The 55,777-nt window shown below is 63.6% G+C and carries 55 protein-coding genes (1 of these 55 cut by a window edge); 18 read left to right on the forward strand and 37 right to left on the reverse strand.

The window, feature by feature from the left end:
• Positions 1-197 precede the first annotated feature (197 nt).
• From tmk to ASD80_RS06345, 5 genes are read left to right on the forward strand one after another with little or no spacing between them, the layout of a single operon-like run.
• Complete coding sequence (tmk, locus tag ASD80_RS06325; protein WP_056230493.1) at positions 198-893, forward strand: dTMP kinase; 696 nt, start codon at positions 198-200, stop codon at positions 891-893.
• The gene (locus tag ASD80_RS06330) at positions 890-1,912 is read left to right on the forward strand and encodes an AAA family ATPase (RefSeq protein WP_056230495.1); all 1,023 of its coding nucleotides are present in this window, start codon (positions 890-892) and stop codon (positions 1,910-1,912) included. The genes tmk and ASD80_RS06330 overlap by 4 nt, the downstream gene beginning before the upstream one ends.
• Positions 1,909-3,459, forward strand: a complete 1,551-nt coding sequence (metG, locus tag ASD80_RS06335; protein WP_056230496.1) for a methionine--tRNA ligase — start codon at positions 1,909-1,911, stop codon at positions 3,457-3,459. Before ASD80_RS06330 ends, metG begins: the two co-directional genes overlap by 4 nt.
• 2 nt (positions 3,460-3,461) lie before the next feature.
• On the forward strand, positions 3,462-4,238 hold the full coding sequence (locus ASD80_RS06340) for a TatD family hydrolase (protein ID WP_056230498.1): 777 nt from the start codon (positions 3,462-3,464) through the stop codon (positions 4,236-4,238).
• A gap of 1 nt (position 4,239) precedes the next feature.
• The gene (locus ASD80_RS06345; protein WP_056230500.1) at positions 4,240-5,076 is read left to right on the forward strand and encodes an MBL fold metallo-hydrolase; all 837 of its coding nucleotides are present in this window, start codon (positions 4,240-4,242) and stop codon (positions 5,074-5,076) included.
• Here ASD80_RS06345 and ASD80_RS06350 read toward each other — a convergent pair.
• The 6 genes from ASD80_RS06350 to fgd form a co-directional block, all read right to left on the reverse strand.
• Positions 5,073-6,074 carry a TIGR03842 family LLM class F420-dependent oxidoreductase gene (locus tag ASD80_RS06350; RefSeq protein WP_056230502.1) on the reverse strand — a complete coding sequence of 334 codons (1,002 nt, stop codon included), beginning with the start codon at positions 6,072-6,074 and terminating at the stop codon, positions 5,073-5,075. The two genes, ASD80_RS06345 and ASD80_RS06350, sit on opposite strands and share 4 nt — an antisense overlap.
• 90 nt (positions 6,075-6,164) lie before the next feature.
• On the reverse strand, positions 6,165-6,947 hold the full coding sequence (locus tag ASD80_RS06355) for an ABC transporter ATP-binding protein (protein WP_056230504.1): 783 nt from the start codon (positions 6,945-6,947) through the stop codon (positions 6,165-6,167).
• Positions 6,944-7,936 (reverse strand): putative F420-0 ABC transporter permease subunit, encoded by a 993-nt coding sequence (locus ASD80_RS06360; protein ID WP_244488953.1) that lies wholly within the window; start codon positions 7,934-7,936, stop codon positions 6,944-6,946. Before ASD80_RS06360 ends, ASD80_RS06355 begins: the two co-directional genes overlap by 4 nt.
• Positions 7,937-7,953: 17 nt before the next feature.
• Positions 7,954-8,901, reverse strand: a complete 948-nt coding sequence (locus ASD80_RS06365) for a putative F420-0 ABC transporter substrate-binding protein (RefSeq protein WP_056230508.1) — start codon at positions 8,899-8,901, stop codon at positions 7,954-7,956.
• 3 nt (positions 8,902-8,904) lie between these two features.
• Positions 8,905-9,735, reverse strand: a complete 831-nt coding sequence (gene cofE / locus ASD80_RS06370) for a coenzyme F420-0:L-glutamate ligase (protein WP_156460360.1) — start codon at positions 9,733-9,735, stop codon at positions 8,905-8,907.
• 15 nt (positions 9,736-9,750) lie between these two features.
• Positions 9,751-10,767 carry a glucose-6-phosphate dehydrogenase (coenzyme-F420) gene (gene fgd / locus ASD80_RS06375; RefSeq protein ID WP_056230512.1) on the reverse strand — a complete coding sequence of 339 codons (1,017 nt, stop codon included), beginning with the start codon at positions 10,765-10,767 and terminating at the stop codon, positions 9,751-9,753.
• 161 nt (positions 10,768-10,928) lie between these two features.
• Here fgd and ASD80_RS06380 point away from each other — a divergent pair, with 161 nt between their 5' ends.
• Both ASD80_RS06380 and mazG read left to right on the forward strand, forming a co-directional pair.
• On the forward strand, positions 10,929-11,846 hold the full coding sequence (locus tag ASD80_RS06380; RefSeq protein ID WP_056230514.1) for an MYG1 family protein: 918 nt from the start codon (positions 10,929-10,931) through the stop codon (positions 11,844-11,846).
• 196 nt (positions 11,847-12,042) lie between these two features.
• Complete coding sequence (gene mazG, locus ASD80_RS06385) at positions 12,043-12,852, forward strand: nucleoside triphosphate pyrophosphohydrolase (RefSeq protein WP_056230516.1); 810 nt, start codon at positions 12,043-12,045, stop codon at positions 12,850-12,852.
• A gap of 31 nt (positions 12,853-12,883) precedes the next feature.
• On the opposite strand, the gene hflX is transcribed toward mazG, so the two are convergent.
• The 7 genes from hflX to dusB form a co-directional block, all read right to left on the reverse strand.
• Positions 12,884-14,236 carry a GTPase HflX gene (gene hflX / locus ASD80_RS06390; protein ID WP_056230607.1) on the reverse strand — a complete coding sequence of 451 codons (1,353 nt, stop codon included), beginning with the start codon at positions 14,234-14,236 and terminating at the stop codon, positions 12,884-12,886.
• A 74-nt stretch (positions 14,237-14,310) separates the two neighbouring features.
• On the reverse strand, positions 14,311-14,562 hold the full coding sequence (hfq, locus tag ASD80_RS06395; RefSeq protein WP_056230518.1) for an RNA chaperone Hfq: 252 nt from the start codon (positions 14,560-14,562) through the stop codon (positions 14,311-14,313).
• Between the two features lie 172 nt (positions 14,563-14,734).
• Positions 14,735-16,117 (reverse strand): sigma-54-dependent transcriptional regulator, encoded by a 1,383-nt coding sequence (locus ASD80_RS06400; protein ID WP_056230520.1) that lies wholly within the window; start codon positions 16,115-16,117, stop codon positions 14,735-14,737.
• Complete coding sequence (locus ASD80_RS06405; protein WP_162247326.1) at positions 16,117-18,453, reverse strand: sensor histidine kinase NtrY-like; 2,337 nt, start codon at positions 18,451-18,453, stop codon at positions 16,117-16,119. Before ASD80_RS06405 ends, ASD80_RS06400 begins: the two co-directional genes overlap by 1 nt.
• A 309-nt stretch (positions 18,454-18,762) precedes the next feature.
• Positions 18,763-20,211: a nitrogen regulation protein NR(I) gene (ntrC, locus tag ASD80_RS06410; RefSeq protein WP_056230523.1), complete on the reverse strand. Its 1,449-nt coding sequence runs from the start codon at positions 20,209-20,211 to the stop codon at positions 18,763-18,765.
• Positions 20,208-21,347 (reverse strand): two-component system sensor histidine kinase NtrB, encoded by a 1,140-nt coding sequence (locus tag ASD80_RS06415; protein ID WP_056230525.1) that lies wholly within the window; start codon positions 21,345-21,347, stop codon positions 20,208-20,210. Before ASD80_RS06415 ends, ntrC begins: the two co-directional genes overlap by 4 nt.
• A complete protein-coding gene (gene dusB / locus ASD80_RS06420; protein WP_082555106.1) occupies positions 21,344-22,345 on the reverse strand; it encodes a tRNA dihydrouridine synthase DusB in 1,002 nt (333 codons plus the stop codon). The genes ASD80_RS06415 and dusB overlap by 4 nt, the downstream gene beginning before the upstream one ends.
• Positions 22,346-22,524: 179 nt before the next feature.
• Between dusB and ASD80_RS06425 the strand changes: the two genes are divergently transcribed.
• Both ASD80_RS06425 and ASD80_RS06430 read left to right on the forward strand, forming a co-directional pair.
• Positions 22,525-23,715, forward strand: a complete 1,191-nt coding sequence (locus ASD80_RS06425) for a bifunctional 2-C-methyl-D-erythritol 4-phosphate cytidylyltransferase/2-C-methyl-D-erythritol 2,4-cyclodiphosphate synthase (RefSeq protein ID WP_056230526.1) — start codon at positions 22,525-22,527, stop codon at positions 23,713-23,715.
• Positions 23,715-24,224 (forward strand): CinA family protein, encoded by a 510-nt coding sequence (locus tag ASD80_RS06430; protein ID WP_056230528.1) that lies wholly within the window; start codon positions 23,715-23,717, stop codon positions 24,222-24,224. The genes ASD80_RS06425 and ASD80_RS06430 overlap by 1 nt, the downstream gene beginning before the upstream one ends.
• A 6-nt stretch (positions 24,225-24,230) precedes the next feature.
• On the opposite strand, the gene ASD80_RS06435 is transcribed toward ASD80_RS06430, so the two are convergent.
• The 17 genes from ASD80_RS06435 to aspS form a co-directional block, all read right to left on the reverse strand.
• Complete coding sequence (locus ASD80_RS06435; protein WP_056230530.1) at positions 24,231-24,596, reverse strand: VOC family protein; 366 nt, start codon at positions 24,594-24,596, stop codon at positions 24,231-24,233.
• A gap of 38 nt (positions 24,597-24,634) precedes the next feature.
• Positions 24,635-25,078: a type II toxin-antitoxin system RatA family toxin gene (locus ASD80_RS06440; RefSeq protein ID WP_056230533.1), complete on the reverse strand. Its 444-nt coding sequence runs from the start codon at positions 25,076-25,078 to the stop codon at positions 24,635-24,637.
• Entirely contained in the window at positions 25,078-26,031 is a 954-nt protein-coding gene (gene lipA, locus ASD80_RS06445; protein WP_056230535.1) for a lipoyl synthase, read from the reverse strand. The genes ASD80_RS06440 and lipA overlap by 1 nt, the downstream gene beginning before the upstream one ends.
• 13 nt (positions 26,032-26,044) lie before the next feature.
• The gene (locus ASD80_RS06450) at positions 26,045-26,302 is read right to left on the reverse strand and encodes a GlsB/YeaQ/YmgE family stress response membrane protein (protein ID WP_056230536.1); all 258 of its coding nucleotides are present in this window, start codon (positions 26,300-26,302) and stop codon (positions 26,045-26,047) included.
• 109 nt (positions 26,303-26,411) lie between these two features.
• Positions 26,412-26,669, reverse strand: coding sequence for a GlsB/YeaQ/YmgE family stress response membrane protein (locus tag ASD80_RS06455; RefSeq protein WP_056230538.1), 258 nt, complete (start codon positions 26,667-26,669; stop codon positions 26,412-26,414).
• The gene (locus ASD80_RS06460) at positions 26,666-27,706 is read right to left on the reverse strand and encodes a Gfo/Idh/MocA family protein (protein WP_056230540.1); all 1,041 of its coding nucleotides are present in this window, start codon (positions 27,704-27,706) and stop codon (positions 26,666-26,668) included. The genes ASD80_RS06455 and ASD80_RS06460 overlap by 4 nt, the downstream gene beginning before the upstream one ends.
• Positions 27,707-27,868: 162 nt before the next feature.
• Positions 27,869-29,308 (reverse strand): dihydrolipoyl dehydrogenase, encoded by a 1,440-nt coding sequence (gene lpdA, locus ASD80_RS06465; RefSeq protein WP_056230543.1) that lies wholly within the window; start codon positions 29,306-29,308, stop codon positions 27,869-27,871.
• Positions 29,309-29,335: 27 nt separating this feature from the next.
• Positions 29,336-29,986, reverse strand: a complete 651-nt coding sequence (locus ASD80_RS06470) for an SGNH/GDSL hydrolase family protein (RefSeq protein ID WP_056230545.1) — start codon at positions 29,984-29,986, stop codon at positions 29,336-29,338.
• 13 nt (positions 29,987-29,999) lie between these two features.
• Entirely contained in the window at positions 30,000-31,406 is a 1,407-nt protein-coding gene (locus tag ASD80_RS06475) for a pyruvate dehydrogenase complex dihydrolipoamide acetyltransferase (protein ID WP_056230547.1), read from the reverse strand.
• 11 nt (positions 31,407-31,417) lie between these two features.
• A complete protein-coding gene (locus ASD80_RS06480; protein ID WP_056230549.1) occupies positions 31,418-32,806 on the reverse strand; it encodes a pyruvate dehydrogenase complex E1 component subunit beta in 1,389 nt (462 codons plus the stop codon).
• Position 32,807: 1 nt separating this feature from the next.
• Positions 32,808-33,206 carry a hypothetical protein gene (locus ASD80_RS06485; RefSeq protein ID WP_056230553.1) on the reverse strand — a complete coding sequence of 133 codons (399 nt, stop codon included), beginning with the start codon at positions 33,204-33,206 and terminating at the stop codon, positions 32,808-32,810.
• Between the two features lie 8 nt (positions 33,207-33,214).
• A complete protein-coding gene (gene pdhA / locus ASD80_RS06490) occupies positions 33,215-34,234 on the reverse strand; it encodes a pyruvate dehydrogenase (acetyl-transferring) E1 component subunit alpha (RefSeq protein WP_056230611.1) in 1,020 nt (339 codons plus the stop codon).
• Positions 34,235-34,350: 116 nt separating this feature from the next.
• Positions 34,351-34,749: an FtsB family cell division protein gene (locus ASD80_RS06495; protein WP_056230555.1), complete on the reverse strand. Its 399-nt coding sequence runs from the start codon at positions 34,747-34,749 to the stop codon at positions 34,351-34,353.
• Positions 34,750-34,841: 92 nt separating this feature from the next.
• A complete protein-coding gene (locus ASD80_RS06500; protein ID WP_056230557.1) occupies positions 34,842-35,132 on the reverse strand; it encodes a Dabb family protein in 291 nt (96 codons plus the stop codon).
• Positions 35,129-37,414: an NADP-dependent malic enzyme gene (locus ASD80_RS06505; RefSeq protein WP_056230559.1), complete on the reverse strand. Its 2,286-nt coding sequence runs from the start codon at positions 37,412-37,414 to the stop codon at positions 35,129-35,131. The genes ASD80_RS06500 and ASD80_RS06505 overlap by 4 nt, the downstream gene beginning before the upstream one ends.
• Positions 37,415-37,537: 123 nt before the next feature.
• Positions 37,538-39,139, reverse strand: coding sequence for an EAL domain-containing protein (locus ASD80_RS06510; RefSeq protein WP_156460361.1), 1,602 nt, complete (start codon positions 39,137-39,139; stop codon positions 37,538-37,540).
• Positions 39,140-39,524: 385 nt separating this feature from the next.
• Positions 39,525-41,312 (reverse strand): aspartate--tRNA ligase, encoded by a 1,788-nt coding sequence (gene aspS / locus ASD80_RS06515; protein ID WP_056230564.1) that lies wholly within the window; start codon positions 41,310-41,312, stop codon positions 39,525-39,527.
• Positions 41,313-41,512: 200 nt separating this feature from the next.
• Between aspS and rnd the strand changes: the two genes are divergently transcribed.
• From rnd to ASD80_RS06530, 3 genes are read left to right on the forward strand one after another with little or no spacing between them, the layout of a single operon-like run.
• A complete protein-coding gene (gene rnd / locus ASD80_RS06520; protein WP_056230565.1) occupies positions 41,513-42,682 on the forward strand; it encodes a ribonuclease D in 1,170 nt (389 codons plus the stop codon).
• 46 nt (positions 42,683-42,728) lie between these two features.
• Complete coding sequence (locus ASD80_RS06525; protein WP_056230567.1) at positions 42,729-43,034, forward strand: nucleotidyltransferase family protein; 306 nt, start codon at positions 42,729-42,731, stop codon at positions 43,032-43,034.
• Positions 43,034-43,396, forward strand: a complete 363-nt coding sequence (locus ASD80_RS06530) for a DUF86 domain-containing protein (protein ID WP_056230568.1) — start codon at positions 43,034-43,036, stop codon at positions 43,394-43,396. The genes ASD80_RS06525 and ASD80_RS06530 overlap by 1 nt, the downstream gene beginning before the upstream one ends.
• Here the strand turns inward: ASD80_RS06530 and ASD80_RS06535 are convergent.
• Genes ASD80_RS06535 through ASD80_RS06550 form a run of 4 tightly spaced genes read right to left on the reverse strand, consistent with a single transcriptional unit; the run spans position 43,368 to position 48,882 of the window.
• A complete protein-coding gene (locus tag ASD80_RS06535) occupies positions 43,368-44,903 on the reverse strand; it encodes a Ppx/GppA phosphatase family protein (protein ID WP_056230570.1) in 1,536 nt (511 codons plus the stop codon). The two genes, ASD80_RS06530 and ASD80_RS06535, sit on opposite strands and share 29 nt — an antisense overlap.
• Positions 44,900-47,068 carry an RNA degradosome polyphosphate kinase gene (locus tag ASD80_RS06540; RefSeq protein WP_056230571.1) on the reverse strand — a complete coding sequence of 723 codons (2,169 nt, stop codon included), beginning with the start codon at positions 47,066-47,068 and terminating at the stop codon, positions 44,900-44,902. The genes ASD80_RS06535 and ASD80_RS06540 overlap by 4 nt, the downstream gene beginning before the upstream one ends.
• On the reverse strand, positions 47,061-47,813 hold the full coding sequence (locus tag ASD80_RS06545; RefSeq protein WP_156460362.1) for a hypothetical protein: 753 nt from the start codon (positions 47,811-47,813) through the stop codon (positions 47,061-47,063). Before ASD80_RS06545 ends, ASD80_RS06540 begins: the two co-directional genes overlap by 8 nt.
• Positions 47,791-48,882, reverse strand: a complete 1,092-nt coding sequence (locus ASD80_RS06550; protein ID WP_162247327.1) for an AI-2E family transporter — start codon at positions 48,880-48,882, stop codon at positions 47,791-47,793. Before ASD80_RS06550 ends, ASD80_RS06545 begins: the two co-directional genes overlap by 23 nt.
• Positions 48,883-49,016: 134 nt before the next feature.
• Here ASD80_RS06550 and purM point away from each other — a divergent pair, with 134 nt between their 5' ends.
• The 4 genes from purM to ASD80_RS06570 all read left to right on the forward strand — a co-directional run bounded on the left by purM (position 49,017) and on the right by ASD80_RS06570 (position 52,024).
• A complete protein-coding gene (purM, locus tag ASD80_RS06555) occupies positions 49,017-50,093 on the forward strand; it encodes a phosphoribosylformylglycinamidine cyclo-ligase (protein WP_056230576.1) in 1,077 nt (358 codons plus the stop codon).
• A gap of 44 nt (positions 50,094-50,137) precedes the next feature.
• Positions 50,138-50,677 carry a phosphoribosylglycinamide formyltransferase gene (gene purN / locus ASD80_RS06560; RefSeq protein WP_056230614.1) on the forward strand — a complete coding sequence of 180 codons (540 nt, stop codon included), beginning with the start codon at positions 50,138-50,140 and terminating at the stop codon, positions 50,675-50,677.
• A gap of 215 nt (positions 50,678-50,892) precedes the next feature.
• The gene (locus ASD80_RS06565) at positions 50,893-51,783 is read left to right on the forward strand and encodes a DMT family transporter (protein WP_056230616.1); all 891 of its coding nucleotides are present in this window, start codon (positions 50,893-50,895) and stop codon (positions 51,781-51,783) included.
• Between the two features lie 46 nt (positions 51,784-51,829).
• The gene (locus ASD80_RS06570) at positions 51,830-52,024 is read left to right on the forward strand and encodes a hypothetical protein (RefSeq protein ID WP_056230577.1); all 195 of its coding nucleotides are present in this window, start codon (positions 51,830-51,832) and stop codon (positions 52,022-52,024) included.
• A gap of 24 nt (positions 52,025-52,048) precedes the next feature.
• Here ASD80_RS06570 and gatB read toward each other — a convergent pair whose 3' ends face one another.
• The 3 genes from gatB to ASD80_RS06585 form a co-directional block, all read right to left on the reverse strand.
• Positions 52,049-53,467 (reverse strand): Asp-tRNA(Asn)/Glu-tRNA(Gln) amidotransferase subunit GatB, encoded by a 1,419-nt coding sequence (gatB, locus tag ASD80_RS06575; protein ID WP_413813364.1) that lies wholly within the window; start codon positions 53,465-53,467, stop codon positions 52,049-52,051.
• 347 nt (positions 53,468-53,814) lie between these two features.
• A complete protein-coding gene (locus tag ASD80_RS06580) occupies positions 53,815-54,327 on the reverse strand; it encodes a GNAT family N-acetyltransferase (RefSeq protein WP_056230581.1) in 513 nt (170 codons plus the stop codon).
• Positions 54,328-54,336: 9 nt separating this feature from the next.
• A complete protein-coding gene (locus tag ASD80_RS06585) occupies positions 54,337-54,645 on the reverse strand; it encodes a chorismate mutase (RefSeq protein WP_056230583.1) in 309 nt (102 codons plus the stop codon).
• 250 nt (positions 54,646-54,895) lie between these two features.
• Between ASD80_RS06585 and ASD80_RS06590 the strand changes: the two genes are divergently transcribed.
• Positions 54,896-55,153 carry a YjhX family toxin gene (locus ASD80_RS06590; RefSeq protein ID WP_056230585.1) on the forward strand — a complete coding sequence of 86 codons (258 nt, stop codon included), beginning with the start codon at positions 54,896-54,898 and terminating at the stop codon, positions 55,151-55,153.
• A 169-nt stretch (positions 55,154-55,322) separates the two neighbouring features.
• A protein-coding gene (locus ASD80_RS06595) for a DUF998 domain-containing protein (protein WP_056230587.1) crosses the window boundary here: on the forward strand, positions 55,323-55,777 show its 5' portion. The gene runs 202 nt beyond the window's last position; 455 of the gene's 657 nt are visible here — the first part of the coding sequence; it begins with the start codon at positions 55,323-55,325; its stop codon lies off the right edge, out of view.

The following is a 55,777-nucleotide window of genomic DNA, read 5'->3' on the forward strand; positions in this document are numbered from 1 at the left end:
AAACCCTTCAAACTCGCCATCAACGCTGCAATGAGAAAGTTCATCACCATCCTCAATGCTATCGTCAAACAATCGACAGTTGCTTGACCCGAGGGCTCTTCACTTGACGAGCGCACCGCAAGTGCATAGCCCTCGGGTCAAGCCCGAGGGTGACGGCCGGTGGGCGTGATCCGATCGAGACAATTGAGCCGGAAGACATGTTGCAAGAGGCACCGACTTCCAAAGCCAGCCGCGCCCGCTTCATCACCTTCGAAGGTGGCGAAGGCGTCGGCAAATCCACCCAGGTCAAGCGCCTGCTGCAAAACCTGCAGCGGCATGATATCGAGGCCGTGCGCACCCGCGAACCCGGTGGCACGCCCAAGGCCGAGGCCATCCGCTCCTTCATCCTGCAGGGGCGGTCGGAAAGCTGGGGGCCGGGCGCCGAAGCGGTGCTCTTCGCCGCGGCCCGGCTTGACCATGTCAACCAACTCATCGCCCCCAACCTGAGCAACGGCACCTGGGTTCTGTCCGACCGGTTCCACGATTCCACCCGCGCCTATCAGGGCCTGACCGGTGGCGTCGACGACAAGCTCATTGCCGGCCTCGAATCCCTGGCGCTGGACGGACATGCGCCCGACCTCACCATCATCCTCGACATGGACCCCGAAGCCGCCTTCAAGCGCGTGGCCGAACGCGCCATCGAGGACGGGCTGGCGCTGACCGGCGACCGCTTCGAGAAGGAAGAGCTCGAGTGGCACAAGAAGCTGCGCGACGGCTTCCTGGCCATCGCGCGCGACAATCCCGACCGCTGCGTCGTCATCTCGGCTGCCCAGTCCGAAGACGCATTAGAAGCCGCCATCTGGGAAGCCGTCACCCAGCGCTTCCCCGAACTGCTGCGCGGGTCCCAGGCGTGACCGATCCCGACGCCCTTGAGGACATCGCGCTGCCCGAACGCCGCCAGCGCGCGCGCGGCCACGAAGCGCAGCGCGCCGCCATCCTCAATCAGTTGGCAGAGCATCGCCTGCCGGGCGCCATTCTGCTGCATGGCCCGCAGGGCATCGGCAAGGCGACCTTCGCCTTCGAAATGGCCGCCGCCATTCTCACCGCTACCGGCGACGAGGATGCCCACCGCGTCGAGGAACAGGTGGGGGCCATGTCCCATCCCAACCTTTTCCTGCTGCGCCGCCGTCCCAAGGACAGCAAGGGCTTCTATACCGTCATCCGTGTCGAGGACATCAGGGACCTGCGCGACAGCCTGCACCATACCCGGGGCAGGGCGGGACACCGCGTCGCCATCATCGACAGTATCGACGATTGCAATCCTTCGGCCGCCAATGCCCTGCTCAAGACGCTGGAAGAGCCCCCCGCCGACACCATCTTCCTGCTGATCTCCCATCGCCCCGGCCAGTTGCTGCCCACCATCAAGTCGCGCTGCCATAACCTGGCCCTGCGCCCGGTCGCGTCAGGCGATGTCCGCGCTATCCTGCAGGAACACGACGCCGCCCTCGGCCAGGCCGAACTCGACCGCGCCATAAGCCTTTCCGGTGGCCGCCCCCGCCGCGCCTTCGAGACGCTGGCGCTGGAGCCGGACTCCGCGCTCGGCGCCCTGCAGGCCTGGCTGGTCAACCCGGCCCAGCATCCCGCCGGCGTCGCCCTGCAACTGGCCGATGCCCTTGGCGCCGACACGCAAAGCCCCGAACTCAGCTTCGCCCGCGAAATGCTCGACGACTGGATGGCCGACGAGGCCCGCAATGCCGCCATGCAACCGCATTCCCGCATGCGCCTTGCCTCGGCCAACGAGCTATGGGACAAGGCACACGCCCTCTTCGCCGAGGCCGACAGCATCAATCTGGATATGAAACAGACGCTTGTCGCCATTTTCGATGCGATCAGGAAGCATGTAGCCACGACCGTTCCATCCGAGCTCCAATGACCGCCAAGCCCTTCTACGTCACGACTGCAATCTCCTATCCCAACGGCGCGCCCCATATCGGCCACGCCTATGAGATGATTGCCACCGACGCCATTGCCCGCTGGAAGCGCCTTGAGGGCAGGGAGGTCTACTTCCTCACCGGCACCGACGAGCACGGCATCAAGATGGTGCAGACCGCCGCTGCGCAGGGCGTAACGCCGCGCGAGCTGGCCGACCGCAACGCCGCCGAATTCCGCCGCCTGGCCGAAGTCCTCGAGATTTCCAACGACGATTTCATCCGTACCACCGAGCAGCGCCATCACGAATCCAGCCAGGCGATCTGGAACAAGATGGCCGCCAGCAACAACGGCGACATTTTCCAGTCCACCTACAAGGGCTGGTATTCGGTGCGCGACGAAGCCTATTTCGACGAAGACGAGCTGACCGACAAGGACGGCAAGAAGTTTGCCCCCTCCGGCGCTGAAGTTACCTGGGTGGAAGAGCCGACCTATTTCTTCCGCCTCTCGGCCTACCAGCAAAAGCTGCTCGACCTTTACGAATCCAATCCCGATTTCATCGCGCCCAAGGAACGCCGCAACGAAATCATCTCCTTCGTGAAGGGCGGGTTGCAGGACCTCTCCATCTCGCGCACCACCTTCGACTGGGGCATTCCGGTGCCCGGCGCGCCCGGCCATGTCATGTATGTCTGGGTCGATGCCCTGACCAACTACATCACCGGCGTCGGCTTCCCCGACGAAGCCAGCGCGCTGTTCAAAAAGTTCTGGCCGGCCGACCTGCATGTCATCGGCAAGGACATCATCCGCTTCCACACCGTCTACTGGCCCGCTTTCCTGATGAGTGCTGGCATCGACGTGCAGCACCGCGTCTTCGCCCATGGCTTCCTGACCGTCGATGGCCAGAAGATGAGCAAGTCGCTGGGCAATGTCATCGATCCCTTCCATCTGGTCGACGAATTCGGCGCCGACGCCGTGCGCTACTTCTTCCTGCGCGAAGTCTCCTTCGGCAATGACGGCGACTACAGCAATGAAAAGCTGATCAATCGCGTCAACGCCGACCTCGCCAACAATCTCGGCAACCTGGCCCAGCGCTCGCTGTCGATGATCAACAAGAACTGCGACGCCAAAGTGCCCCAGCCGGGCGCGTTGACCGAGGCCGACCAGGCGCTCATAGCCGAAGTCACCGAGGCCATCGAGGCCGCGCAGAAGGCCATGGACGAGCAACTGGTGCATGAGGCGACGGGCGCGCTCATCGCAGCGCTGAGCTCGGCCAACAACTACTTCGCAGGGCAGGAGCCCTGGGCGCTGAAAAAGACCGATCCGGCCCGCATGGCCACCGTCCTCTATGTCACGGCTGATACGGTTCGCCGGCTGGCCATTCCCATGCAGGCTTTCGTGCCGGCATCGGCATCGCGCCTGCTCGACCAGTTGGCCGTTCCGGGTGATCAGCGTTCACTCGCTGCGGCGCTCAATGCTAACAGTCTGCTAACCAATACGCCCCTTCCGCTACCGCAGGGCGTCTTCGCCCGCCTCGAGCGCAAGGCCGAATAAAGATGTTGATCGACAGCCATTGCCACCTCGATTTCGATTCCCTGGCCAGCGATATCGACGGCGTCATGGCCCGCGCCGAAGCGGCCGGCGTCACCGGCATGGTGACGATATCCACGCATGTTGAAAAGTTTTCCACATATGCCGCGCTGGCAGAACGTTTTGCGAACGTCTGGTGCTCGGTCGGCACGCATCCCCATCACGCCGATGAGGAATTGCATATACAAACAGATGATCTTGTCCGGCTAAGTGCCCATCCCCGTTGCGTTGCTATCGGTGAAGCCGGCCTCGACTATTTCTACGACAACGCCCCGCGCGAGGCCCAGGCCACCGGCCTCCGCCGACATATCGCCGCCGCCCGGATCACCGGTCTTCCACTGGTTATCCACAGCCGCAAATGCGACGACGACATGGCCGCGATCCTCAGGGAAGAAGCCGGGCAGGGGGCTTTCCCCTTCCTGCTGCACTGCTTCACCGCCGGCCCGGATCTGGCTCGCACCGCCCTTGATCTGGGCGGGTATATCTCCTTCTCCGGCATCATCACTTTCAAGAATGCCGAGGAGATTCGCGAGGTCGCCAAATTCGTTCCGGCCGACCGCTATCTCGTTGAAACCGATGCACCTTATCTCGCCCCGATCCCGCATCGCGGCGAATCCAACGAGCCCAGTTTCGTCCGCCACACCGCCGAAAAAGTCGCCGAGGTGCGGGGGATAAGTCTCGAACAGCTCGGCCAGGAAACCACCGCCAATTTCGCCCGCCTGTTCTCGAAAACCGGGCTCTGACATGGCCGCCGCCCAGAGGATAACAGCCACCATCCTGGGCTGCGGATCGTCCGGCGGCGTGCCGCGTATCGGCAATGTCTGGGGCATCTGCGACCCCAGTGAACCGCGCAACCGGCGCCTCAGGTGTTCTCTTTTACTGGAAGGGTTTAGCGAGGGCAGCGACATCCCCACCCGCGTCCTGATCGACACCGGCTGCGACCTGCGCGAACAGTTGCTGGCCGCCAGGGTGGATCGCGTCGAAGCCGTGCTCTACACCCACGCCCATGCCGACCACACCCATGGCATAGACGACCTGCGCGTGCTGGCGCTGCATAATCGCCGCCGCGTCGATGTCTATTTCGACGCCGAGACCGGCGCCCGTCTGCGCGAGGCCTTCGGCTATTGCTTCATTTCCCCGCCCGGCAGCGACTATCCGCCCATTCTCAACGCCCATGACATCGCGGCGGGCGACGTGCTCGATATCGACGGGCCGGGCGGCTCGATCAGCGTCACGGTGTTCGAGCAGACCCATGGCAACATCACCTCGCTGGGCTTCCGCACCGCCAATTTCGCCTATTCCTGCGACCTGTCGGGCTTCCCCGAGACTTCGCTACAGGCTATTTCCGGCCTCGACCTCTGGGTGATCGACGCCCTGCGGCCCACACCCCATCCGAGCCACCTGAGCCTGCCCGAAACGCTGGAATGGATCGCCCGGATGGCGCCGAAACAGGCGGTGCTGACCAATATGCATATCGATCTCGACTATGCCCAAACGGAATCGGAAACGCCTGACAACGTCACCCCGGCCTTCGACGGCATGCAGATCGACGTGTTGAGCGGGCGTATCCTCAACCGCTAACGAAATGCCGGGATCACGTGCCGCCCGTAATTGGCGATGATCTCTTCCTCGTCGCCGCTGTCGAGATAGATGTTGAACTGCGTCACGCCCGCATCCTGGAGAGCGTGCATCTTGGCGATATGGTCGTCCGGCTCGCCCAGCACGCAAAAATTCTCCACCACGTCCGGCGTGATGAAATCGAGGAACGGATTATCCGACTGGCCGTGCTTGGAATAGTCGTAGCCCCGGCGCTTCTCGATATAGCTGGTTAGGCTCTTAGGGATCTGGTCGCTGTCGGCGCCGTATTTCTCGACGATATCGGCGACGTGGTTGCCCACCATGGCCGGGAACCATTTGGTGGCCTCGATGGCGCGGGCCTTGTCGCCAAAATAGGCGGGGGCTGCCGCCATGGAGCGGAACGTGCTCATATCCTTGCCCGCTGCCTTGCCGGCGCTGATGCACTGGTCGGTGAACCACTTGCACAGCCCCGGATCGGCCAGTTGCAGCACGACGCCATCGGCATGTTCGCCGGCAGTCTTGAGCGCCAGCGGGCCATAGGCGGCGATCCAGCTCGGCATGTCGTGGCCCACGGCCCAGGGGAATTTCACCGCCGCGGGGATTTCGCCATAGGAGACCTCCTCGCCGCGCACCATGGCCTGGGTCTTGGCGATGAATTCGGTCACCCGCGCCAGCGTCGCCGGCTTCTTGCCCATGACGCGCATGGACGAGTCGCCACGGCCCACGGCCAGGTCGAAGCGGCCGCCGGATTGCTTGGAGAGCGAACCGAATATCGAGGCCGCGACCGACCAGTCGCGTACGTCGGGATTGGTCACCAGCGGGCCGAACCGCATGCCGGTGGTGTGTTCCATGCACATGGCGATGGCGGCGTAGCAATCGCGCCAGAGAATGTGGCTGTCATAGAACCAGCAATAGCTGAAGCCGGCATATTCGGCGGCGCGCACCAGATAGCGCGCGCGTTCGGGCTCAATGAAGCCCTTGAAGGTGATGCCGAATTCCATGAGCGCCTCCCGTCCGAAATTTGACCAGTCGATCAAATTTTTGAGTTGCCGACGCGTGATTGTCAATCGCAATCGCGCGGCGGTATCGATTTAGCCGGGCAGGTCATAGGCGATGAGCGGACGGCCGGTGCCGGGGTGGCGCAATATGGTCGCGTCGACGCCATAGACTTGGCGGAGCAGGGCTGGGGTCAGCACCAATTCCGGCGGTCCGGCGGCCACCGGGCGGCCACCATGCAGCACCACCAGCGAGTCGCAAAAGCTGGCGGCGAGATTGAGATCGTGCAAAGCCAGCAACACGGTGGCACCGGCCTGCGCGTGGCGGCGCAGCAGGTCGAGCGTGGCAAGCTGGGCATGCACGTCGAGGTGATTGGTGGGCTCGTCGAGCAGCAGCAGCCGCGGTTGCTGTGCCAGCGCGCGGGCGATCTGGATGCGCTGCTGCTCGCCGCCCGACAATGTCTGGTAAAGCCGATCGGCGAAAGCGGTCATCTCGACTGCGGCAAGCGCCGCTTCGGCCAGGGACAGGTCATCGGCGGAGGGACTTGCCTGCCATACGGACTGAAACGGGATGCGGCCGAGCATCACTGCCTCCCGCGCTGTGAGACGGGCGTCGGTTTCGCTGTTCTGTTCGACAAAGGCGGTGAATTGCGCGCGGGCGCGGCGGGGCAGGGTGGCGAGGTCGGTTCCACAAAAGCTCACTGAGCCCATGGCGGGTACGAGCCCGAGAATGGCCCGCAGCAGCGTGGATTTGCCGGCACCATTAGGGCCGATCAATCCGGTGACGCTGCCGGCCGGGACTACCATGTCGATCCCATCGACAATCGCCCGGCCACCCAGTTGCACTGCGACGCCGCTGACCTCCAGCCCCACGCTCATGTGATCCGCCGGTAGCGCAGCAGCACGCCGAGAAAGATCGGCGCGCCAAGCAATGCGGTGATGATGCCGACCGGCAATTCGCGCGGCTCGAACAGGCTGCGTGCCGCCGTATCGGTCCACACCATGAAACTGGCGCCCAGCAGCATGGCCACCGGCAACAGCGCGCGATGGCGCGAGCCGGTCACCAGCCGCGCTACATGCGGCACGATGAGTCCGACGAAGCCGATGGCCCCGCCAATGGAGACCAGTATGCCGGTCAGCAGCGCCGTGCCGCCGAGCAGCCACCAGCGCAGCCGGCCCACATCGACGCCGAGCGTGGCCGCCGCCGTATCGCCAAAGGCAAAGGCATCGAGCGAACGGCCGGACAGCAGCACCGGCAGGCCGGCCAGCACCAGCGCCGCCAGCACCAGCAGCGCCTCAGGCCAGACGACGCCGCTGAGCGAGCCCATGAGCCAGCTCAGGATCTCGCGATAGGAATCGCCGGTTGCCGACCAGAAGATCAGGAATGACGTCGCCGCGGCGGCCAGCGCCGAGATCGAAATGCCGGCCAGGATTGCCCGCGTCGGCGTGGCCCCGCCCAGCAACTGGGTGACCAGCAGGGTCAGGCCCATCGCCGCTGCCGCGCCGATGAAAGCGCCGAGCGGCATCAGCAGGGCGGCGCCTGCGAGCAGGAAGGCGACGGCCCCCAGAGACGCACCGGACGACAGTCCCAGCAGATAAGGATCGGCAAGCGGATTGCGGGTCAGCGCCTGCATGACAGCGCCACACAGAGCCAGGCCAGCGCCGACGACCGCGGCGGCCAGCACGCGCGGCAGGCGCAGATCCCAGATGATGGCGTCGCGCAACCGGCTGACCGGGTTTTCGGCGACGAGCCCGAGGTGCCAGCCAATGGTCTGCCAGACCTCCAAAGGTCCGATATCGGCGGGCCCGAAGGTCACTGCCAGCACCAGGCTGGCCAGCAGCAGCGCCAGCAGGCTCAGGACCAGCACTGCCAACGTCGGTCGGTTCACGGCGTGAAACTGAGGCCGGCAAGCTGGGCCGCCATATCGGCCGTCGCGCCGACATTGCGCACACCGGCCTCCGAGGCCGGGAAGGGCACGATGAGGTAACGCTGGTGAATCACCGCATCGAGTCGGCCGGTGATGGGGTTTTCGGCCAGCAGCGTCTTTTTCTGTTCCGCCGAATTCCAGGTGGCGTCGACCAGCACGATGACATCGGGGTTGGCGTCCACCACCGCCTCCCAGCTTGCCGATACCCAGCCGTCATCGACATCGGCCATGATGTTTTCCAGCCCGAGTGCTTCCAGCATCATCTGCGGTGCGCCGCTCCCCGCGCCGACATAGGGCGTCTTGGTGCCCGAGGAATACCAGAGTGCGGTGAGCCCGCGCGTATCCGGCATGATGACTGCCAGCGCCGCCTGCTGCTCGGCGATCAGTGCTGCTGCCGCCGGCGCGACGTCGAAGATCGCGCCCAATTCATCGATCTCGGCAAACACCTCATCAAAGCTGAGCTTCGCCGGCTTCACCGAGCGACAGGCCGCGGGCGACACGTAGCCGGCCACGCCCAGCGCGGCCAAACTCGGCCTTTCGCCCGCGCCATCGGCAGAAAAATTGCTCTCCCAGCCACCATAGACCAGGTCCGGCTCGGCCTCGAGCACCACTTCCTGCGACGGCAGCTTGTCAGACAGCACCGGCAAGGCCGCGGCCTCCGCCGTCCACGGCTCCGGCGCCGGACCATCCTGGAAGCCGACGCCGACGATACGGTTGCCGAGGCCCAGCGCCAGCAGCATTTCGGTGGCCGTCGACTTGATGGTCACCACCCGTTGGGGTGCGGTTGGCAAGGTGAGCGTGAAGCCGCAATTGTCGAGGGTGAGCGGGTAGCTTGTCTGAGCCATCGCGTGACCGGACGACAAAGCGAGCATGGCCAGGCTGAGAGACAAGGGCAGGGGGCGCATGGGTCAGTCCTGTTTGACGCGTTTGGCCTTGGGTTGCGGCGCGGGCTGGTCGCGCAGTTCGGCCTGTGCAGCCTCATAGCCCAGCCGATAGGCCTCGGCCGAGCCGAAGCGGAACATGTCGTCATCAACCGAGCGCACCAGTGAACGGGCGCCGGGCGCCGCGATGTCGGTTACCAGCCGGCCGAGGCCGCGCACCACGGCGACGGGAATGCCCGACGCCTTGCCCTTGACGAGATCGGCGGCGCCGGCCAGTTCATCGGCCAGCACGGTGATGGTGACATTGAGCGGCCGCCCATTGGCATCGACACCGCCGCGCAGATCGTCGGTGACCACAATGCCGGCCGCGCCGATGGCCACGTCGGTCTGCCCGACACGCCAGGGCCGGCCCAGCGTATCGGTGACGATGATGCCCAGCGCCACCCCAAACCGCTCCCGCAGCCCTGCGCAGAGCGCTCGCGCCGAACGGTCGGGGTCTTCCGGCAAGCGCAAAGCCAGGCCGTCCGGCACATTGGATGTGTCGATGCCAGCCGCCGCCATGATGAGTCCATGCCGGGTTTCGACGATCTTGGTGACGCCGCCCGGATGGACGCGCTCGGCCACGATGCGGACGGTGTCCTGCGCAATGGCCTTTTCGCGATCAGCCACCGGCACCTGCATGCCTTCGGCCTTGGAGACGATCTTGCTGGTGATGACAAGAATGTCGCCATCCCTGATGGCGGCATCGGGGTCTTCAGCAACGGACGCCTCGATGGCCGCGGCGATCAGCGCGACGAGATCGTCGCCCGCACCGATCTCTGGCACGCCCGTTACACCCCAGACTGTATATCGCGGCATTGCCATTGCCGTGACCTAGCCGGCGCTCGCGGCGGGCGCAAGGGCCCGCAGCCGCGGCAGGATTTCGCTGGCATAAAGCGCGATGAACCGGCTCTGGTCCTCGCCCGGCGCGTGAAACACCAGGTGGTCGAAGCCATAGTCCATATAGGTCTTGATGGCCGCCACATGCGCGTCGGGATCGCTGGAGACGATCCAGCGCTTCGCCACCCGTTCGATGGGCAATTGGGCCGCCAGCCGCTCCATTTCGGCCGGATCTTCTACCGAATGCTTCTCCTCTGCCGTCAGCGACAGGGCGGCCCAGCCGCGCGTATTGTTCAGCGCCAGTTCGGGATCGGGGTCGAACGATACTTTCACCTCGATCATGCGCTCGAAGGGCAGGCCGGCACGGTCGGATTCGGCGCGGCCGATGGCGACATTGGGCAGCAGTTGATCGACATAGAGCTCCGCCCCCTTGCCGGAGGTACAGATAAAGCCATCGCCCGCGCGCCCGGCATATTTGGCATTGAGCGGGCCACCGGCGGCCAGGTAGATTGGCACCATCTTGTCCGGCTTGTCATAGATGGTCGCATTCTGCGTCTTGTAGAATTCGCCCTCGAAAGTAACGCGATCCTCGCTCCACAGCCGGCGGATCAGCGTCACCGCCTCGCGCAGCCGCGCCGAGCGCTCCTTGAGCTCCGGCCACACCATGCCCGTGGACGGCACTTCGTTGAGGGATTCGCCCGTACCGACGCCCAGGATGACGCGCTCGGGAAACATGGCGCCCAAAGTGCCGAAAGCATGCGCCACAACCGAAGGATGCAGCCGGAATGTCGGCGTCAGCACCGAGGTTCCGACCACCAGCTTTTCCGTGCGCGCCAAAGCCGCTGCCATCCAGGCCGGCGCGAAAGGCGCATGGCCGTCGGTATGTTTCCACGGCTGGAAATGATCGCTGATGAACACCGATTCAAACCCGGCCTGTTCCGCTTCGATGGCGAAGCGCAGCAGGGTATTGGGGGCGAATTGTTCGGCGGAAGCCTTGTAACCGAAGCGCATGCCTGACCTCCAATGCTCAGCGGTGGCAATACTTTGACCAATTGGTCAAAATTGTCCACCGGATTCGTGCGGGGAGCCGGAATGCGGTTGAGGTGAGGGCCGGCAACGGCTATCTGGTCATCCCGTAAGGCTGCCCGCAAACGAACAAGGCGCATATCGGCATGATTCCAGAGTTTCTCGTCACCCATTCGGGTGGCTTCCATGCCGACGAGCTGCTGTCCAGCGTTGTGCTGACACGGCTTTTTCCGCAAGCCCTGATCAAGCGCAGCCGCGCGCCGGAATGGATCACGCCGGGCATGGACCGCATCATCTACGATGTGGGTGGCCTCTACGATGCCGAAGCCCGGATTTTCGACCACCACCAGCGCGGCGCGCCGGTGCGCGACGATGGCCAGCCGTATAGCTCGTTCGGGTTGGTCTGGAAGCATTATGGCCGGCAATATCTGGCCGCTTCGAACGTTCCCCAGGCGCATATCGAGGCGGTGCACGCGTCCTTCGACACCAAATTCGTGCTGCCAGTCGATCTGATGGACAATGGCGCGCTGAGCCCGTCAGGCCCGCTGGCCGGGCTGATGCTGCCATCGCTGCTGGAAACGCTGAAACCGGACTTCGACGACACCGATCCGGATGCCGAAACCACGGCCTTCCACACTGCGCTGGCCATAGCCCGTAGCTTCGTCGAGGCCGGAATCGCGCGCAGCGCGGCCAAGCTGCGCGCCGAGACGATCGTGCATCAGGCCATCGTGGCGACCGGGCAGGGGCGCGTGCTGGAGTTGCCGATGGGCATGCCGTTCCGCCCCGCCATCGTCAGGGCTGGTGCCGATCACCTGCTGTTCGTGGTGCATCCGCGCGACAAGGACTGGTGCCTGACCACCATCCGCCGTTCGGATGAAGGGTTTGAGGCACGCGCCGATCTGCCGGCGGCCTGGGCCGGCCTGACCAATGGCGAGCTTGAGGCTGCGTCCGGTGTGACCGGCGCCAGCTTCTGCCACAACGGCCGTTTCGTCGCCGCCGCGAAAACCCGCGAAGCCGCACTCGCAATGGCCGAATTGGCGGTAGCCGAGGCCCTGGGCGACTGATACAGCGTTTCGGCGTCGTGCGATGGGGTGAAACGCTGTAGCAGGGCAATGCCCAGCCAAACTGGGGCTTCTGCACTCATTTTAGTTCCATAATATATATTATGCGAATTGCGGAATGACGATCGGGTAGCCGCTGTGGCCGGTCCCCCAAGCTGCTAAGCTGGGTGTCCGCACGATTCCAACTGACGAGATATCCATGCATCCATCGCGTGACATTGCCCGCCTGATCGAAATCATGGCGGCCCTGCGCAATCCCGTCGGGGGTTGTCCCTGGGATCTGGAGCAGGATTTCTCGACCATCCGGCACTATACGATCGAGGAAGCCTACGAAGTTGCCGACGCCATCGAGCGCCAGGATTTCCCCGACCTGCGCGAAGAGCTTGGCGATCTGCTGCTGCAGCCGATCTACCACGCGCAGATGGCCAGCGAGGCCGGCCATTTCGATATCGGCGACGTCATCTATGCCATTACCGACAAGCTGATCCGGCGGCATCCGCATGTGTTCGGCGATGCCGATGCCGGCAACTCGGCGGCATCCGAGCGGCGCTGGGAGGCCATCAAGGCACAGGAACGCGCTGCCAAGGCCGCGCGCAAGGGCGATACGGCGCCGTCCATCCTCGACGACGTTCCCAATGTGCTCCCTGCTCTGGCCCGCGCCGAGAAGCTGACTAAGCGCGCCGCCAAGGTCGGCTTCGACTGGCCGGACTTTGCCGCGGTCAAAGCGAAGGTCGACGAGGAACTCGCTGAAGTCGCCGAGGCTCGGGCATCGGGCGATGCGGATGCGGTGCGCGAGGAAATCGGCGACCTGCTGTTCGCCGTCGCCAATCTGGCGCGCCATGCCGGCGTCGATGCCGAAGCCGCCCTGCGCGACGCCAACTACAAGTTCACGCACCGCTTCCATCATGTCGAAGCCCGCTGCCGCGAGGATGGCATCGAGCCGAAATCGGCCGGCCTGGAGCGAATGGATGGCTACTGGAACGAGATCCGGGCTGCCGATAAGGGATAGTGCCAAGCCTCCACTCGACGCCATGGCAGTTTCAGGCGTCCGAGCTCTCGATCCGGCCATTGAACCGTTCGAGGAACGCCGTCTTGTGCCGCGGCTCGACCCGCACCACGAAACCCGACCCCTTTTCGGTCGGCTCGTCGCGCGACACGATTTCGGTATGCGAATGCAGCCAGCCGATGTCCGATCCCGCCGTATGCGGCACATGAACATGATAGGTCCGGCTCTTTTCGGCCAGCGCCTTTTCGATGGCCAGCTTGAGCGCGTCGAGCCCCTGCCCCGTCATCGCCGATGCCGGCACGACGGCGGCCACCTTGCCGGCCGGAACGATGCCCACCAATGCGTCTTCGCTGACCAGATCGACCTTGTTCCACACTTCGATGATCGGTGTCGTCTCGGGTAAAACCCCGAGATCGGCCAGCACCGACAGCACATCATGTGCCTGAGCCACGTGGTCTGGGTTGGCAATGTCGCGGGCATGCAGGATCACGTCTGCGTCGAGCACTTCCTCGAGCGTGGCGCGAAACGCCGCCACCAGGTCCGTCGGCAGGTCGGCGACAAAGCCCACCGTATCGCTGAGCATCACTTCACGGCCATGCGGCAAAGCCAGCTTGCGGACGGTCGTGTCGAGCGTCGCGAACAGCAGATCCCTGGCGAACACCCCTGCCCCGGTCAAGGCATTGAACAGGCTTGATTTCCCCGCATTGGTATAGCCGACCAGCGCCACGATGGGCGTGCCGTCGCGCTGCTGACGCTGCTGCGCACGGGTCTTCTTGACTTTTTCCAGTCGATCTTCCAGCAACACGATGCGGTCGGTGATCTGGCGACGATCGCTTTCGATCTGGGTTTCGCCGGGGCCACCCATGAAGCCGGTGCCGCCGCTGCCGCGCTGGCGCTCCAGGTGGGTCCAAGAGCGGACCAGGCGCCCCTTCTGGTAGTTGAGATGGGCGAGTTCGACCTGCAGCACGCCTTCGCGTGTCGCCGCGCGTTCGCCGAAGATTTCGAGGATCAGCGCCGTGCGGTCGAGCACCTTGGCCCCAGTCTCGGTTTCGAGGTTTCGCTGCTGGATGGCTGTAAGCGCCGCGTCGACCAGCAGCAGGTCGATCTTCTCGGCCTTTACCCGTGCCGCAAGGGCTTCGGTATGGCCGCCACCGATAAAGGTGGCCGGCTTGATCTCGCGAACCCTGAACACCTCGGAAAAGACGATGTCGAGGCGAATGGCTCCGGCCAGCCCCTCGAATTCGGCCTGGCGGGCCTCGATCGAATGGCGGGACAGTTGGTTGCGCACATCGGGCACGACCAGTCCGGCACGTGTCGGCTGCGCACGCTGGTCGATAAACGCCTGCGGGCCGCCTCTCTGGGCGGCCTCGTCGTCAAATTCGGTCATTGCGGCCTTCTGGAGCGTTTCCAGCAAAGTGGAAACGGTTTTGCGGTTCGGAAACGCGACCAAACAAAGCGCGTTTAGTCGCTGTCGTGGTTCTGCTCGGGATCGAACAACTGGATCGGCGCGCCCGGCATGATGGTCGAGATCGCGTGCTTGTAGACCAGTTGCGACTGCGCATCGCGGCGCAGCAGCAGGCAGAAATTGTCGAACCAGGTGATTACGCCCTGCAATTTCACGCCGTTTACCAGAAAGATCGTGACCGGTACTTTCTGCTTGCGAACGTGATTGAGGAAGGAATCCTGGAGATTTTGTTGTTTTTCGTTCGCCATAGAGGCCTCTTTTCGCGGCATTGCTTGTCGCTGTCGTCGTTGCAACTACCTGCCAGTCCGGCGTTGGAACTGCCGCCCAGTTCCCACCGGCATGAATTCAAACACTATGGCACAGATCATTTTTGATGCCTACCGCGCCAATTGCATGGCACGCCAGAATTTTCGGGGATTTTCAAAGTCCGAGTGACTTGATCTTGCGGTGCAGGGCGCTGCGTTCCATGCCGACAAACTCGGCGGTCTTGGAAATGTTGCCGCCAAAGCGCTCGATCTGGGCCAGCAGATACTGCCGTTCGAACACCTCGCGGGCGTCGCGCAGCGGCAGGCTCATCAGATGCGCCGAGGCGTCGGTGTCTCCCACCGTGGGCAGCACTTCGCCGATGTCGGATGGCAGCATGGCGGCGGTGATGACGCCATCCTCGGGCTGCTGGTCCTTCATCAGGATCAGCAGGCGCTCGATGGAGTTGCGCAACTGCCGGGCATTGCCCGGCCATTCCTGGGCCTGCAGCACGGCAATGGCATCGTCGCCAACCGTCATGCGCTGCAGATTGTGCATGCGGCAAACCTGCTCGATGAACACCGCGACCAGCGGCGGTACGTCCTCGCGCCGTTCCTTGAGCGGCGTCAGCGGCAGCGGCACGATGGACAGCCGGTGGAACAGGTCCGAGCGCAGTTCGCCCGCCTCGACCTGTGCCGCCACATTCTGCGAGCTCGACGAAATGATGCGCACATCGATCGGCACCGCCTGCGTGCCGCCGACTCGATTGAAGCGATTTTCCACCAGCGTTCGCAGCAAGGCCGCCTGCGTAGCCGCCGGCAGGGTCGTCACTTCGGAGAGGTAGAGCGTGCCGCCATGGGCCTTTTCCAGCGCCCCGACCTCGACCTTGAGAATGCCCGTTTTCTCTCGCGCCTCGCGACCGAACAGCACCACCGGCACTTCCTCGGGCGCATAGAGCGAAGCGTTGATTTCGACGAAGGGCGACTCTGCCCGCGGGCTGCGCTGGTGGATCATCCGGGCGACGAGGCCCTTCCCCGCCCCGGACGGGCCGGAAATGAAGATGCGCGAATTGGTCGGCGCCGACTTCTCGATAATGCCGCGCACCTGCTGCAGCGAAGGCGAGGTGCCGACCATGTCGGCGCTCTTGGTAGCCGAGCGTTCCTTGAGTTCGGCCACTTCGTTGCGCAGGCGCGTCGCCTCCATCGCCCGTTGGGTGATGTGCAGCAGCCGGTCGATCTTGAACGGCTTCTCGATATAGTCGTAGGCGCCACGGCGGATGGCCGAAACGGCAGTTTCCACATTGCCGTGGCCCGAAATCATCACCACCGGCATGTCCGGATGCTGGCTCTGGAACACGTCGAGCAGTTGCAGTCCGTCGAGCCGCGAACCCTGCATCCAGATATCGAGGAAGACCAGGCTCGGCCGACGCCGCGCGATTTCGTTGAGGCCGCTATCGGCATCATGGGCCTGCCGGGTTTCGAAACCCTCGTCCTCGAGGATGCCCGCGATCAGGTCGCGGATGTCGTCTTCGTCGTCAATGATGAGAATATCGAGTGCCATTACTTATGAACTACCGCTGAAATAAGCGGTTCCTCCTGTTGGGCGGATGCGGGTTCCGAGTGGCTCGAACCGTCCGCCGCTGAAGACTTGGTGGGGGATTGCAAGGGGAGCGTGAAGGTCACGCAGGCGCCGACGCGACCGGTGGGGTCGGGCTCGGCGTCGATCAGTTCGACGATGCCGCCATGTTGCTCGATGATCTTGGCGACGATGGCGAGGCCCAGGCCGGTGCCCTTTTCCCGCGTCGTCATATAGGGCTCCAGCAGGCGCTGGCGGTTGTCCTTCGGCCAGCCCTTGCCATTGTCCGACACGGCAACGCGGGCATGGTTGCCCTCGAGCTGCGCCTCGACGGTTATGGTTGGTCTCCACTCGGAAGACATATCGATGGATTCAAAGGCTTCCACCGCGTTCTTGATCAGGTTGGTAAGCGACTGCGCGATCAGCCGGCTATCGAACCAGGCGTGGATGGCCGCTTCGGGCAGGATCGTGTTGATGGTGATTTCGGGCAGCCGCACGCTTTCGAGGAACACGGCCTGCCGCACCGTGTCGCTGAGGTCGGCGACCTCGGGCGCCGCCTCGGGCATGCGGGCGAAGGCGGAAAATTCGTCCACCATGCGCCCGATGTCGCCCACCTGGCGGACAATGGTATTGATGCATTTGTCGAACACGTCGCGATCGTCCTCCAGCCTTGTGCCATAGCGACGGCGCAGCCGTTCGGCCGAAAGCTGGATGGGGGTCAGCGGGTTCTTTATCTCGTGGGCGATGCGGCGCGCCACGTCGGCCCAGGCGCTGGTGCGCTGGGCGGATTCGAGGTCGGTGATATCGTCGAAGGTCAGCACGTAGCCCTTGGATTCGGTGATCGAGCCTTCGCGGGTCAGTTGCACCTGATAAGTGCGCCGATCGGTTTCGTTGCCGAGCTGGATTTGGTCGCGCACCTGGCCGCGCCGGGCCGAGCGGGTGCGTTCCAGCGTCGGTGCCAGCAGCGGCATCACCTCCTCTATGGGTTCACCCATCAGGTCGATTTCGTCGCGGTCGAGCATTTCGCAGGCGCGGGCATTGACCAGCGTCACCGCGCCGAACGGGTCGAGCCCGATAATGCCGGCCGACACGCCTTCCACCACCGCCTCGGTGAATTGTCGCCGCTTTTCGTTCATCTCGCTGGCCGTCAGCAACGCCTCGCGCTGGCTCTTGAGCTGTTCGGTCATGCGGTTGAAGCCATTGCTGAGGTCGCGCAGGTCGCCCCTGCCCTCCTGCACCGGCACCTGCACGTCGAGGTCGCCATTGCTGACGCGGTTGGAGGCGATCATCAGGTTGCGGATCGGGTCGACGAAGCGGTTGGCCAGCGCAATGCCGATCCACAGGGCGGCCAGCAGCAGCACCACGGCCAGGCCCACATACATGATGGTGAAGGTGATCTGGAACACCAGCCGGTTGGACGCATATTCGCGGTATTCGGTGACGTTCTCGTCGGTGAGCTGCATATATTCGAGCACCTCGGCCTCCACCGGGCGAGCTACGAACAGATACGTATCGTCGTAGCCGCGTAGCTTGATGACCGAGCCCACGAGGTTGATCCGCCCCGGAGCAATGGCCGCCGGTATGCCTTCCACCAGCCCTTCGGTGATGCCCTCGGGCAATTGCGGATAGGCGCCCTGCACCGCGATCTGCGCCCGCATCAGCGTCTCGCCCTGCGCATTGACCAGCGACGTGAACGGCAGCGACCGTGTCACGGCCAAAGCCGTCAGGATGCGCTGGAAGCGATCCCCGTCCTCATCGAAGGTCGCGTGTGCCTGTTCCAGTTCCTCTGCCACCCAGATGACGTCGTCGCGCAGCACCTGCGCATGTTCGAGCAAATAGGATCGCGCAACCAGCCGGGAGCTTTCCACCATGGCCCTGGTACGCTCGGAGAACCATTGGTCCAACCCCTGATTGAGGGCGATGGTCGCCACCACGGCCACGATGAACGCGGGAATGGCGGCGACCAGCGCGAACATGGTCACCATGCGGATCTGCAGGCCGGCGCCGGCCTGCCGCTGCATGCGGGCCTGGAACAGCAGCACCGCCTCGGTCACCACCAGCGCGATGACCAGCAGCACGAGGACGCCGGTGACGATCCAGATCACCGTCCAGACCGTGGTGGATGGCTCGATATTGGTCGTTCCCGATAGAATCAGGAACGAGATCGAGGACATCAGCACCGAGGCGAAAACCACGACGAAGCCCAGGATGCGCAGGGATCGGTTGTTGCGTGCCGATGCAAATGGCGACCTGGCCGGCTTGGCCATGTCGCCGGCGACACCCTGCGGGGCCCCCTCATTTGTCGCCGCTACATCACTCATAAATGCCCGAAAGCACTCCATCTCCGCCGCAGGAAGGCAGAGTCTGACCCAATTCGGCCGACCCTTCAAGATAATTGTTGCTAAAATGTGACACTGACGACCGGCGCGCCTACTGCGCGTCAAATCGCTCCAGTGGAGCGATTTGAGGTCGTCAGGCCCGAAGCGCTACGCGCGCAGGGCCCGGACACGCCAAGAATCCAATCCAGTCGGCCGCCCGTTCCTGTGGAGCGTTTTCCGCGATTGAGGTCCGAAGAGCTAAGCTCGCAGGGCCCGACGTGCCGCAAACGCGGCTCCTCTTCTCCAAGGAACCTAGCCGTTTCGCCGGCTGTGCTTGACGATCTCGATGCTGTGCGTGCGGATTTTCTTGCGCAGCGTATTGCGGTTGAGCCCGAGCAGGTCCGCCGCCTTGATCTGATTGCCGCCGCAGGCATTGAGCGCCATGGCGATCAGCGGCGCTTCCACCCGGTCGATGACCCGTTGATAAAGCCCCGCCGGCGGCAGGTTGGGCTCATATTCGCGCAGCAACTGCCCGACATGGGTTTCCACCGCGACCGATACATCCATCGGGCCGGCCGCCCCCTGCGCTGCCGGGCGTTCGGCAATGTTGAGTTCGTTCTGCACGATCTCGGCCGAGATCGATTCGTCGGCATAGAGGGCCGACAGGCGCCGCACCAGGTTTTCCAGTTCGCGGACATTGCCGGGCCAGGAATAGTTCTGCATCAGCTTGATGGCTTCGGGCGAGATCGACTTGATCGGGTCGCCCTCGCGTTGCGCCGCATTGAGGAAATGCACGGCCAGGTCGCCCACGTCGTCGACGCGCTCGCGCAAAGGTGGCAAGCGGATCGGAACCACGTTGAGGCGATAGTAGAGATCCTCGCGGAACAGGCCCTGGCGGATCATCTGGCTCAGGTCGCGATGCGTGGCAGCGACGATGCGCACATTGGTCTTGATCGAGGAGCGGCCGCCGACCATCGTGTACTCGCCCTCCTGCAGCACACGCAGGAGGCGCGTCTGGGCATCCATCGGCATGTCGCCGATTTCGTCGAGGAACAGCGTGCCGCCCTCGGCCTGCTCGAAGCGGCCCGACGAGCGCGTATTGGCGCCGGTGAAAGCGCCCTTCTCGTGGCCGAACAGTTCGGCCTCGATCAGGTCGCGCGGGATGGCGGCCATGTTGATGGCCACGAACGGCCCGTTGCGGCGCTTGCCGAAGTCGTGCAGCGCCCGCGCCACCAGTTCCTTGCCAGTGCCGCTTTCGCCGGTGATCATCACCGTGAGATCCGTCTGCATCAGCCGCGCCAAGGCGCGGTAGATGTCCTGCATGGCGGTGGAGCGGCCCACCAACGGCATGGTTTCGCCGGGTTCCTCGGCGCGGCGGTCCGCCGTGGTCGGCTTCTTGGCATCGGCCAACGCCCGCGCCACCACCGACAGCACCTCGGTAATGTCAAACGGCTTGGGCAGATATTCATAGGCGCCCACTTCCGAAGCGCGGATAGCGGTCATGAAGGTGTTCTGCGCACTCATCACGATCATCGGCAGGTCGGGCCGCAGCTTCTTGATCTTGGGCATCACCTCGAAGGCATTGCCGTCAGGCATGGCGACGTCGGTGATGAGGATGTCACCCTCACCCCGGCTGACCCAGTTCCACATGGTGGAAATATTGCCCGTGGGGCGAACCTCATAGCCGGCTCGGGTCAGCGCCTGGTTGAGCACCATGCGGATGGCTGCGTCGTCATCGGCGAGCAGGACGACATGGCTCATTGCGCCGCTTCCTCTTTGGTGATGGCCTGGAATGCCCCGCTGGCAACGGGAAGGAGAATCCTGAACCTGGTGCGGCCCGGCCGGCTGTCGCAATCGATGACGCCGCCATGGTCGCCGACGATCTTGGCCACCAGCGCCAGCCCGAGGCCGGAGCCGTTGGTCTTGGTGGTGACGAAGGGATCGAACAGGAAGGGCAGAATATCGGGCGGCACGCCAGGACCGTTATCCTCGATGACGATTTCGAGCGGCAGGGAAATGCGCTCGGAAACGCCGGTCACCGCGATGCGGATGCCGGGACGGAAGGCGGTGGAGAACTTAATCTCCGGTTTCTGTGTTCGCTCAATGGCTTCTGAGGCATTCTTCACTAGATTGAGGAATACCTGGATCAACTGGTCCCGGTTGCCGAAAACCGGCGGCAAGGATGGATCGTACTCTTCGGAGAAGGCGATGCCGCGTGCCACGCCATTGCGCGCCAGCAGCTTCACTCGATCCAGCACGACATGGATATTAATCGGCTCGCGCTCCATCGGGCGCTCGTCGCCGAAGACTTCCACCCGGTCGATCAGATGCACGATGCGGTCGGTTTCCTCGCGGATCAGCCGCGCCAGCGGGATTTCGTCGCTGCTGACCGTCTGTTCCAGCAATTGCGCCGCGCCGCGAATGCCTGAAAGCGGGTTCTTGATCTCATGCGCCAGCATCGAGGCGAGGCCGGTCACCGAGCGCGCCGCGCCGCGCGACACCATCTGGCGGTCGATCTTGTCGGCCATGGTGCGCTCCTGGATCAGCAGCGCCACTCGGCCGTCGCTGTCCGATAGCGGGCTGGCAAACACATCGGCGATACGCTCGTCGCCAAAGCGCGACGAGCCGATACGCACGCGATATTCGGTCATCGGTGCCCGCCGTGCCGCCACCGTTTCCACCAGCCCGATAATGGGCGAGCCGAAGGCGATGAGGTCATCCAGCCGCTGCCGCGTCAGCACGCTCAGCGAAGCCCCGAAAAACGCCTCGGCGGCATAGTTGACGAAAGTGATCTCGCGATCCTCACCACAGACGATGATCGGCTGCGGCAGCGCCTGCAGCACGGCGGTCGATGGAACGGGGCCGGCAGCAGGCGCCGGAGCCTCGATGGCGCTCATGCGGCAACCCTCTGCTCACTGGAAAAGATGGCAGCGATCTGCCGCAGCACATCGGCCGGCACATCATTGTTGAGAAAGGCATTGCGGGCCGGCTTGTCGAGCACGACGCCCGCTGCCTCGGTGTACCAGTCGAGATGCTTGCGCGCCGCCCGCAGGCCAACCGCTATGCCATACTCGACCAGCATGTCCTCGTAATGCTCGGCCACCAGCGCGACCAGTTCATCGCCCTGCGGTGCCGCAGGGCCCGCCTGCCCCGCCAGCCCTGCCCCGATCTGCGCCACAGCCCATGGCCGCCCCTGCGCGCCACGACCGAGCATCACGGCCGCAGCCCCGGACTGTTGCAGCGCCTCGCGCGCCGATGCCAGGTCGACAATATCGCCATTGACCACGACGGGCACGTCCACGGCTTCCGCGACGGCCCGCACCAGTTCCCAGCGCGCAGAACCCTTGTAGAATTGCTGCCGCGTGCGGCCATGTACCGTGATCATCTGCACGCCGGCATCGACGGCCCGCCGCGCCATCTCAGGCGCGTTGAGACTGTCATCGTCCCAGCCCAGCCGCATCTTGACCGTTACCGGCAGCGGCGTCGCGCTCACCACGGCATCGATCAGCGTCATGGCATGGTCCGGCACGCGCATCAGTGCCGAGCCGGCATAGCCGTTGGTCACCCGCTTGGAGGGGCAGCCGAAATTGATGTCGATGATGTCGGCGCCCGCATCCTGGGCGATTTTCGCCCCGCGCGTCATCCATTCGGCCTCGCAGCCGGCCAGTTGTACCATATGCGGCAGGCTGCCGGGCTTGCCCAGCTTGCGCGCCATGTCCTGGTTGCCCACGGCTAGCGCATTGCTGGCAATCATCTCCGACACCACCATGCCGGCGCCGAAGCGCTCGGCGAGCTTGCGGAACGGGCGATCGGTAATTCCGGCCATCGGCGCCAGAAAAGCATTGTTGCGAACCGTATGGTTCCCGATGCTCAACTTGCAGGCAACCTCAGACACGAACTGCCCCAGAAATGGTCATTTTAAAAAGAATGCCTGCACAATAATCAAAATGACCGGCAGCGCAACACCTTATATGGCGCCTGCGGCGGTGCGGCAGCCCTGCACTTGCCGCATGCCATGACGGGCGCTAGACCATTGATATGTGACGGTTTCAAGTCCAGGTTGCCCGGTTTTCAATGCGTCAGAAGTCAATAGCCGTCATCGTTGTCGCCGCCGGCAAAGGTGAACGCGCCAGCGCCGATGGTTCCGCCGACCCCAAGCAGTATCGCCGGGTCGCCGGCTCCCCCATATTGGCGCGCACGGTCCGCGTCTTTCTCGATCTGCCCTACGTCACCAGCGTCCTCGCCGTAGTCCATGCCGATCACGCCGACCGCTACGCCGCGCTGGACCTGGCCGACACCCGGTTGCTGCCGCCGGTAGTTGGCGGCGCCTCGCGGCAGGCATCGGTGCTGGAAGGGCTCAAGGCCCTGGCGCCGCATCGGCCTGACCTGGTGCTCATCCAGGATGCCGCTCGGCCTTTTGCGACGCGGCAGGTGGTCCGTGATGTCTTGGCAGCACTCGATCAATATGAGGGTGCCTTGCCCGTCTTGCCGGTCACGGACACCATCAAGCGCTCGCTCGACGGAAGGCAGGTCGCCACCACCGAGGATCGAGGTCAGCTTTTCGCGGCACAGACCCCGCAGGGCTTCCGCTTCGACCAGATATTTTCCGCCCATATGCGCGCCTCGACCATCCGCCGCCAGTTCACCGACGATGCCGAAATCGCCGAATGGGCGGGCCTGCGCGTCGCCATGGTCATGGGCGACCGCGACAATATCAAGATTACTCATCCCGAAGACTTCGCCCAGGCGGAGCGCATCCTGTCTGGAGAAACCATCGTGGAAACCCGCATCGGCTCAGGCTTTGATTTCCATCAGTTCGAGCCTGGCGATGCCGTGTGGCTGGGCGGGGTGCGCATTCCGCATCACGCCAGGCTCAAGGGCCATTCCGACGCCGACGTGGCGCTGCATGCCTTGACTGACGCCATTCTCGGCGCCATCGGCGAAGGCGATATCGGTGTGCATTTCCCGCCCTCCGATATGCAGTGGCGCGGCGCTGCCTCCACCATCTTCCTCAAGCATGCCGGGGACCTCGTGGCCAAAGCCGGCGGTCGTATCGTCAATCTCGACGTGACAATCGTTTGTGAAGCGCCGAAGATCGCCAGTCATGTTCCGGCGATGCAGCGTGTCATCGGCGAAACACTGGGCATCGCGCCGACACGGATCGCCGTCAAGGCGACGACAAGCGAGAAGCTCGGATTCATCGGGCGGGAGGAAGGCATGGTGGCCATGGCCAGTGCAAGCGTAGAAATGCCGAGGGTCGATTGATGGCAGTTAAAAAGCCGGACGCCACCTTCGATCCAGGCAAGCGGATCATCGATCTGCTCACCGAGAAGAAGCAGACCATTGTCACTGCCGAAAGCTGCACCGGCGGCATGGTCGCCTCGGCGCTGACCGATATTCCGGGCGCTTCCGCCGCCCTCTATGGCGGCTATGTCACCTATGCCAATACCGCCAAGTCGCGCATGATCCATGTGCAGGCGCGGCTGATCCGCGACTATGGCGCGGTCAGCAACCAGGTGGCCCGCGCCATGGCCGACGGCGCCCGCAATACCGCGCGCGCCGACTATGCCGTCTCGGTCACCGGCATTGCCGGCCCGGATGGCGGCAGCGAAAAAAAGCCGGTCGGGTTGGTTTACGTGGCGGTGTCGTCGGAGCTGGCCACCGTTGTCATCGAACACCGCTTCGGCGACCTGGGCCGCGACGGCATCCGCAAGGCCAGCGTCCAGGCCGCACTGGACCTGGTGCTGCAGGTGCTGACCAGCGACAAGGACTAATCCGCCTCAGGCACCGACCAGCACGAACACGTTGCCATCAGGCGCTTCCATCACCGCGACATGGCCGGACTCCGTGGCAAACGGCTCCCGTATCCAGGTCACGCCCGCATAGCCCCGGAGTTCGGCAAAGGTCGCCCTTACGTCGTCGACCGCCAGTTCGACTTCGGGGAAATCGATATCCGCATTGTCGCTCAGCACCAGCTCGGAACTGGCCACATCGGGAAATTTCAGGCCGATCAGCGTCCAGATGCCGCCGTCAGGTCGCGGCCGCTCGATGATCCAGCCGCGCGTCAGTCCCAATGACAGGTAAAAGGCTTCCGACGCGGCAATATCCTTCGTCGGCATGCAGACACATTCGATTTTGCGGATCATGGATCACCCCGATTGAGTCCCCGAACAAATCGGGAACATCAGTCACCATAGCGGCGATCGGCCTCGTCTGCAAATGCCTGCATGATTTCGTCCTGCTTCGCCGCGAAAGCCGGCTCGGCCACCGCGGCGATGAAGGGATTGGAAATCTTGAAGTCGATCTCGAACCGAACCCGCGTTCCCATGCCCTCGGGCTCGAAGCTCCAGACGCTGTCGAGATAGGCGAAGGGGCCATCCACCGCCTTGGCCGTGATGGTCAGCGCCTGATGGTCCAGCGTCACCCGGCTGGTATAGGCCTGCGTGATCGGCCCGAAGAACAGCGTCATCTTCGCCAGCCGCACGTCCGCTTCCCCGGAAGCGGGATCCTTGCGAATGTCCATCGCCTTGCAGTTGGGAATGAAGCGCGGATAGTCGTTCAGGTCGGCGACGATCTCGAACATGCGCTGGGGCAGGTGCGGCACATGCCGCTCGAAAAAACGCTTCATCAATGCCCCAGCCGTGCCATCCGCGCCGCCTTCAGCCGTGCAAAGTCCTCGCCGGCATGATGCGACGAGCGGGTCAGCGGGCTGGACGACACCAGCCCGAAGCCTTTGGCCGCGGCCACCGTGGCGTAGGACTTGAACTCGTCCGGCGTGACGAAGCGGATCAGCGGCGTGTGCTTCTTGGTCGGCTGCAGATACTGCCCGATGGTCAGGAAATCCACATCGGCCGATCGCAGGTCATCCATGAGCTGCAGCACTTCGTTCCGCTCCTCGCCCAGCCCCACCATGATGCCCGACTTGGTGAACATGGTCGGGTCGAGTTCCTTGACCTTCTGCAGCAGGCGGATCGAGTGGAAATAGCGCGCGCCCGGCCGCACCTTCAAATATTTCGACGGCACCGTTTCCAGATTGTGGTTGAACACGTCGGGCTTGGCCGCCACCACGATTTCCAGCGCGCCTTCCTTGCGCAGGAAGTCCGGCGTCAGGATTTCGATCGTGGTCCGGGGATTACGGGCGCGGATCGCCAGGATCACGTCGGCGAAATGCTGCGCTCCACCATCGGCCAGGTCGTCGCGGTCCACCGAGGTAATGACCACATGCTCCAGCCCGAGCTTTTCCACTGCCTTGGCGACATTCTCGGGCTCATTGGGATCGAGCGGCCCCGGCAGGCCGGTGCGCACATTGCAGAAGGCGCAGGCGCGGGTGCAGATCTCGCCCATGATCATCATGGTCGCGTGCTTCTTGGACCAGCATTCCCCGATATTGGGGCAGCCGGCTTCCTCGCAGACCGTCACGAGATTGTTCTCGCGCACTATTCTCTGGGTTTCCTTGTAGACCGGGGAGCCCGGCGCCTTGACGCGAATCCAGTCGGGCTTGCGCAGCACCACGCTGTCGGGCCGGTTGGCCTTTTCCGGGTGGCGGGGTTTCAGCGCCGAATTGTCGATCAGAGTGACCATGAGGTCTCCGCTTCTAGGCGATCAGTCTTGCGATGATCACCACGATGATGGCGCCAACCGTCGAGGTCACGATCTGGCGCACCAGATCGTTGCGGATGCCCAGATCGATCCGCAGCGCCGTGAACAGATACCCTCCCACAAACGAACCGATCACCCCGCTGATAAGGTAAGTGATCAGCCCGCCGCCTCCGACGATAAGGCTGGCGAGAAAGCCCGCCACAATGCCGATGCCGAGAAACACCAGGATTGCGCGATTGTTGTTGCCACCCATGGTGAAGCCTCCGCCCGCACTTTGCCGTTCCGGTAATGCCATTCTTCGTGCCCTCTCAAACGCTCGACGGGATATTGCGTCTCCCAGAGCGCCCTTCAAGCCCCAGCTCTTATCGCGCGATCACCCTGGCGACAGCAATCACCACGATTGCCCCGATGGTGGCCGTGATAACCTGGCTGACCAGCGCATTGCCGATGGGCAGCGAGATATTGGCCGCCGACAACAGCCAGCCACCCACGAATGCGCCGATAACGCCGACGATCAGATTGCGCAGCAGCCCGCCGCCACCCAGCACCAGCCCGGCCAGCCACCCGGCAACCAGTCCAATCCCCAGAAAGATCAGCAGTTCAGTCGTTCCGACACTCATTGCAACACCTCCGCGATTTCGACCCATTCGCCATGGCGCGAGGCCGACAGAATCGTTGCCTGCACCAGCGCCAGCGAATGCAGGTTATCCTCACCCGAGCTGAAACGGGCCGGAATCGCACCGGTCTCGATCACCTTGGCGATCGAAGCCAGCGTGCCGGTCCGGTCAGCAAACTCGATCCCTTCGAGCGGAAAGGCCACCGCCTCCCCGTCGCGCTCGCGCAGGCTGAGCTTGTCCGGCCCGGCCTTGCCCATGAAATGGTCGCGCGAGCTCCAGATGATCTCGCCTTCCGAGCAATCCATGGTCCATTCGCCCGACCACGGCGTCACCGGGCCGGAACTCATCCAGCTGCCGCGATAGGAGACGATCGTGCCCTTCTCGAATTCCAGCGTCGCCACCCCGATCGGGTGGTGCCCGAACGGGCTGGCCGCCGGATTCCAGGTGCGGCACGACACCCGCTTGGGATTGTCGTTCAGCACCATGCGCATCAGGTCGAAATGGTGGATCGACATGTCGGCCAGCAGCGGATCGGGCATGTCCCAATACCGATAGCCCTGGCTCGGCGCATGGCGGCGGAAGTCGATGGAGACCAGGTTCACCGGCCCGAATTTCTGCGCCCCGATCAGCTCGGCCGCCGCGATGGGCGCCGGCTGGAAGCGATAGTTCTGGCTGACCATCAGCACGCGGTCGTTGGCCTTGGCCAGGTCCACCAGTTCCTTGGCCTGCGCTATGGTCGAGGCAAAGGGCTTTTCCACGATGACGTTGAAGCCCAGTTCCAGGCAGCGCTTGACCACCGGATAGTGCGCTTCTGTGCGCAGCGTGCAGATGGCAAGGTCCGCCTCGACGCCCTGCGCAGCCTCTTCCAGACTCAAAAAGCAGCGCTTCTCCTCGATGCCGAGTTCATCCTGCACCCGCTTGATGGCCTCGGGACTGCTGTCCACATAGCCCACCATGTGGATGTTGGGAACTTTGGGGATAACTTCCTTGGTCCAGCTGAATCCCCAGTGTCCGAGTCCGACTTGGATCGCCTTGACCATGTGGATAACTCCTTTTCTTGTTCCCCTCCCCCTTTAGGGAGGGGGTAGGGGTGGGGTGTCGCGCTCTCCGCAAGCTCGGTGTTTGCGAAACCTCCGACACCCCCACCCTAGCCCTCCCCTCAAAGGGGGGGGACCGCTCCGCGCCTGCGGAGCAAACCCCAATCAGATATTCAGCGCCCGCCCATAAGCATCCAGCACGCTTTCCTTCATCGTCTCGCTCAGCGTCGGATGCGGGAAAATGGTGTGGATCAGCTCTTCCTCGGTGGTTTCGAGGTTCATGGCGATGACGAAGCCCTGGATCAGTTCGGTGACTTCGGCGCCCACCATGTGCGCCCCCAGCAGCTCCCCGGTCTTTGCATCGAAGATGGTCTTGACCAGTCCATCCGGCTCGCCCAGCGCGATCGCCTTGCCGTTGCCGACAAACGGGAACCGCCCGACCTTGATCTCGCGCCCGGCTTCCTTGGCCTTGGCTTCGGTCAGGCCGACGCTGGCCACCTGCGGTTCGCAATAGGTGCAGCCGGGCACCTTGGTCTTGTCGAGCCCATGCACCTTCATGCCCGCGATCTTCTCGACGGTGATGACGGCCTCATGCTCGGCCTTGTGCGCCAGCATCGGGGGGCCGGCGACGTCGCCGATGGCCCAGATGCCGTCCACGCTGGTCTTGCCGTAGCCATCGATGACGATAGCCCCGCGCTCGGTTTTCACCCCGACCGTTTCCAGCCCTAGATTTTCGATATTGCACTGCACGCCGACCGCCGAGATCAGTTTCTCGCCGGAGATCTGCTGCTTGCTCCCGTCTTTCAGCAGGACATGCGCAAGAATTCCGGAGGCATTCTTGTCGACTTTCTCGACCTTGGCGTCCGTCAATATCTTGATGCCACGCTTCTCCAGCCGCTTGCGCGCCAGCCCGGCAATCTCGGCATCTTCCACCGGCATGATCTGCGGCAGCAGTTCGATGATGGTCACCTCGGCGCCCATCGAGCGGTAGAACGAGGCAAACTCCACCCCGATGGCGCCCGACCCCATCACCACCAGCGATTTGGGCATGGCAGCCGGTTTCATCGCCTCGAAATAGGTCCAGATCTTGTCGCCATCCGGCTCGATGCCCGGCAGTACGCGCGGCCGCGCGCCGGTGGCGATGATAATGTTCTTGGCCTTGTAGGTCCCCTCGCCCAGCGCATTCTTCGGAGGTGGCACCTGCGGCTGCTGAATGGCCTTCTTGGTCGGCGCGACCTTGACCTCACCCGGCTTTGATATGACCGCCTCGCCCCAGATGATGTCGACCTTGTTCTTCTTCATGAGGAACTGGACGCCATTGTTCATCTGCGCGGCAATGGCGCGCGAGCGCTTCACCACCCCGTCGATATCCACGCTGAACTTCTCAACGGTCAGGCCATAGTCCTTGGCATGGCCCATATGGCCGTAGATTTCGGCCGAGCGGAGCAGTGCCTTGGTCGGAATGCAGCCCCAGTTGGAGCAGATGCCCGCCATATGCTCGCGCTCGATAATGCCCACCTTCATGCCAAGCTGCGCACCCCTGATAGCCGCAACATAGCCGCCGGGGCCGGCGCCGATGACGAGAAGATCATATTGGTCAGCCATTTGGGCCTCCAGAAAGTCGATTGGCTCTCAGAGCGAGAGCATGGATTTGACGACCGGCACGAGCCCCTCGCCGATCGCGCGTGTATTGGCCGCGTCGAGATGGATGCCGTCGCGCGGGTCAGGTTGCGCGACCGTCGAGGCATCGAAGAAGCCGGTATTCCATTCCTGCGCCCGGCGCGCATAGTGCTGCGCCAGTTCGCCCGCCTGTAGCAAAGCGTGATCCAGACCGCCAAAATGCCCCATCATGTCCGAATTTTCGGTGGCACAGACCAGCGGCGGCGCCACCAGCAGGACTTCCGGCACCGGCTCGTTGAGCATGGTGAAATGCCCGCGCACGATCTGCACCAGCCGGCGCATGCCATAGGACGCGGTCAGCGCATTGCCGTTGACGGCAGGCTTGAGGTCATTGGTGCCCAGCATGATGATAACCAGGTCGAGCGGCGCGTGGCTGGCCAGCAGCGTCGGCAGGATGCGGGCGCCGTTGCGGTCGGCATCGGCGGTCCAGTCGTCGAAGGCAGTCGTGCGACCGCCCAGCCCCTCGGCAATCACCCGCACCTTGCCGCCCAGCCCCTGCTCGAGCACAGTCGGCCAGCGGTCCTCATAGGCATGCCGCGGCCCGCCGGGCTGCGGATTGGAACCAAAGGTCAGGCTGTCGCCATAGGCCAGGATGGTTTTCATGGCGCGATGACTCCTAAGCCAGCATCATGACCGGGTTTTCGATGAGGCCCTTGAACACGCCGAGCACTTCCGCACCCAATGCACCATCGACGGCGCGGTGATCGCAGCTGAGCGTGCAGCTCATGAACTGGCCGATCTTGATCTCGCCCTTGTCGGCATAGACGCGTTCTTCGCCCACGCCCACCGCCAGGATCGTGCCATGCGGCGGGTTGATGACGGCGCCGAATTCCTTGATGCCGAACATGCCCAGGTTGGACACCGACGAGGCCCCGCCCTGATATTCGTGCGGCGCCAGCTTCTTGCCGCGCGCCCGCGTTGCCAGGTCCTTCACCTCTTCGGAGATTTCCCGCAGCGTCTTGGTATCGCAGCTCTTGACCACCGGGGTAAACAGCCCGCCGGGCACCGCCACGGCAACCGCCACGTCCGAACGCTTGTGATAGAGGATGGAGTCGACCGCCCAGGTCGCATTGGCCAGCGGCACGCGCTGCAACGCCACCGCCCAGGCTTTCATCACGAAATCATTGACCGAAAGCTTGTAGCCCGGCTTACCGTCCTTGCCCTTGGGAGCCTGAGCATTGATCTGCTCGCGCGCCGCCAGCAGCGCATCGATCTTGCAGTCCACCGTCAGGTAGAAATGCGGCACCGTCTGCTTGCTCTCGGTCAGCCGCGCCGCGACAACCTTGCGCATGCCATCATTCGGCACCAGCTCGTAGCTGCCCTCGGAATAGAGCGCCAGCACCTGCGCCTTGGTCATGCCGCTGGCCGGAGCAGCGGGCGCAGCGGCCGGGGCAGACGCCGCCGCCTTGAGCGGGGTCTTGCCCGACTTGGCCGCTTCCACGTCCGACTTCACCACGCGCCCCTTGGGGCCCGAACCGGAAATGGCCGAAACATCGATCCCGGCCTCCTTCGCCAGGCGTCGGGCCAATGGCGAAGCGAACACCTTGCCGCCTTCGGATTTGGAAGGTGCGCTGGCGCCTGCATTGCTGTTGGCAACTTTGGACTGAGCCGCTGCCATGTCCTGGGTGAACCGCTGTTCGAAATTGGCGCGATCGATGCTTGGATTCGCCTGCGTGGCAGTATTCTCGCGCGTTGTCGCGCCGGCATCGGCCTTGGGCGGTTCCGCCTTTGCAGCGGGTGCCGGAGCGGCCTTGGGCGCCGCCACTGCATCGGCGCTTTCGCCTTCCTGCAGCAGCACGGCGATGACGGCATTGACCTTCACATTGTCAGTGCCCTCGGCGACCATGATCTTGCCGATCTTGCCCTCGTCCACGGCCTCGACTTCCATCGTGGCCTTGTCGGTCTCGATCTCGGCAATCACGTCACCGGAGGAGACACTGTCGCCTTCCTTGACATGCCATTTGGCAAGCTTGCCCTCTTCCATCGTCGGAGAGAGCGCCGGCATGGTGATATCGATTGGCATCCCGGTTCTCCTTACGAGCGGTAGGTCACGGCGTTGACCGCCGCGATCACTTCATCGACGTTCGGCAGCGCCAGCTTTTCAAGGTTGGCGGCATAGGGCATGGGCACGTCCTTGCCGGTGACGCGCATGACAGGAGCATCGAGATAGTCGAAGGCCTGTTCCATGACGCGAGCCGAGATTTCGGCGCCGATACCGCCCTGCGGCCAGCCCTCTTCCACCGTTACCAGCCGCCCGGTCTTCTTGACCGATTCGATCACCGTGTCGCTGTCGAGCGGCCGCAGGGTGCGCAGGTCGATCAGTTCCACATCGACCCCGGCCGCCACCAGCTTCTCGGTGGCCTGCGTCGCATAGCGCATGCCCATCGAGAAGGAGACGATAGTGACGTCCGCCCCCTTGCGGGCAATGCGGGCCTTGCCGATCGGCAGCAGGAAGTCGTCGACCTTGGGCACCAGGCCCGTCGAGCCGTAGAGAATTTCGTTTTCGAGGAACACCACCGGGTTCGGCGAGCGGATGGCCGCTTTCAGCAGTCCCTTGGCGTCGGCCGCGCTATAGGGCGCGATGACCGTCAGGCCCGGCACATGGCTGTACCAGGCCGAATAGTCCTGGCTGTGCTGGGCGCCGACGCGGGCGGCCGCGCCGTTGGGGCCACGGAACACCATCGGCGCCTTCACCTGCCCGCCCGACATATAAAGCTGCTTGGCGGCCGAATTGATGATCTGGTCGATGGCCTGCATGGCAAAGTTCCAGGTCATGAATTCGACGATCGGCTTGAGCCCCGCAAAGGCCGCGCCCACTGCGAGGCCGGCAAAGCCATGCTCGGTGATCGGCGTATCGATAATGCGTTCGGGCCCGAATTCCTGCAGCAGGTTCTGGGTGATCTTGTAGGCGCCCTGGTATTCGGCCACCTCCTCGCCCATGACGAACACATCCTTGTCGCGGCGCAATTCCTCGGCCATGGCCTCGTTCAGCGCCTGGCGAACCGTCATTTCGACCATTTCCACGCCTTCGGGCAGGTCCGGGTCGCTTTGGGCCTCGAACTTCGGTGCGGCGGGCACGGCAGCGGCCGACGGCGTAGCCTCTGCGGCCTTTTCGGCAGTTACCACAGGAGCCTCGGCCGGTTCCGGCGCCGTCTTGGCGGCCGGCGCGGCCGCGGCCGTTTCACCCTCAGCCAGCACCAGCGCGATAGGCGTATTGACCTTCACGCCTTCCGTGCCTTCCTCGACCAGCAATTCCTTGACCACGCCCTCATCGACCGACTCGACTTCCATCGTCGCCTTGTCGGTCTCGATCTCGGCCAGCACATCGCCGGATTTGACACTGTCGCCGACCTTGACCAGCCACTTGCTCAGCTTGCCCTCTTCCATGGTGGGCGACAGCGCGGGCATCAGGATTTGGGGCATATCAGCTCTCCAGCATTTCTTGGGCGCCGGGCATGGTGGCCACGCGGCGAAGGTCGGTATTGAAGGCAAATTCGGCGGGAATGACGCGCGGGTCGTTGATGAGTTCAGCCGCAGCGCTGGCCGGAGCCGGCGCCTGGTTGATCGTCCATCCGCTCAGGATCAGCCCCAGCAGCAGGAAGATGACGAAGGCGACGACGGCGCGCTTGTAGATATTGAGCTTCTGCGCCGCCGCCGGACCGGCCTTCTGCTCGAGCTGGCGGAATTTCCACCAGCCCAGCGGCATGAAGCCGGCAAGGTTTTCGCCGGCAGGCGCCACGCGGACGATGGCAACGGCCTGCATGACCGCCACGATCCCGCACAGGACCGCAAAAAGCACGATGACACCGAGCAGGATGCTCATCTATCGCCTCAGGCGCTGATGGTGATATCGGTCCAGAGCTCGGACGCATCCGGCTCCGGGTCGTTGGTGGCGAAGTCGGCGGCCTCGGTGACGATGGCGCGGATATCGTTCTCGATCTTCTTGAGGTCTTCCTCGGTCTGGAAGCCGCCCTCGATCAGTCTTGCCTTGACCTGCTCGATGGCGTCGCGCTCCTGCCGGTACTTGGTCACTTCGTCCTTGGAGCGATACTTCGCCGGGTCGGACATCGAGTGGCCGCGATAGCGATACGTCAGCATTTCGAGGATGAACGGGCCCTTGCCCGAACGGGCATGCTCGATAGCGCGCCTGGCGGCATCATAGACCATGCGCACGTCCATGCCGTCGACCTGCTCGCCCGGAATGTCGAACGAGGCGCCGCGCATGGAAAAATCGGTGGTCGCCGCGGCCCGCTCGATCGAGGTGCCCATGGCATATTTGTTGTTTTCGATAATGAACACGACCGGCAGCTTCCACAGCTTGGCCATGTTGAAGGTCTCGTAGACCTGGCCCTGGTTGGCCGCGCCGTCGCCGAAATAGGCGATCGAGACCGAGCCGTCGCCCTTGTATTTGGCGGCGAAGGCGAGCCCTGCCCCCAGCGAAACCTGGGCGCCGACAATGCCGTTGCCGCCATAGAATTTGTGCTCGTTGCTGAACATGTGCATCGAGCCGCCCTTGCCGCCGCTGAGGCCGCCCTGGCGCCCGGTCAGCTCGGCCATCACGCCCTTGGGGTCGAGCCCCATGACCAGCATGTGGCCGTGGTCGCGATAGCCGGTGATCTGGGCATCCTTGCCCTTTTCGCTGGCCATGGTGATGCCGGTGACCACGGCTTCCTGCCCGATATAAAGGTGGCAGAACCCGCCGATCAGGCCCATGCCATACATCTGGCCGGCCTTTTCCTCGAAACGCCGGATCAGCAGCATTTCGCGATAGGCTTCAAGATCCTGTTCGGCGGTGAATTGGGGTACGTTGGATTGCGTCTTGGCCTTGGTGGCCACAGCCTTACGCGCCATGAGGGAACGCTCCGCATCGAAATGGATTTGCCGCTTGGCCCGATCTGGCCACACTTGCGCATCATAGTGCAAGCAACAGACAGAACGCAATGCTCACGGCGGCGTATGAATTTCAGCTAGAGCGTTGAATCGGCTTGGATAAGCCGGATTAACTCGTCTGTAGCTAATTCTTCGAATTTACCTGAAAGTGGTTTACCTGAATTGGGGTCGACCATGACGATGATATCGTCCGCATTGGCCATGTTCAGCAGGGCCCGCGCCCGCTCGGTGACGATATCGGGGTCCAGCCGCCGCGTATCCATCAGCGTGGCGCGGTGTCGATAGACGTCAATCTCGGCCTGCAGCGCTGCCGACTTGGCCTTGAGCTGGTCGATATCGAGCAGGATTTGCGTCCGGTTCTCGATGCCGAACTGTCCGCTGATGGCGGAATAACCAAGATAGCCTTGGAACCCCAGCAACGCCACGGTCAACGCCAGCGGGCGCCAGAGTGCAGGACGTTTGAGACGGGTGGGCATGGGCTAACCGGAATTGAACGCAGCCACTATGCCTGACAAGGGTTTAACGGGGGGTTTCTTACCTCTCCCTTCGGGGGAGAGGTGAAGAATCCTCAAACCGGCACGTAGTCGATCTCCAGGAACCGCGCCACTTCCGGCATCCAGCGATCCTTCACGAAGGCCACATGATCCGGATGATCGTTATACCGCCCATAGGCCGCCTCATCGACGAATTCCATCGAGAAGCCGAAGGCATAATCGTTCTTCGCACTCACCTGCCGCAGTTGCTCGAACTTTTCCACGCCTGGAATTTTCGCCAGCACCCTGGCGTCGCGCAGGAATGCCCCCTCCTCTACCGATCCCGCCGCATGCCGGAGCGAAAACACCACGGTATGGCGGATCATGCTTCGGCCCCGATGGCTTCGGTGGCGGCAATGGCGGCCATGTTGACGATGCCGCGGCTGGTGGTGGACGGCGCCAGGATATGGGCCGGCGCGCGCGGGCCCATCAGGATAGGGCCAACGGCCAGGGCGTTGTTCATTTCCTTGAGCAGCGTCATCGACAGGTTGGCCGCGTCGAGATTGGGGAAGATCAGCAGGTTTGCTTCGCCGCCCAGCACGCTGTCGGGAATATAGCGTTCGCGCAATTCCTGGTTCAGCGCCAGGTCGCCCTGCATTTCGCCTTCGACGATCAGGTCGGGGGCGATGGCCTTCAGCTTGTTGTAGGCCTCGCGCATCTTGAAGGCGCTGTCGCCGTCGCGCGAGCCGAAATTGGAATAGCTCAGCAGCGCCACCTTGGCCTCGATATTGAAGCGCTTGAGGTGGTTGCGGGCCTGCAGCGCAATACCCACAATCTCGTCGGTGGTCGGATCCTGGTTCACATAGGTATCGGCCAGGAAAAACGCGCCGCGCGGCATGATCAGCATGGAGAGCGCCGAGACGTCCGTCACCCCATCCTGCAGGCCGATGATCGAGCGGATGTCGCGGACATGCTTGATATAGCGGCCCTGCAAGCCGCAGATCATCGCATCGGCTTCGCCGCGCTTCACCGCCAGCGCGCTGATGACGGTGGTATTGGTGCGTACCACCTGGCGGGCCGTATCGGGGGTTACGCCGTCGCGGCCGACCAGCGAGTGGAACAGGCTCACATAGTCGCGGTAGCGCGGATCGTCCTCGGGATTGATGATCTCGAAATCGGTGCCAGGCTTCAGGTTGAGGCCGAAGCGCTCGATGCGGGCCTCGATGACCGAGGGGCGGCCGACCAGGATCGGCCGGGCAATGCGCTCTTCCAGCACCACCTGGGCAGCGCGCAGCACGCGCTCGTCCTCGCCATCGGCAAAGGCGATGCGCTTGTTCTGGCCCTGCGCCCGATCGATGATCGGCTTCATGACGAGGCCCGAGCGGAACACGAAGCGGTTGAGACTGTCCATATAGGCGTCCCAGTCACTGATGGGATTCTTGGCGACGCCCGATTCCATGGCCGCGCGCGCCACGGCCGGCGCAATGCGCAGCATCAGCCGCTGGTCGAACGGGTTGGGAATGATGTGGTCCGGCCCGAACACGGCCGGCGCGCCCGAGGGCGAGACTTCCAGCGCCGGTTCATGCGCCAACTTGGCGATGGCCCGCACCGCCGCCAGCTTCATCTCTTCATTGATCGTGGTGGCGCCGACGTCGAGCGCGCCGCGGAAGATGAAGGGAAAGCACAGGACGTTGTTGACCTGGTTGGGATAGTCCGAGCGCCCGGTGCAGACCATGGCGTCGGACCGGGTTTCCTTGGCCAGTTCCGGGGTGATTTCCGGGTTGGGGTTGGCCAGGGCCAGGACCAGCGGCTTGGGCGCCATCCTGGCCAGCATTTCCGGCTTCAGCGCGCCCGCAGCCGAAAGCCCGAGGAAAATATCGGCGCCCTCGATCACCTCGGCCAGCGTCGTCGCGTCACTGGTGCGGCGGAACTGGCCGCGCCACTTGTCGTTGACGTCGTTGCGCTTATGGGTAACCAGGCCATCCTTGTCGGCGACCCAGATATTCTCGTATTTGGCGCCCAGCGCCACCAGCACGTTGAGACAGGCAATAGCCGCCGCCCCTGCCCCCGAGGCGCAGATCTTGACGTCCTCGATCTTCTTGCCCTTGAGTTCCAGTCCGTTGAGCACCGCTGCACCGACGATGATGGCCGTGCCATGCTGGTCATCGTGGAACACCGGGATCGGCATGCGCTCGCGCAGCGTCTCTTCGATCTCGAAACAGTCCGGGGCCTTGATATCCTCTAGATTGATCCCACCAAAGGTCGGCCACAGCGGCGCCACCGCATCGATGAACTTTTTCGGATCGAGCTCGTCGATTTCGAGATCGAACACGTCGATGCCGGCGAATTTCTTGAACAGGACCGCCTTGCCTTCCATCACCGGCTTGCTGGCCAGCGCGCCGATATTGCCCAGGCCGAGCACGGCCGTACCGTTGGAGATGACCGCGACAAGGTTTTGTCGCGACGTGTATTTGGCGACCGCCTCCGGATGCTCGGCGATTTCCTCGCAGGGCGCCGCGACGCCGGGGGAATAGGCCAGCGCCAGGTCGCGCTGGTTTCCCAGCGGCTTGGTCGGCTGGATTTCGAGCTTGCCGGGCTTGGGGAACTCGTGGAAGTGCAGCGCGGCTTCGCGCAGGGCTTTCCGCTGTTCAGTCAAATCGGTCGTCACGCAGTCCTCCTCGCCCGCATCGTGTGGCGGCGGGCATAGTATGGGACTGCTTGGTGCCACCAATCGCCGCCGATGAAAAGGGACTAAGTCCGGGGAGCGCTGCAACTAAAGTCGAAAATGCCGTCACGCCGCGCTGGCAACGATGCTCTCGATGCGGCTGCGTGGCGCCGCCGTGGCGTGCAACGCAGTCGCCAGTTCGCGGAAGGCGCCGATCTTGAGCGCCGGCGCAAAGATGTAGCCCTGGGCCTGTATGACACCACGCGCCCGCAGATACAGCGCCTGTTCCTCGGTCTCGACGCCTTCGGCGACGATCTCGCAATCGAGGTCCTTGGCCATGGCGATCAGTCCGTCGAGCACCGGAACCTGGGTGGTGCCGGGCTTGACCATGTCGACGAAGATGCGGTCGATCTTGATGATGTCGATGCCCAGCGTGCCGAGATAGGCCAGGTTGGAATGACCAGTGCCGGCATCGTCCATGGCGAGCTTGGTGCCCAAGGCATGCAGCCCGGCGATGACGCTGTTGGCCACGGCCGAATTGGCCAGCGGGTGGCGCTCGGTAATCTCGAACACCAGCTGCCGGAAGTTGATCGGCGAATTGCCGAAAATGGCCTGCACGTCCTCGACGATGCTGTCGTCGCGGAAATGGCCCTCGAACAGGTTGATGGAGATTTTCAGGTCCGGCATCATCTGGCTGAGATCGCTCAGGTCGAACTTGACCTGCTGCATCAGCGACAGGGTCATGGGAATGGCCAGCCCGGTGACTTCGGCATAGTCGATGAAGGCGCCCGGCGGTACCACCTGCCCGTTCTTCTTTTCCCAGCGGCACAGCACTTCGCAGCCCATTAGCTCGCCGGTGCGCAGGTTGATGACCGGCTGGTAATAGGGCTTGATCTCGCCGCGCGCGATGGCGCGCTCGAGGTCGAATGCCGGCACGCGCGAACGCCGCACATAGCCCAGTGACAGCAGCAGCACGATGGCGCTCATAATGCAGGCAATGGCGGTGAACGCCATGTCGAGGTCGGCATAGGTGGCGCGCGCCATGACGAAGGGAATGGCATATTCGACCTTGAGCGGCAGCTCGCCGGCAAAGCCCTGGGCATAGATGAACTCGGCGCTCGATGCGCGCCGGTCGAAGGCATTGGCATCGCCTACCGTCAGGATCGGCGTCCCGTTGGTCAGCAGCACGCGCATCATGGCGGCGCTGGCCAGTCCCTGCGCCAGCCCGTCCGCGGTTTGCCCCATCAGCGGCACGAAGGCCGAGACGCGCCGCGTCTGGCCGAAAGTCTGGGTGATCTTGAGCGCCGGCATGGCCAGGTCGCCGAACTGGACCAGGGTGATGGTTTCCGTATGGCCCGGAATCGGCAGGCTTTCCGACAGCGGCGAGAAGGCCACCGTACGGCCGAAAGCGTCGCAATATTGCACGCCGTCGGAATTCTCGACCAGCACCTGCTTCATATTGAGACTGGATTCGAGTTCGCGCTGCACATTGGCGACGAAGGTCGGCGTGCAGAGCGACGGGCTCTCTGCCAGGATACGCCGCAACGAGGAAATCGCGTCGTTTACGCCGATTTCAATTTGTGAGGAAACGCCGCTAACGTATTCCTGCGTACTGATCTTCTCTCGAACGCGGACATAGCTGTCCAGCAGATAATCCACCGCGACGATGGGTACGAACGCCAGCAGCGCACCCATCAGCGTCAGGATATGAGAGTATTTGGACTTCAAGATTCGAATCCGAAAACACCAGTCGACACCAATCGGTACCAACCAGCCTTTAACGGATCATTAACGCTGATTAACCGATTGCAAATGGCTTGATCGACGGGGCTGCCTCGCCCACCGGCGCTTCCCGCGGCCTTCCGCGATTTTCAGCGGAAGCGGCTATCGATGACGAAAGCTGGTTTTGGCAGTCGTCTCCCTCCCCCTTGCGGGGAGGGATCAAGGGTGGGGGGATGTTTAGCCCCGATATCCGGGCTAAACGACACCCCCTCCCAACCTCCCCCGTCAAGGGGGAGGAGCCGCGCGGCGGACGTGGCGAGGTCGTGCCAGCCCATATGCGAGAACCCTCCCTGCAAGGGGGAGGGAGAGCCGAATGAGGACTTGGCAACGCCTACTGCACGTTCAGCCTGATGCTCAGCTCGCGCAACTGCTTGGCCGATGCCTGGCTCGGCGCGCCCATCAGCAGGTCTTCGGCCTGCTGGTTCATCGGGAAGGCCGTGATTTCGCGCAGGTTCTGCACGCCGCACAGCAGCATGACGATACGGTCCACGCCAAAGGCCGCGCCACCATGCGGCGGAGCGCCATACTGGAAGGCCCGGTAGAGCCCGCCAAACTGCTCCTCGACCTCGTCGCGGCTCTTGCCGGTCAGTTCAAACGCCTTGACCATGGTTTCGGGCAACTGGTTACGGATCGACCCGGAGGCGATTTCGTAGCCATTGCAGACCGCATCATACTGATACGCCTTGATGGTCAGCGGGTCCTGGCTGTTGAGCGCGTCGATGCCGCCCTGCGGCATCGAGAAGGGGTTATGCGCGAAGTCCACGCGCTTTTCTTCCTCGCTCCACTCGTAGAACGGGAAGTCGACGATCCAGCACAGCGCGAACTGCTCGGTATCGATGACGCCGAGGTCGGTGCCCGCCTTGGTGCGGGCATCGCCGGCAAAGCGGTAGAACTTCTCCGGCCGCCCGCAGACGAAGAACACGGCATCGCCGTCTTCAAGCCCAAGCTGCGCCTTGAGCGCCGCCGTGCGTTCCTCGCCGATATTCTTGGCGATGGGACCGGAGCCCTGCCCGTCCTTGAAGAAGATGTAGCCCAGGCCCGGCTGGCCTTCGCCCTGCGCCCAGGCGTTCATGCGATCGCAGAATGCCCTGCCGATCGGTTCGGCCCCGGCCTTGTTCTTGGCCGGAATGGCCCAGACTTCCACCTTGGGATCGACCTCGATCTGCCCGGCAAACACCTTGAAGCCGGAACCGGCAAAATGCTCGGTCACCGCCTGCATTTCGATCGGATTGCGCAGGTCCGGCTTGTCGGAGCCATATTTGCGGATCGCCGTGTCATAGGGAATGCGCGGCCAGTCTTTCGTAACCCGCTTGCCCTCGGCAAACTGCTCGAAAATGGACCTGATCACCGGCTGCGTGGTGTCCCACACGTCTTCCTGCGTCACAAAACTCATTTCCAGGTCGAGCTGGTAGAATTCGCCCGGCAGGCGGTCGGCACGCGGGTCTTCGTCGCGGAAGCACGGCGCAATCTGGAAATAGCGGTCGAAGCCAGCCACCATCAGCAATTGCTTATACTGCTGCGGCGCCTGCGGCAGCGCGAAGAACTTGCCGGGATGAATACGGGACGGCACCAGAAAATCGCGCGCCCCTTCCGGCGACGACGCCGTCAGGATCGGTGTCGAATATTCGGCAAAGCCCTGCTCGGCCATCCCGGCTCGCATCGCCGCGATCACCTTGGTCCGCTTGACCAGGTTGGCATGCAGCTTCTCGCGGCGCAGGTCGAGGAAGCGGTAACGCAGACGGATGTCCTCGGGATATTCAGCATCGCCGAACACCGGCAGCGGCAATTCCTTGGCCGCCGACAGCACTTCGATCTCGCGGATGAACACTTCAATCGTGCCGGTCGGCAGGTTGGGGTTCACCGCCGCGGCGTCGCGCAGCTTCACCTCGCCATCGATACGGATCACCCATTCCGAGCGCACCTTTTCCGCGGCGGCGAAAGCGGGAGAATCAGGGTCGATGACGGCCTGGGTCACGCCATAGTGGTCGCGCAGGTCGATAAACAGCAGGCCGCCATGGTCGCGGATGCGATGTACCCAGCCGCTGAGGCGAACGGTCTGGCCGGCTTCCTTGGCAGTGAGGGCCCCGCAAGTATGCGAGCGGTAGCGATGTGTGGTCATGTCGGAACTCTGGGAAAAGGCCGGAATCTTGGGCGGGAAAAGCGCATGGGAGTCCCCGCTTGTCAAGTTTCACCGGCATTGGCCAGGCCGCCGCGGGGCGGTGCGCGCTAACCCTGCCGGAACACTCAACAAATCCGGTATGGAGTGGACCTGCTGCACCTGCTAGGAAGAATATTGACGAATTTGAGACGGACGCCGGTATGGACCTGATAGTTTCCACAGATGTGCTCGCCGCTTTTTGCGAGCGCGCTGGCAAGTTTGATTTTGTGACGGTGGATACCGAATTCCTGCGCGAAACGACCTATTGGCCGAAGCTCTGCCTGATTCAGGCCGCGACCGACGATGAAGCCGTGCTCATCGACCCGCTGGCGCCGGACCTGGATTTGTCGAGCTTCTTCGAGCTGCTGGCCAATCCCAGCATCACCAAAGTCTTCCACGCCGCCAGGCAGGATATCGAGATTTTCGTCAAGCTGACCGGCAAGGTGCCGGTCAATATCTTCGATACCCAGATCGCCGCCAGCGTCTGCGGCTTCGGCGACAGCGTGTCCTACGACAATCTGGTGCGCTCGATCACCAATGTCGAACTCGACAAATCCTCCCGCTTTACCGATTGGTCGGCCCGGCCCCTCAGCGAGAAGCAGCGCCTCTATGCCGTGGCCGACGTCACCCATCTGCGCGACATTTATCGCGAATTGCGCAAGCAGGTGGATGCCACCAAGCGCTGGGACTGGGTCGAGGACGAACTGGGCGTGCTGCGCAGCATCGATACCTATGTCATCCAGCCCGAGCAGGCCTGGGAACGGCTCAAGATGAAGATCAACCGTCCGCGTGATCTGGCGGCCCTCAAGAAACTCGCCGCCTGGCGAGAAAAACGCGCCCAGGACAGTGACCAGCCGCGTAGCCGCGTGCTCAAGGACGATGTGCTGTTCGAGCTGGCCATGCAGCGCCCACTGACGGCAGACGCTTTCGAAAAGCTCCGCGCCGTGCCACGCGGCTTCGGTCGCAGCTCGGCCGCATCAGAGATCATGGCGCTCCTCAAGGACGTCGAGGCGCTCACCAAGGCCGAATTGCCGGCTATGCCCGAACGCTATCGCGGCCCCTCGCCCAAGGGCGCCGTAGGCGATCTCATCCGCGTGCTGCTCAAATCCGTCGCCGAGCAACACGGCGTCGCCGCCCGCATCCTGGCCACATCAGACGATATCGACGCCCTGGTGCTTGACGACGATGCCGATGTCCCCGCCCTCAAGGGCTGGCGCCGCAAACTCTTCGGCGACAAGGCCCTGGATATCAAGCACGGCCGCATCGGCCTGGTCGCCACCCGCAAGGGCGTACTGGAATTCGCCGTCAAGGACGCGACGCCGGCGGAGTAGTCGGGCGGCAATTGGCACTGTCACACGCCGATGCTATATTTCAGGCATGCGTGACATCGGACGTGAAGAACTGCTGCAAGAACTGGCCGCACTCCAACCCGCGCTCGAACAGGATGGAGTACGACACCTCATGCTGTTTGGCTCACGTGCACGCCGGGACAATCGGCCGGACAGCGACGTGGATATTTTGATTGAAGTCGATCGGACTCGGAAGTTCTCCTTGCTCGATGCGGCGGGTGTCTATGGGCGCATCTTTGACGCCGTGGGCCTGGAATCCAGTGTCGTGATCAGGGACGACGCACCGGAAGACTTTATTCAGCGCGTCCTCGACGACGCGGTGCCGGTCTTCTGATGCCGGTTTCTGTCCGCGAGCGCCTGGACCACATCAGTCAGGCAATTGCCGAAATCCGCACCATCCTGGACGGCCGGACTGTCGAGGACATAAAGACCAATCGCGTACTTCGGCTGGCGTTCGAACGCCTGCTTGAAATCATAAGTGAAGCGTCAAGGTATGTGCCAAACGATCTTCGCGAGAAGTACGGGCAACAGATACCCTGGCAGCAAGTCGCCGATATTGGGAACCTGGTACGGCATGTCTATCATCGCACCAGCACTCAGGCGCTGTGGGACATTTATCAGAATGATCTCGATCTCCTCGAAGCCGCGATAGACGCGATGCTCGCCGCTACCCCACCCGCACCGCCGAAGTCTTGAACCCCGCCACGCCGGCAAATTGGTCCAGCCTTCCCTGCAGATGCTCTCCATCCAGAAACGCCAGGTCGCGCGGCAGGATCAGGGACAGCTTGTTGCCCGCCACCTCGAAGCGGATGCGTGGCAGGATGCCGGGCATGGCCGCGGTCATCGGGTATGCCACGCGGAACAGTGCCCCGATCAGCCTGGCGCGCGCCGTCAGCTCGGCCGTTCCCAGCCCCGCCAGGGGTGCCGCCGCCTTGCTCTTGAGTCCGTCGTAGCGCACCGCCATGACCTGGGCGAGAAACGAGCGGCCAGGATGATCCACGCCCGTCAGCGAGCCATAGGCCACCGCATCGACGCTTTGCGGCCCGCGATAGTCCGGATGCGAGCGCCAACCTATATCGGCCAGCAGGCAGGCCACGATGCGCAACCGCTGCTGTTCCCGTGTCTCTGCCGTGCTCGAGACATCGAGGAATTGCCCGGTGAACTCGACCAGGTCGCTGGCATGGGCCGGCGAGCGCGAGCGCAGTACCGACAGTTCCTCGGCGCCCTGGATCAGCGGGTCGATGGCCCGTTCGCGCTTGTCGAGCATGCCGTAGAGATAGCCCTCGCGTACGCCGAGGGCGGAAAACACCACATTGGCGAACTGGCCGGCCTTGAGCACTTCGGCCAGCACGGCGGCGCCGAAAGGCACCAGCTCGCGGCGCGACGAGCTGACATGCTCGGCGCCCCTATAGGCCTTGAGCGAAGCGGCGCCGGTGATCTCCTGGCAGAACGCAATCATGTCGTCGGCCGGCACGACATAGTTCTGCACCATATGCAGCGGATAGCCACGCGCGATCTGGTGGAGCTTGGCCAGCGAGCGCCAGGTGCCGCCGATGGCGGCGAAGGACGCGCCCTTGGCAGCTCCAGGGAGTGCCGATTTCTGCAGCCGTTCGCGCACGATGCCCGCGGCCTGGGCCGGCGAGCCGCCGCTATCGTCCTGCAGGCGGATGACGCCCAGCTCGAAGGATGCCCCGTCGGTATCGCTGCCGTCGGTTATGCGCGACAATTCGAGGCTGCCGCCGCCCAGGTCGCCGACGATCCCGGAAAAGCCCGGAATGCCGGCCACCGCGCCGAGGGCGGCATAATGGGCCTCCTGCTCGCCGCTCAGCACCTGGACCTTGCTGTCCATCAGCGCCTCGACGGCGTCGACGAAGTCCTGCCGATTGGCGGCGTCGCGCACGGCCGAAGTGGCCAACACATGCACCTTGCCGACGCGCATCATGCGCGCCACGAGGTCAAAGCGCTGGATCGCCCCCAGCGCCTGCTTCATGTTGGCTTCGGCCAGCCGGCCGGTCTGGCCGACCCCGCGCCCCAGCGCGCAGGCCGATTTTTCGTTGTAGAGCGGCGTCAGCGCGCGGGCATGGCGCTCATAGACCACCAGGCGCACCGAATTGGACCCGATATCGAGCACGGCCACGGGCTTGGCGCCCTTGATGCGGCCCTGTGCTGTCGGATCGGCATCGACGCCCCAGAATTGATTCAAGCCAGGCCCTCTTCACCTTCACCGCTGGCGCTGCCGCGTCCAGACAGCGACGGATTGGTCATGAAGTAGTCATGCGCATTGAAGGGTTCTTCTCCTTCGGCAATGCGCACGCGATGCGAGCTGCCGTCCGGCAGCACTTCCCAGCTCTGCCGGTTGTCTCTGAGATAGGCAACCAGAATCCGGTCGAGGATTTGCTTATGCACGGTCTTGTTGAGGATCGGCACCATCACTTCCACGCGCCCATCCAGGTTCCGTCCCATCAGGTCGGCCGAGGAAATGTAGACCTTGGCGCGTGGGCTCGGCATGGTTTCGCCGTTGCCGAAACAGTAGATGCGGCTGTGTTCGAGGAACCGCCCGACCACCGATTTCACCCTGATATTGTCGGAAAATCCGGGGATGCCCGGCCGCAGGCAGCAGATGCCGCGCACGATGAGATCCACCTTCACCCCGGCTTGGCTGGCGTCGTAGAGCGCGTCGATGATTTCGGGATCCACCAGCGAATTCATCTTGAGCAGGATGCTGGCCGCCTGGCCGCTGCGGGCGAATTCAATTTCCCTGGCGATATTGTCGACCAGCGTCTGCCGCAGGTTGACCGGCGATACGGCGATGGTTTCAAGCTCGGTCGGCCTTGCATAGCCGGTGATGAAGTTGAACACCCGCGCCACGTCGCGGGTGATCGCCGGGTCGATGGTGAAGTAGCTGAGGTCGGTATAGATCTTGGCGGTGATCGGGTGGTAGTTGCCCGTCCCGATATGGCAATAGCTCACCAGCTTGCCCTTTTCGCGGCGCACCACCTGGCTCAGCTTGGCATGGGTCTTCAGCTCGATGAAGCCGAACACCACCTGCGCGCCCGCCCGTTCCAGGTCGCGCGCCCAGCGGATATTGGCCTCCTCGTCGAAGCGGGCCTTGAGTTCCACCAGGCACGTCACCGACTTGCCGGCTTCTGCCGCCAGCACCAGTGCCTTGATGATCGGGCTGTCGGCCGAGGTGCGGTAGAGCGTCTGCTTGATGGCGACCACGTCCGGGTCGCGCGCCGCCTGCATCAGGAACTGCGCCACCACGTCGAAGCTCTCGAACGGATGATGCACCAGGATGTCCTTGGCCCGGATGGCGGCGAAGCTGTCGCCGCTATAGTCGCGGATGCGTTCGGGGAAACGGGCGTGATAGGGCACGAACTTGAGGTCCGGGCGGTCCACGTCGCAGACCTTGCGCGCATCGGCCAGGCCCAGGAACCCCTGTACCTCGAACACTTCGGCTTCCTTGACGCCGATCTGCTCGCCGATCTGGCGCTTCAGCGCGCGCGGCATCGAGCTTTCGATTTCGAGCCGGATCACCTGCCCGCGCCGGCGCTGGCGCAGGGCGGTCTCGAATTCCACCACCAGGTCGGCGGCCTCGTCGTCGATTTCGATTTCGCTGTCGCGGATCACCCGGAAGGCGCCCGAGCCCACCACTTCATGGCCGGGGAACATTTTGTGGAAGAACAACTTGACCAGCGTGTCGATGGTCACGACCTCGCTGCGCCCCTCCGAAACCAGCCCGGTCGGCAGGTTGATGAAGCGATCGAGATTGCCGGGAATGCGGACCAGCGCGGTCAGTGGCAGGTCATTGTCGGGGCGCTTCAGCTCGAAGGCCAGCGCCAGCCCCAGATTGGGGATGAACGGAAACGGATGCGCCGGATCGACGGCGATCGGCGTCAGCACCGGGAAGATTTCCTCGCGGAACAGCTTTTGCAGGTAGTTCACCTGATCCGGCGTCAGGTCGTCGGCCTCGTGGATCACCACATTCTGCGCGAACAGTTCCTCGCGCAGGCTCTGCCAATGATCCTGCTGCTCCAGTTGCAGATGCTGGGCGAGCGTCGCGATCTCTTCCATCTGCTCGGCCGGGGTCAGCCCGTCGGCGCTCTGCTTGGAGAGCCCTGCCCGCAGCTGCCCCTTGAGACCGGCGACGCGGACCATGTAGAATTCGTCGAGGTTGTTGGCCGAGATGGAGACGAAGCGCAGCCGCTCCAGCAGCGGGTGATTGACGTTGCCCGCCTCCTCCAGCACCCGCATGTTGAATTGCAGCCAGCTCACCTCGCGATTGACGAAGCGCGCCGGGCTCTTGCGCAGCGCCTCGATATCGGGGACCGAGGCTTCGGTATCGGCGAACTCGCTCAGCTCATTCATCGTCTTTTGTGTCCCAGTCCTGTTCTTGTCCAGTTTCCTGGCTCGCGCCGCCGCCCGCTACCCGGCGGCGGTCGAGCGCATCGGCGGCGATGCTGCGGGTAATGGCCGTGCCCTTGGCCAGCGCCAGCCGGTCCATGAGGTCGGCGAGAATCACGACTTCCTCGGCGGAGCGCTCCATGCGCGCCACCAGATAGGAGATGATTCTGGGATCGACCTTGACCTGGCGATCCCCGAACAGTTTCACGAACATCTGTGACAATTGGATGTCGTCCGTCAGTTCCAGCACGTAGGCGGTTGCCCGCCGGGCCCGCGAGCGCACATCATCGGTCGCCAGCGGCCAGTTCGCAACGTCTTCCCGCGCCGTGAGCAATATCGGCCGCTGTTCGCGCATCGATTGGTTGAGCAGATGGAACAGGCCGGCCTCGTCATAGTTCAGCCTGTCCACATCCTCGACGATGACGGGCACGACGCCCCCTTCGGTCGCCAGCGCTTCCAGGTCGGCTGTTCCGGCATAGCGGGCGCCGCTCCGGTCGGCAAAAATGCGCGCCAGGTGCGACTTGCCCGATTTGGCCGGTCCGATCAGCAGCGTCACCGGGTCGGGCCAGTGCGGAAAGGCCATGATGCGGCCATGCGCCAGCGCATTGCCTTCGCCCACCAGGAAGTCAGCTTCGCCCTGGGCCGCCGTATGGCCCAGGTCGAGCGTCAATTGCCCCCTGGGCGCGTCAGGGCTGGCTGGGAGTGCCATCGGGGCCACCGTTCTGCCCGAGATAGAGGGTGCTGGCCTTGTACTTGGCGACGCCATAGCGCACCAGCACGCCGACAATGGCGGCCAGCGGCACCGCCAGCAGCAGGCCGACAAAGCCGAACAGCGCGCCAAAGGCCAGCAAGGCGAACATCAGCCAGACCGGGTTGATGTTGATCGAGCCGCCGACCAGCTTGGGATAGAGGATATTGCCCTCGATGAACTGCCAGCCCAGGAAAATGGCGCAGACGCCGACCACCATCCAGTAATTGGGCCAGAACTGCACGATGGCGATGCCCACCGACAGGGCGAAGCCGATGGCGAAGCCGACGAACGGAATAAAGCTGAGTAGCCCGCCGATCAGCCCGACGGCAAGCCCGAAATTGAGCCCGATCAGGCTGAGTGCCGTGGCGTAGTAGGCCGCGTCGATCAGCAGCACGCCGCCCTGACCCCGGATAACGCCGGCCATGGACTTGTCGATATCGCCGAGGATCTGGTTGATCTCGGGGCGATGCTCCCGTGGCAGCAGTCCCTGCAGGCCACGCACCATGCCCTCCCAGTCGAGCAGCAGGTAGAAGGCCACCACCGGCGTCAGCAGGGTGAAGCCGATGACGCCGGCGCTGGTGTAGCCGATATTGACCAGTTCGGCCGGAATGGTGGCGATGAAGCCGAGCGCCTGCCGGGCCATTTCGTTGATGCTGGCCTGCAATTGCGCGGCGCGCTGCGGCCCCAGCCATTCGTTGATTTCCGGCGACCATTTGGTGATCAGCGCCTGCAGGTCGCTGACATAGCCGGGCAGCCGTTGAATCAGCCCGATGATCTGCTGGCCGATCAGCGGCACGAACATGAAGAACAGGCTGACGACGATGGTGATGACGCTGAGCAGCACCACGGCCGTTGCCCAGCCGCGGCTGAACCGCCACTTCTGCAATTGGTTGACCAGCGGGTTGAGCAGATAGGCCAGCGCCGCCCCGACCACGAAGGGCAGCAGAATGCCCCGGAACAGCCACAGCAGCAGCACCAGTACCACCAGGAAGGTGATCCAGATCAGCACTTGATTTCGGAGTGTCATGGCGCCGGGCAGCCCTTGCGTCGGGGTGGTGGAGAAGCTATCAGGCCGTCTAGCTTCCGGCTCCGGGCTTGGCAACCGCCTTGGTCTTCCGGTAACGGCTTTGCGCACGCTTTCCCCACACGGTCCCGAGGCCAATGTCCGATCCGCAAAACCTGACATCAAACGGTCTTTCATACAAGCAGGCCGGCGTCGACATCGATGCCGGCAATGCGCTGGTGGAAGCCATCAAGCCCGCCGTACGCTCCACCCGCCGCCCCGGCGCCGATGGTGAAATCGGCGGCTTCGGCGGCCTGTTCGACCTCAAGGCGGCCGGGTTCACCGATCCGGTGCTCGTCGCCGCCAATGACGGCGTCGGCACCAAGCTCAAGATCGCCATCGATACCGGCAATCACGGCACCATCGGCCAGGACCTGGTGGCCATGTGCGTCAACGACATCATCGTGCAGGGCGCCGAACCGCTGTTCTTTCTCGACTATTTCGCCACCGGCAAGCTCGACGTCGAACAGGGCACGGCCATCGTCACCGGCATTGCCGAAGGTTGCCGCATTGCCGGCTGCGCCCTCATTGGCGGTGAAACCGCCGAAATGCCCGGGATGTATCATGGCAATGACTACGATCTGGCCGGCTTTGCCGTCGGCGCCGCTGAGCGCGGCACCCTGCTGCCCCGCCCCGACATTGCCGAGGGCGACACCCTGGTCGCCATCGCCTCCTCGGGCGTTCATTCCAACGGCTATTCGCTGGTCCGCAAAATCGTCGAACTGTCCGGCATCGACTGGTACATGGACGCGCCCTTCGCGCCCGGCCAGTCGCTGTCCGAAGCCCTGCTCACCCCCACCCGCATCTATGTGAAGCCGCTCCTCGCCGCCCTCAAGGCCGGCATCGGCATCAAGGCGCTGGCCCATATCACTGGCGGCGGCTTCATCGACAACATTCCGCGGGTGCTGCCCGATCACCTCGCCGCCCATGTCGATCTCAACGCCGTCACGGTTCCGAAGGTCTTCGGGTGGCTCAGCCATGTCGGCGGTATGAACGAACGCGAAATGCTGCGCACCTTCAATTGCGGCGTCGGTATGCTGGTCGCCGTGGCGCCCGACGACGCCGAAAAGCTGGTCGATCACCTCAATGCCGCTGGCGAAACCGCCGCCATCGTCGGCAAGCTCACCGCCCGCACCGGCGAGCCGGTCACCTTCGATGGCAGTTTGGCGCTGTGAGCAGGAAGCGCGTCGGCATCCTGATTTCGGGCCGCGGCTCGAACATGTCGGCGTTGATCGCGGCTGCCAAGGCGCCGGATTACCCTGCCGAAATCGTCGGCGTGCTCTCCAACCGCGCCGCCGCGCCGGGCCTCGCCATTGCCGCTGCCGAGGGCATCGCCACCGCCTCGCTGGCGCAGAGCAGGTTCCCCAGCCGCGACATGTTCGAGGATGTCATGACCCAGATGCTGGAAAGCTGGGACGTCGACATCGTCTGCCTCGCCGGCTTCATGCGCATCCTGGGCGAGGATTTCGCGACCCGGTGGGAAGGCCGGATGATTAACATCCACCCCTCCCTGCTGCCGCTTTACAAGGGGCTCGATACGCACGAACGGGCGCTGGCCGATGGCGCAACAGTTCATGGCTGCACCGTCCATTTCGTCACATCAGGCCTCGACGAGGGCGCTCCGATCCTTCAGGCGGAAGTCCCCGTTCTGCCGAACGATACGCCGGACACGCTGGCTGCCCGCGTGTTGGTCGAGGAACACCGGATTTATCCGCAGGCGCTGAGGTTGCTGGCCGAGGGCAAAGTCACCGCGATCTGAAGCCCCCCACCCACCGCGCGTCACCCTCGGGCTCGACCCGAGGGCACTTCACTTATCGAACGCTCCAAGTGCAACGCCCTCGGGCCAGGCCCGAGGGTGACGATCCAGTTTTGGCCGAATACCAGTCCATCACCGAATTTGATCGCCCCCATCGTCAAAATCGGTTCGACGCGACTCTGCGCTTCCACTACAAGGCGGACAAACGGAGAACATTCATGCCCCTGCGCTATTGGCTGCTCATCATACTGCTCGGCGCCGTCTGGGGCTGTTCCTTCCTGTTCAACGCCATCCTGATCCGCGAGATCAGCCCGCTCTGGGTCTCGGCCGGCCGCGTCACCATCGGCGCCGCCATCTGCTGGGTCTATTTCCTCGCCATGCGCAAGACCCTGCCCAATGACTGGCGCATCTATGCCCAGTTGCTGGTGCTCGGCATCCTCAACTATGCCATCCCTTTTTCGCTCTTTCCCTTTGCCGAGCAGACCGTCGCCAGTTCCATCGTCGGCGTCATCAACGGCCTCACCCCCATGAGCACCGTCATCGTCTCCCAGCTCTGGCGCGGCGGCGAAAAGGCCACCTGGAACAAGGTGGTCGGCGTCATCATCGGCTTTGTCGGCGCCTTCATCCTGGCCTTGCCCTCGCTCGGTGCCGGGGCCGCGGCCCAGGTGCTGGGGCTGCTCGCCGCTATGGGCGCCACGCTCTGCTACGCGCTGACGCTGAACTATGCCCGCCGCTTCAAGGATATCGACTCGGCCGCGGTCGCCACCTGCTCGCTGACCGCAGCGGCCCTGTTCTCCGTCCCGATCGCCCTGTTCGCCAGCGGCGTGCCGGTCATCACCCGCATCGAGACCTGGGGCGCGCTGTTCGGCATCGCCGCCTTCTCGACCAGCTTCAGCTTCCTCCTGGTCTACTGGCTGCTGCCGCGTGTGGGGGCCACCAATATCTCGCTCAACACCTTCATCACCCCGATTTCGGCGATCCTGCTGGGCGTGCTGGTGCTGCATGAGCGCTTCGAGGCGGCCCATGTCGCCGGTATCGTGGTGATCTTCATCGGCCTGATCTTCATGGACGGACGGCTGGTCAGGCGCCGGGCGCCCGCCGCGGCCTGACGGAACCGGGCGCCGGCCCATCTCGTTGCTGGTTCAGGAGTGTTCCATGAACCAGCCCAGACCCGATATCGATCCCAAGGCGCCCGACGAAATCGTGCCGCAACCCGAGCCGCCCCAGCCGCAACCGGTCGATCCGGTGCCGCCCGGCCCGCGCGAACTGCCGGTCACCCCGCCGATAGAGGATCCCACGCCCATCAATCCCGAGCTTCCGCCGGAGCCGGGCAACGATCCCAATCCCTGAACCAGCAGGTCGGAGGCGGCTGGGCTACTCGATGCCGAGCTTCTGCTTCATCAGGTCGCTCAGCGCCTGCGGATTGGCCTTGCCGCCCGAGGCCTTCATGGCCTGGCCGACGAACCAGCCGATCATGGTTGGCTTGGCCTTGACCTTTTCCACCTGATCGGGATTGGCGGCGATGATCTCGTCGACGATCTTTTCGATCGCCCCCATGTCGGTCACCTGCTTCATGCCGCGGCGCTCGACGATCTCGGCCGGTTCGCCCTCGGGCTCTTCGGCGATGATGACCTGCAACAGGTCCTTGGCGCCCTTGGAGGAAATCGTCCCTGCTGCCACGAGGTCCACGATGCCGGCGATCTGGCCCGGCTTGAGGTGGGTTTCCCACACCGCCAGCCCCTGGCTGTTGGCAAAAGCCGCCACGTCGGCATTGAGGATATTGGCCACGGCCTTGCCGTCGCGCTTGCCGCCGCCGAAGGCGACGCAGCTCTCGTAATAGTCCGCCGTCTCGCGATCCAGCGTCAGCACCATGGCGTCATAGGCCGTCACGCCGTAATCGCCGACAAAGCGCGCCTTCTTTTCGTCCGGCAGCTCCGGCAGGTCCTTGGCCAGCATCGAAATGAACGCGTCGTCGAATTCGAGCGGCAGCAGGTCCGGGTCGGGGAAGTAGCGATAGTCATGCGCTTCTTCCTTGGAGCGCATCGAGCGCGTCTCGCCCAGCTTGGGGTCGAACAGTCGCGTTTCCTGGTCGATGCTGCCGCCGTCTTCGAGAATGTCGATCTGCCGCCGCGCCTCATATTCGATGGCCTGGCCGGCAAAGCGGATCGAATTCACATTCTTGATTTCGCAGCGCGTGCCAAATTCACCACCCGGCTTGCGCACCGACACATTGACGTCGGCGCGCATGGAGCCCTGCTCCATATTGCCGTCGCAGGTGCCCAGATAGCGCAGGATGGTGCGCAGCTTGCCCAGATATTCCTTGGCTTCCTCGGACGAGCGCAAATCCGGCTTGCTGACGATTTCCATCAGCGCCACCCCGGACCGGTTGAGGTCGACGAAACTCATGTTCGGATGCTGGTCATGGATCGACTTGCCGGCATCCTGCTCCAGATGCAGCCGCTCGATGCCGATCTCGATCTGCCCGTCGGGCATATCCAGCAGCACCTTGCCCTCGCCGACGATCGGGTCCTTGAACTGAGAAATCTGGTAGCCCTGCGGCAGGTCCGGATAGAAATAGTTCTTGCGGTCGAACACGCTGCGCTTGTTGATCGCGGCCTTGAGCCCCAGCCCGGTCCGCACGGCCTGGCGCACGCATTCCTCGTTGATCACAGGCAACATGCCCGGCATGGCCGCGTCCACGAAACTGACGTTTGAATTGGGCGGATTGCCAAACTCCGTGGAAGACCCAGAGAACAGCTTGCTCTCGCTGGTCACCTGGGCATGCACTTCCATGCCGATAATGACCTCCCAGTCACCGGTCGAGCCGGCAATGAAGCTCTTGGGATTGGGCGTGCGGGTGTCGATAAGGGTCAATTGGGAGTCCTGAGAGGCAAGGCGGAAGGTAGGTAAGTGATTACTGGTGTTGCCCCGGCGTTGCAACAGTCACCGGCTCCCCTTCTCCCCTCGTGGGAGAAGAGCCTGCCCCGGACTTGATCCGGGGTGCCCAAAGGGCGGATGGGGGGCTATGCGCCATCCATTCGGCCCAAAGCATGGGATGACCCAGCACCCCTCACCCTAGAAAATCCTCTGAACGAGGATTTTCTATCCCTCTCCCACAAGGGGCGAGGGGAAGAGAAGGCTCAATCCTCGTCCTCGATCTCGCCCTCGAACGGCTGCAACCGTTTCTCCAGGTGCACGCTCATGAACGGCTCATGCGCCGCCCGTCCGTCCGGCCGCAAAGCCAATATCCGATAGCCCATCTTCTCGTAGAACCGCACCGCGCGCACATTGTCGGCCGGCGTTTCCAGTTGCACCCGTTCGGCGCCTTCCAGCTCCAGCATGGTTTCCATGCGCCGCAGCAGCATCGAGCCCAGCCCGTGCCCCTGCAATTCGGGCATGACGAAGAGATAGGGGATATAGGCCCGCCGCGCCGCGCGCGAGCACCAGGCCACCACGATCCCATCCACTTCGACGACGATGATCCGGCTCAGCGTTTCGGCCACCGCCTGGGCCAGCCGGCGCTGCTCGGCCTGTTTCATGCCCGGTTGTTCGGTCAGCAGCGGGAAAATCCCGCTTTCCCAGGCGCGATAGGCAATATCGGCCAGCCGGCGGGCATCCGATGTCTCGGCCTTGCGAATGGAAATACCCGCCATGATTGCCTCCTAGCGGCGCCGCGCCGCGATGATCCCCTTCTCGTAGTTGATGTTCCAGTCGATCAGGGTCCGCCACACAAGTTCGGCCTGATCCTCGTCGAGATCAAGAGCCAAACTGCGGTCGCGGACCCTGGCGATGACTGCCTCGATGCGCACCGGGTCATGGGCCTCATGCGGGTCGGTCTTGATCTGCGCCATGCGCGTCACATATTGGTGCCGCTCCGCGAACAGGGCCAGCAGCGCCTGGTCGACTCGGTCGATTTCGGCGCGGACGTCGTCCTTGGTTTCGCAGGCGTCGGGCGATTTGGATGTGGTCACGGCAGGTTCCAGTCACGTTTTGCTGTTGCTGGTTTGCACCGCTCCGGCGACGATTTCAACCGGCAGTCTTGCGCGATCCGTCCAGCCGGCGCTATCAAACCGGCATGTCTAGTCAGTCTGAGACCGCCTGAAGCCCCGTCCATTGGCGACGGGGCATGAATGAACCAGTCGCCCGCCGCGCGTGATGCCGTCGGGAGGCTATGTTTGTTCGCGGATCGCTGATCCGCCGCTTACAGGCAACTGACTTCCCATGGATATTTCACGAGACGAACAGCGGGTGCTGCACGCCCTGGCTCAGGGCGGCCGCATCGTGCTGCTCAAGACCGAAACCGGCAAGGTGACCGGCCTTGAATTCTTTAACCGCGATGGCTGGCTGATGAGCAATTGCAGCCTGATGTTGTTCAGGAAACTCAAGGCCAGGAAGGCCATCAAGTCATCCGGCGGCCAACCCTACCGCATCACCCGCCGCGGCCTGGAACTGGTCCGCAGCGAGTATGACAACCGGTAGGTGCCGTTGGCAGCCGGCTTCAATCGCGGTGTCATTCCGGCCTGTGCCGGGATGACACCGCGTGAGCTGATGCTCATGCGTTCAAGAGGAACGCTCCCCAAGGCGTGAGACCTGCAATTGACAATTTCCCGCCTCCGGCGCCGATTATCAATCGAGGGGGAGCATCATCATGACCAGCCAGTTTCGCCTGGGCGCCATTTTCTGGGTGCTGACGGCAGAGTTCTTCATTGCCCAGTTTATCGCCCAGGCCGTCTATCCGGGTTATTCGCTGGCCGAGATGGATATCAGCCTGCTCGGCGTCACCGACTGCAACACCACCGTCACCGGCTATGGCTGCTCGCCACGGCACCTGGTGTTCAATGGGGGCATGGTGCTGGCCGGCCTGCTGATCATGCTGGGGGCCTGGCTGACGCGGCGGCTGTGGCCGTCCGGTCCGCTCACCGTCGCCGCCCTGTGCCTGCTCGCCGTGGGCAGCGGCCTCGGCGATATCCTGGTCGGCATTTTCCCGGTTGATGTGTTCCTTGAGGGGCATCTGGCCGGAGCCGTCCTCACGCTTTTCGTCGCCTGCCTCGGCATCCTGCTGCTGGGTTCGGTGCTGTGGCGCAGCCATCGCGCCTTCGCCCT

This window comes from Devosia sp. Root635 (genome assembly GCF_001427605.1).
Classification (GTDB): domain Bacteria; phylum Pseudomonadota; class Alphaproteobacteria; order Rhizobiales; family Devosiaceae; genus Devosia.

Excerpts from the sequence above, each read along its gene's own strand:
- ASD80_RS06400 (WP_056230520.1), bottom strand. The coding sequence starts at position 16,117 with ATGGCACTCGATATTCTCATCATTGACGACGAAGACGACATCCGCGAC.
- lipA (WP_056230535.1), bottom strand. The coding sequence starts at position 26,031 with ATGGTCACTCTGATCGACAATTCGGCGCTGAAACCCCGCCACCCGGAA.
- aspS (WP_056230564.1), bottom strand. The coding sequence starts at position 41,312 with ATGACCACACATCGCTACCGCTCGCATACTTGCGGGGCCCTCACTGCC.
- purN (WP_056230614.1), top strand. The coding sequence starts at position 50,138 with ATGTCGGCGTTGATCGCGGCTGCCAAGGCGCCGGATTACCCTGCCGAA.
- ASD80_RS06530 (WP_056230568.1), top strand. The coding sequence starts at position 43,034 with ATGCCGGTTTCTGTCCGCGAGCGCCTGGACCACATCAGTCAGGCAATT.
- ASD80_RS06425 (WP_056230526.1), top strand. The coding sequence starts at position 22,525 with ATGCGTCAGAAGTCAATAGCCGTCATCGTTGTCGCCGCCGGCAAAGGT.
- tmk (WP_056230493.1), top strand. The coding sequence starts at position 198 with ATGTTGCAAGAGGCACCGACTTCCAAAGCCAGCCGCGCCCGCTTCATC.
- pdhA (WP_056230611.1), bottom strand. The coding sequence starts at position 34,234 with ATGGCGCGTAAGGCTGTGGCCACCAAGGCCAAGACGCAATCCAACGTA.
- mazG (WP_056230516.1), top strand. The coding sequence starts at position 12,043 with ATGCATCCATCGCGTGACATTGCCCGCCTGATCGAAATCATGGCGGCC.
- rnd (WP_056230565.1), top strand. The coding sequence starts at position 41,513 with ATGGACCTGATAGTTTCCACAGATGTGCTCGCCGCTTTTTGCGAGCGC.
- ASD80_RS06380 (WP_056230514.1), top strand. The coding sequence starts at position 10,929 with ATGATTCCAGAGTTTCTCGTCACCCATTCGGGTGGCTTCCATGCCGAC.
- ASD80_RS06340 (WP_056230498.1), top strand. The coding sequence starts at position 3,462 with ATGTTGATCGACAGCCATTGCCACCTCGATTTCGATTCCCTGGCCAGC.
- ASD80_RS06430 (WP_056230528.1), top strand. The coding sequence starts at position 23,715 with ATGGCAGTTAAAAAGCCGGACGCCACCTTCGATCCAGGCAAGCGGATC.
- purM (WP_056230576.1), top strand. The coding sequence starts at position 49,017 with ATGTCCGATCCGCAAAACCTGACATCAAACGGTCTTTCATACAAGCAG.
- ASD80_RS06580 (WP_056230581.1), bottom strand. The coding sequence starts at position 54,327 with ATGGCGGGTATTTCCATTCGCAAGGCCGAGACATCGGATGCCCGCCGG.
- ASD80_RS06540 (WP_056230571.1), bottom strand. The coding sequence starts at position 47,068 with ATGAATGAGCTGAGCGAGTTCGCCGATACCGAAGCCTCGGTCCCCGAT.
- ASD80_RS06350 (WP_056230502.1), bottom strand. The coding sequence starts at position 6,074 with ATGGAATTCGGCATCACCTTCAAGGGCTTCATTGAGCCCGAACGCGCG.
- ASD80_RS06460 (WP_056230540.1), bottom strand. The coding sequence starts at position 27,706 with ATGGTCAAGGCGATCCAAGTCGGACTCGGACACTGGGGATTCAGCTGG.
- ASD80_RS06435 (WP_056230530.1), bottom strand. The coding sequence starts at position 24,596 with ATGATCCGCAAAATCGAATGTGTCTGCATGCCGACGAAGGATATTGCC.
- ASD80_RS06495 (WP_056230555.1), bottom strand. The coding sequence starts at position 34,749 with ATGCCCACCCGTCTCAAACGTCCTGCACTCTGGCGCCCGCTGGCGTTG.
- ASD80_RS06475 (WP_056230547.1), bottom strand. The coding sequence starts at position 31,406 with ATGCCAATCGATATCACCATGCCGGCGCTCTCTCCGACGATGGAAGAG.
- metG (WP_056230496.1), top strand. The coding sequence starts at position 1,909 with ATGACCGCCAAGCCCTTCTACGTCACGACTGCAATCTCCTATCCCAAC.
- ASD80_RS06405 (WP_162247326.1), bottom strand. The coding sequence starts at position 18,453 with ATGAGTGATGTAGCGGCGACAAATGAGGGGGCCCCGCAGGGTGTCGCC.
- ASD80_RS06500 (WP_056230557.1), bottom strand. The coding sequence starts at position 35,132 with ATGATCCGCCATACCGTGGTGTTTTCGCTCCGGCATGCGGCGGGATCG.
- ASD80_RS06455 (WP_056230538.1), bottom strand. The coding sequence starts at position 26,669 with ATGAGTGTCGGAACGACTGAACTGCTGATCTTTCTGGGGATTGGACTG.
- ASD80_RS06470 (WP_056230545.1), bottom strand. The coding sequence starts at position 29,986 with ATGAAAACCATCCTGGCCTATGGCGACAGCCTGACCTTTGGTTCCAAT.
- ASD80_RS06440 (WP_056230533.1), bottom strand. The coding sequence starts at position 25,078 with ATGAAGCGTTTTTTCGAGCGGCATGTGCCGCACCTGCCCCAGCGCATG.
- ASD80_RS06365 (WP_056230508.1), bottom strand. The coding sequence starts at position 8,901 with ATGCGCCCCCTGCCCTTGTCTCTCAGCCTGGCCATGCTCGCTTTGTCG.
- gatB (WP_413813364.1), bottom strand. The coding sequence starts at position 53,467 with ATGGAAGTGCATGCCCAGGTGACCAGCGAGAGCAAGCTGTTCTCTGGG.
- ASD80_RS06355 (WP_056230504.1), bottom strand. The coding sequence starts at position 6,947 with ATGAGCGTGGGGCTGGAGGTCAGCGGCGTCGCAGTGCAACTGGGTGGC.
- ASD80_RS06525 (WP_056230567.1), top strand. The coding sequence starts at position 42,729 with ATGCGTGACATCGGACGTGAAGAACTGCTGCAAGAACTGGCCGCACTC.
- ASD80_RS06590 (WP_056230585.1), top strand. The coding sequence starts at position 54,896 with ATGGATATTTCACGAGACGAACAGCGGGTGCTGCACGCCCTGGCTCAG.
- ASD80_RS06345 (WP_056230500.1), top strand. The coding sequence starts at position 4,240 with ATGGCCGCCGCCCAGAGGATAACAGCCACCATCCTGGGCTGCGGATCG.
- ASD80_RS06415 (WP_056230525.1), bottom strand. The coding sequence starts at position 21,347 with ATGAGCGCCATCGAGGCTCCGGCGCCTGCTGCCGGCCCCGTTCCATCG.
- ntrC (WP_056230523.1), bottom strand. The coding sequence starts at position 20,211 with ATGAGCCATGTCGTCCTGCTCGCCGATGACGACGCAGCCATCCGCATG.
- hfq (WP_056230518.1), bottom strand. The coding sequence starts at position 14,562 with ATGGCGAACGAAAAACAACAAAATCTCCAGGATTCCTTCCTCAATCAC.
- hflX (WP_056230607.1), bottom strand. The coding sequence starts at position 14,236 with ATGACCGAATTTGACGACGAGGCCGCCCAGAGAGGCGGCCCGCAGGCG.
- ASD80_RS06570 (WP_056230577.1), top strand. The coding sequence starts at position 51,830 with ATGAACCAGCCCAGACCCGATATCGATCCCAAGGCGCCCGACGAAATC.
- ASD80_RS06565 (WP_056230616.1), top strand. The coding sequence starts at position 50,893 with ATGCCCCTGCGCTATTGGCTGCTCATCATACTGCTCGGCGCCGTCTGG.
- ASD80_RS06545 (WP_156460362.1), bottom strand. The coding sequence starts at position 47,813 with ATGGCACTCCCAGCCAGCCCTGACGCGCCCAGGGGGCAATTGACGCTC.
- ASD80_RS06450 (WP_056230536.1), bottom strand. The coding sequence starts at position 26,302 with ATGGGTGGCAACAACAATCGCGCAATCCTGGTGTTTCTCGGCATCGGC.
- fgd (WP_056230512.1), bottom strand. The coding sequence starts at position 10,767 with ATGCGCTTCGGTTACAAGGCTTCCGCCGAACAATTCGCCCCCAATACC.
- lpdA (WP_056230543.1), bottom strand. The coding sequence starts at position 29,308 with ATGGCTGACCAATATGATCTTCTCGTCATCGGCGCCGGCCCCGGCGGC.
- ASD80_RS06480 (WP_056230549.1), bottom strand. The coding sequence starts at position 32,806 with ATGCCCCAAATCCTGATGCCCGCGCTGTCGCCCACCATGGAAGAGGGC.
- ASD80_RS06485 (WP_056230553.1), bottom strand. The coding sequence starts at position 33,206 with ATGAGCATCCTGCTCGGTGTCATCGTGCTTTTTGCGGTCCTGTGCGGG.
- cofE (WP_156460360.1), bottom strand. The coding sequence starts at position 9,735 with ATGCCGCGATATACAGTCTGGGGTGTAACGGGCGTGCCAGAGATCGGT.
- ASD80_RS06550 (WP_162247327.1), bottom strand. The coding sequence starts at position 48,882 with ATGACACTCCGAAATCAAGTGCTGATCTGGATCACCTTCCTGGTGGTA.